54 protein-coding genes and 5 tRNA genes (2 of these 59 running past the window's edge) are annotated in these 56,592 nt (G+C 62.5%); 33 read left to right on the forward strand and 26 right to left on the reverse strand.

Annotated features, from left to right (window positions below):
- Positions 1–416 carry the 3' portion of an acyl-CoA dehydrogenase family protein gene (locus GC125_RS10630; protein ID WP_151985644.1) on the forward strand. It extends 1,231 nt beyond the left edge of the window, so only the last 416 of its 1,647 coding nucleotides appear in the window; the start codon falls outside the window, past its left edge; it ends in the stop codon at positions 414–416.
- Here GC125_RS10630 and GC125_RS10635 read toward each other — a convergent pair.
- Entirely contained in the window at positions 401–1,186 is a 786-nt protein-coding gene (locus tag GC125_RS10635; protein ID WP_286165462.1) for an AEC family transporter, read from the reverse strand. The genes GC125_RS10630 and GC125_RS10635 overlap by 16 nt on opposite strands.
- A gap of 386 nt (positions 1,187–1,572) precedes the next feature.
- Here GC125_RS10635 and GC125_RS10640 point away from each other — a divergent pair, with 386 nt between their 5' ends.
- Positions 1,573–2,070 carry a hypothetical protein gene (locus tag GC125_RS10640; RefSeq protein WP_151985646.1) on the forward strand — a complete coding sequence of 166 codons (498 nt, stop codon included), beginning with the start codon at positions 1,573–1,575 and terminating at the stop codon, positions 2,068–2,070.
- Positions 2,067–2,390, forward strand: coding sequence for a DUF6105 family protein (locus tag GC125_RS10645; protein WP_151985647.1), 324 nt, complete (start codon positions 2,067–2,069; stop codon positions 2,388–2,390). The genes GC125_RS10640 and GC125_RS10645 overlap by 4 nt, the downstream gene beginning before the upstream one ends.
- Here the strand turns inward: GC125_RS10645 and ruvX are convergent.
- Positions 2,357–2,785 carry a Holliday junction resolvase RuvX gene (ruvX, locus tag GC125_RS10650; protein ID WP_502706095.1) on the reverse strand — a complete coding sequence of 143 codons (429 nt, stop codon included), beginning with the start codon at positions 2,783–2,785 and terminating at the stop codon, positions 2,357–2,359. The genes GC125_RS10645 and ruvX overlap by 34 nt on opposite strands.
- A 131-nt stretch (positions 2,786–2,916) precedes the next feature.
- On the opposite strand from ruvX, the gene GC125_RS10655 reads away from it, so the two are divergent.
- Complete coding sequence (locus GC125_RS10655; protein ID WP_151985649.1) at positions 2,917–3,624, forward strand: metal-dependent hydrolase; 708 nt, start codon at positions 2,917–2,919, stop codon at positions 3,622–3,624.
- Between the two features lie 18 nt (positions 3,625–3,642).
- Here the strand turns inward: GC125_RS10655 and GC125_RS10660 are convergent, their stop codons facing one another.
- Positions 3,643–5,607: a putative bifunctional diguanylate cyclase/phosphodiesterase gene (locus tag GC125_RS10660; RefSeq protein ID WP_286165463.1), complete on the reverse strand. Its 1,965-nt coding sequence runs from the start codon at positions 5,605–5,607 to the stop codon at positions 3,643–3,645.
- A 160-nt stretch (positions 5,608–5,767) separates the two neighbouring features.
- On the opposite strand from GC125_RS10660, the gene gatC reads away from it, so the two are divergent.
- From gatC to recJ, 9 genes are all read left to right on the forward strand, one after another.
- Complete coding sequence (gene gatC, locus GC125_RS10665) at positions 5,768–6,055, forward strand: Asp-tRNA(Asn)/Glu-tRNA(Gln) amidotransferase subunit GatC (protein ID WP_151985650.1); 288 nt, start codon at positions 5,768–5,770, stop codon at positions 6,053–6,055.
- A gap of 54 nt (positions 6,056–6,109) precedes the next feature.
- Positions 6,110–6,526, forward strand: coding sequence for a GNAT family N-acetyltransferase (locus GC125_RS10670; protein WP_502706096.1), 417 nt, complete (start codon positions 6,110–6,112; stop codon positions 6,524–6,526).
- Positions 6,526–8,007, forward strand: a complete 1,482-nt coding sequence (gatA, locus tag GC125_RS10675) for an Asp-tRNA(Asn)/Glu-tRNA(Gln) amidotransferase subunit GatA (protein ID WP_151985652.1) — start codon at positions 6,526–6,528, stop codon at positions 8,005–8,007. The genes GC125_RS10670 and gatA overlap by 1 nt, the downstream gene beginning before the upstream one ends.
- Positions 8,008–8,075: 68 nt before the next feature.
- Positions 8,076–8,540 carry a GNAT family N-acetyltransferase gene (locus GC125_RS10680; RefSeq protein ID WP_286165465.1) on the forward strand — a complete coding sequence of 155 codons (465 nt, stop codon included), beginning with the start codon at positions 8,076–8,078 and terminating at the stop codon, positions 8,538–8,540.
- A 121-nt stretch (positions 8,541–8,661) separates the two neighbouring features.
- Positions 8,662–10,164, forward strand: coding sequence for an Asp-tRNA(Asn)/Glu-tRNA(Gln) amidotransferase subunit GatB (gatB, locus tag GC125_RS10685; protein ID WP_151985654.1), 1,503 nt, complete (start codon positions 8,662–8,664; stop codon positions 10,162–10,164).
- 4 nt (positions 10,165–10,168) lie between these two features.
- Entirely contained in the window at positions 10,169–10,660 is a 492-nt protein-coding gene (locus GC125_RS10690; RefSeq protein ID WP_151985655.1) for a GNAT family N-acetyltransferase, read from the forward strand.
- Between the two features lie 120 nt (positions 10,661–10,780).
- Positions 10,781–12,001, forward strand: a complete 1,221-nt coding sequence (locus GC125_RS10695; RefSeq protein ID WP_151985656.1) for an LL-diaminopimelate aminotransferase — start codon at positions 10,781–10,783, stop codon at positions 11,999–12,001.
- Between the two features lie 58 nt (positions 12,002–12,059).
- Entirely contained in the window at positions 12,060–13,385 is a 1,326-nt protein-coding gene (locus GC125_RS10700; protein WP_151985657.1) for a homoserine dehydrogenase, read from the forward strand.
- Positions 13,386–13,464: 79 nt separating this feature from the next.
- A complete protein-coding gene (recJ, locus tag GC125_RS10705) occupies positions 13,465–15,267 on the forward strand; it encodes a single-stranded-DNA-specific exonuclease RecJ (RefSeq protein ID WP_151985658.1) in 1,803 nt (600 codons plus the stop codon).
- 95 nt (positions 15,268–15,362) lie between these two features.
- Here the strand turns inward: recJ and GC125_RS10710 are convergent.
- From GC125_RS10710 to GC125_RS10720, 3 genes are all read right to left on the reverse strand, one after another.
- A tRNA-Glu gene (locus GC125_RS10710) sits at positions 15,363–15,437 on the reverse strand.
- A 151-nt stretch (positions 15,438–15,588) separates the two neighbouring features.
- Complete coding sequence (locus GC125_RS10715) at positions 15,589–16,830, reverse strand: YcbK family protein (protein ID WP_286165466.1); 1,242 nt, start codon at positions 16,828–16,830, stop codon at positions 15,589–15,591.
- Positions 16,831–17,020: 190 nt separating this feature from the next.
- Positions 17,021–17,461, reverse strand: a complete 441-nt coding sequence (locus GC125_RS10720; RefSeq protein ID WP_151985660.1) for a VOC family protein — start codon at positions 17,459–17,461, stop codon at positions 17,021–17,023.
- 188 nt (positions 17,462–17,649) lie between these two features.
- Between GC125_RS10720 and GC125_RS10725 the strand changes: the two genes are divergently transcribed.
- The gene (locus tag GC125_RS10725) at positions 17,650–18,228 is read left to right on the forward strand and encodes a cold-shock protein (protein WP_151985661.1); all 579 of its coding nucleotides are present in this window, start codon (positions 17,650–17,652) and stop codon (positions 18,226–18,228) included.
- 15 nt (positions 18,229–18,243) lie between these two features.
- Positions 18,244–18,750 carry a DUF192 domain-containing protein gene (locus tag GC125_RS10730; protein ID WP_151985662.1) on the forward strand — a complete coding sequence of 169 codons (507 nt, stop codon included), beginning with the start codon at positions 18,244–18,246 and terminating at the stop codon, positions 18,748–18,750.
- Between the two features lie 58 nt (positions 18,751–18,808).
- On the opposite strand, the gene GC125_RS10735 is transcribed toward GC125_RS10730, so the two are convergent.
- Positions 18,809–19,576, reverse strand: a complete 768-nt coding sequence (locus GC125_RS10735; protein ID WP_151985663.1) for an EAL domain-containing protein — start codon at positions 19,574–19,576, stop codon at positions 18,809–18,811.
- Between the two features lie 185 nt (positions 19,577–19,761).
- On the opposite strand from GC125_RS10735, the gene GC125_RS10740 reads away from it, so the two are divergent.
- From GC125_RS10740 to GC125_RS10750, 3 genes are all read left to right on the forward strand, one after another.
- Positions 19,762–19,838, forward strand: a tRNA-Pro gene (locus GC125_RS10740).
- Between the two features lie 47 nt (positions 19,839–19,885).
- The gene (locus GC125_RS10745; protein WP_151985664.1) at positions 19,886–20,191 is read left to right on the forward strand and encodes an ETC complex I subunit; all 306 of its coding nucleotides are present in this window, start codon (positions 19,886–19,888) and stop codon (positions 20,189–20,191) included.
- A gap of 21 nt (positions 20,192–20,212) precedes the next feature.
- Positions 20,213–20,289: transfer RNA gene (locus GC125_RS10750), tRNA-Arg, on the forward strand.
- Positions 20,290–20,331: 42 nt separating this feature from the next.
- On the opposite strand, the gene GC125_RS10755 is transcribed toward GC125_RS10750, so the two are convergent.
- Complete coding sequence (locus GC125_RS10755) at positions 20,332–21,381, reverse strand: S66 family peptidase (RefSeq protein ID WP_199864543.1); 1,050 nt, start codon at positions 21,379–21,381, stop codon at positions 20,332–20,334.
- Positions 21,382–21,576: 195 nt separating this feature from the next.
- On the opposite strand from GC125_RS10755, the gene GC125_RS10760 reads away from it, so the two are divergent.
- The gene (locus GC125_RS10760; protein WP_151985665.1) at positions 21,577–22,338 is read left to right on the forward strand and encodes a cytochrome c biogenesis CcdA family protein; all 762 of its coding nucleotides are present in this window, start codon (positions 21,577–21,579) and stop codon (positions 22,336–22,338) included.
- Between the two features lie 98 nt (positions 22,339–22,436).
- Entirely contained in the window at positions 22,437–23,138 is a 702-nt protein-coding gene (locus GC125_RS10765; protein WP_151985666.1) for a DUF502 domain-containing protein, read from the forward strand.
- Here the strand turns inward: GC125_RS10765 and recG are convergent, their stop codons facing one another.
- Entirely contained in the window at positions 23,139–25,244 is a 2,106-nt protein-coding gene (gene recG, locus GC125_RS10770; protein WP_151987800.1) for an ATP-dependent DNA helicase RecG, read from the reverse strand. It abuts the gene before it with no gap.
- A gap of 96 nt (positions 25,245–25,340) precedes the next feature.
- Between recG and GC125_RS10775 the strand changes: the two genes are divergently transcribed.
- Both GC125_RS10775 and mfd read left to right on the forward strand, forming a co-directional pair.
- Positions 25,341–25,640: an FAD assembly factor SdhE gene (locus GC125_RS10775; RefSeq protein WP_151985667.1), complete on the forward strand. Its 300-nt coding sequence runs from the start codon at positions 25,341–25,343 to the stop codon at positions 25,638–25,640.
- A gap of 2 nt (positions 25,641–25,642) precedes the next feature.
- Positions 25,643–29,158, forward strand: coding sequence for a transcription-repair coupling factor (gene mfd, locus GC125_RS10780; RefSeq protein ID WP_151985668.1), 3,516 nt, complete (start codon positions 25,643–25,645; stop codon positions 29,156–29,158).
- A gap of 43 nt (positions 29,159–29,201) precedes the next feature.
- On the opposite strand, the gene GC125_RS10785 is transcribed toward mfd, so the two are convergent.
- Positions 29,202–31,187, reverse strand: coding sequence for a bifunctional 2',3'-cyclic-nucleotide 2'-phosphodiesterase/3'-nucleotidase (locus GC125_RS10785; RefSeq protein WP_286165468.1), 1,986 nt, complete (start codon positions 31,185–31,187; stop codon positions 29,202–29,204).
- A 187-nt stretch (positions 31,188–31,374) separates the two neighbouring features.
- Here GC125_RS10785 and GC125_RS10790 point away from each other — a divergent pair, with 187 nt between their 5' ends.
- Complete coding sequence (locus GC125_RS10790) at positions 31,375–31,683, forward strand: HlyU family transcriptional regulator (protein ID WP_199864544.1); 309 nt, start codon at positions 31,375–31,377, stop codon at positions 31,681–31,683.
- 25 nt (positions 31,684–31,708) lie between these two features.
- Here the strand turns inward: GC125_RS10790 and GC125_RS10795 are convergent, their stop codons facing one another.
- Together GC125_RS10795 and GC125_RS10800 are read right to left on the reverse strand one after the other, a co-directional pair.
- Entirely contained in the window at positions 31,709–33,358 is a 1,650-nt protein-coding gene (locus GC125_RS10795) for an MFS transporter (protein WP_151985671.1), read from the reverse strand.
- Between the two features lie 111 nt (positions 33,359–33,469).
- Complete coding sequence (locus GC125_RS10800) at positions 33,470–33,943, reverse strand: Lrp/AsnC family transcriptional regulator (protein WP_151985672.1); 474 nt, start codon at positions 33,941–33,943, stop codon at positions 33,470–33,472.
- 156 nt (positions 33,944–34,099) lie between these two features.
- Here GC125_RS10800 and ald point away from each other — a divergent pair, with 156 nt between their 5' ends.
- Positions 34,100–35,218, forward strand: coding sequence for an alanine dehydrogenase (gene ald / locus GC125_RS10805; protein ID WP_151985673.1), 1,119 nt, complete (start codon positions 34,100–34,102; stop codon positions 35,216–35,218).
- A gap of 45 nt (positions 35,219–35,263) precedes the next feature.
- Here the strand turns inward: ald and GC125_RS10810 are convergent, their stop codons facing one another.
- The 4 genes from GC125_RS10810 to GC125_RS10825 are packed head-to-tail and all read right to left on the reverse strand — an operon-like array spanning position 35,264 to position 38,524.
- The gene (locus tag GC125_RS10810) at positions 35,264–35,860 is read right to left on the reverse strand and encodes a GNAT family N-acetyltransferase (protein WP_151985674.1); all 597 of its coding nucleotides are present in this window, start codon (positions 35,858–35,860) and stop codon (positions 35,264–35,266) included.
- Positions 35,835–36,716, reverse strand: coding sequence for a 3-mercaptopyruvate sulfurtransferase (gene sseA / locus GC125_RS10815; protein WP_151985675.1), 882 nt, complete (start codon positions 36,714–36,716; stop codon positions 35,835–35,837). The genes GC125_RS10810 and sseA overlap by 26 nt, the downstream gene beginning before the upstream one ends.
- Positions 36,717–36,746: 30 nt before the next feature.
- The gene (locus GC125_RS10820; RefSeq protein ID WP_151985676.1) at positions 36,747–37,484 is read right to left on the reverse strand and encodes an alanyl-tRNA editing protein; all 738 of its coding nucleotides are present in this window, start codon (positions 37,482–37,484) and stop codon (positions 36,747–36,749) included.
- On the reverse strand, positions 37,481–38,524 hold the full coding sequence (locus tag GC125_RS10825; protein ID WP_151985677.1) for a cysteine synthase A: 1,044 nt from the start codon (positions 38,522–38,524) through the stop codon (positions 37,481–37,483). The genes GC125_RS10820 and GC125_RS10825 overlap by 4 nt, the downstream gene beginning before the upstream one ends.
- Before the next feature lie 266 nt (positions 38,525–38,790).
- Here GC125_RS10825 and GC125_RS10830 point away from each other — a divergent pair, with 266 nt between their 5' ends.
- Positions 38,791–39,462 (forward strand): ChrR family anti-sigma-E factor, encoded by a 672-nt coding sequence (locus GC125_RS10830; protein WP_151985678.1) that lies wholly within the window; start codon positions 38,791–38,793, stop codon positions 39,460–39,462.
- Positions 39,463–39,561: 99 nt separating this feature from the next.
- Positions 39,562–40,374, forward strand: coding sequence for an SDR family NAD(P)-dependent oxidoreductase (locus GC125_RS10835; protein WP_151985679.1), 813 nt, complete (start codon positions 39,562–39,564; stop codon positions 40,372–40,374).
- 8 nt (positions 40,375–40,382) lie between these two features.
- Here the strand turns inward: GC125_RS10835 and GC125_RS10840 are convergent, their stop codons facing one another.
- The 6 genes from GC125_RS10840 to GC125_RS10865 all read right to left on the reverse strand — a co-directional run bounded on the left by GC125_RS10840 (position 40,383) and on the right by GC125_RS10865 (position 47,178).
- Entirely contained in the window at positions 40,383–41,762 is a 1,380-nt protein-coding gene (locus GC125_RS10840; RefSeq protein WP_199864545.1) for an MFS transporter, read from the reverse strand.
- A gap of 53 nt (positions 41,763–41,815) precedes the next feature.
- A complete protein-coding gene (locus tag GC125_RS10845) occupies positions 41,816–43,069 on the reverse strand; it encodes an SAM-dependent methyltransferase (RefSeq protein WP_286165634.1) in 1,254 nt (417 codons plus the stop codon).
- 147 nt (positions 43,070–43,216) lie between these two features.
- Positions 43,217–44,062, reverse strand: coding sequence for a DUF1365 domain-containing protein (locus GC125_RS10850; RefSeq protein ID WP_151985681.1), 846 nt, complete (start codon positions 44,060–44,062; stop codon positions 43,217–43,219).
- 9 nt (positions 44,063–44,071) lie between these two features.
- Positions 44,072–45,442, reverse strand: coding sequence for an NAD(P)/FAD-dependent oxidoreductase (locus GC125_RS10855; RefSeq protein ID WP_151985682.1), 1,371 nt, complete (start codon positions 45,440–45,442; stop codon positions 44,072–44,074).
- A complete protein-coding gene (locus GC125_RS10860; protein ID WP_151985683.1) occupies positions 45,439–46,929 on the reverse strand; it encodes a cryptochrome/photolyase family protein in 1,491 nt (496 codons plus the stop codon). The genes GC125_RS10855 and GC125_RS10860 overlap by 4 nt, the downstream gene beginning before the upstream one ends.
- Positions 46,930–47,103: 174 nt before the next feature.
- A tRNA-Asn gene (locus GC125_RS10865) sits at positions 47,104–47,178 on the reverse strand.
- Between the two features lie 192 nt (positions 47,179–47,370).
- Here GC125_RS10865 and GC125_RS10870 point away from each other — a divergent pair.
- Both GC125_RS10870 and GC125_RS10875 read left to right on the forward strand, forming a co-directional pair.
- Positions 47,371–47,673 (forward strand): hypothetical protein, encoded by a 303-nt coding sequence (locus GC125_RS10870; protein ID WP_151985684.1) that lies wholly within the window; start codon positions 47,371–47,373, stop codon positions 47,671–47,673.
- 176 nt (positions 47,674–47,849) lie between these two features.
- Positions 47,850–48,725 (forward strand): alpha/beta hydrolase, encoded by an 876-nt coding sequence (locus tag GC125_RS10875; protein ID WP_199864546.1) that lies wholly within the window; start codon positions 47,850–47,852, stop codon positions 48,723–48,725.
- 57 nt (positions 48,726–48,782) lie between these two features.
- Here GC125_RS10875 and GC125_RS20015 read toward each other — a convergent pair whose 3' ends face one another.
- The 4 genes from GC125_RS20015 to minC all read right to left on the reverse strand — a co-directional run bounded on the left by GC125_RS20015 (position 48,783) and on the right by minC (position 50,894).
- Entirely contained in the window at positions 48,783–48,959 is a 177-nt protein-coding gene (locus tag GC125_RS20015; RefSeq protein WP_199864547.1) for a hypothetical protein, read from the reverse strand.
- Positions 48,960–49,042: 83 nt separating this feature from the next.
- Positions 49,043–49,309: a cell division topological specificity factor MinE gene (gene minE, locus GC125_RS10880; RefSeq protein ID WP_126010534.1), complete on the reverse strand. Its 267-nt coding sequence runs from the start codon at positions 49,307–49,309 to the stop codon at positions 49,043–49,045.
- Positions 49,306–50,121: a septum site-determining protein MinD gene (minD, locus tag GC125_RS10885; RefSeq protein ID WP_151985686.1), complete on the reverse strand. Its 816-nt coding sequence runs from the start codon at positions 50,119–50,121 to the stop codon at positions 49,306–49,308. Before minD ends, minE begins: the two co-directional genes overlap by 4 nt.
- Positions 50,122–50,150: 29 nt before the next feature.
- Positions 50,151–50,894, reverse strand: a complete 744-nt coding sequence (gene minC / locus GC125_RS10890; RefSeq protein WP_151985687.1) for a septum site-determining protein MinC — start codon at positions 50,892–50,894, stop codon at positions 50,151–50,153.
- A gap of 435 nt (positions 50,895–51,329) precedes the next feature.
- Here minC and GC125_RS10895 point away from each other — a divergent pair.
- The 5 genes from GC125_RS10895 to GC125_RS10915 form a co-directional block, all read left to right on the forward strand.
- A tRNA-Cys gene (locus tag GC125_RS10895) sits at positions 51,330–51,403 on the forward strand.
- Between the two features lie 164 nt (positions 51,404–51,567).
- Positions 51,568–52,242 carry a protein-L-isoaspartate O-methyltransferase family protein gene (locus GC125_RS10900; RefSeq protein WP_199864548.1) on the forward strand — a complete coding sequence of 225 codons (675 nt, stop codon included), beginning with the start codon at positions 51,568–51,570 and terminating at the stop codon, positions 52,240–52,242.
- A 158-nt stretch (positions 52,243–52,400) separates the two neighbouring features.
- A complete protein-coding gene (locus GC125_RS10905; protein ID WP_151985688.1) occupies positions 52,401–53,747 on the forward strand; it encodes a TolC family outer membrane protein in 1,347 nt (448 codons plus the stop codon).
- A 154-nt stretch (positions 53,748–53,901) separates the two neighbouring features.
- Positions 53,902–54,681, forward strand: a complete 780-nt coding sequence (locus GC125_RS10910) for a PopZ family protein (RefSeq protein WP_151985689.1) — start codon at positions 53,902–53,904, stop codon at positions 54,679–54,681.
- Between the two features lie 154 nt (positions 54,682–54,835).
- A protein-coding gene (locus GC125_RS10915) for a valine--tRNA ligase (protein WP_151985690.1) crosses the window boundary here: on the forward strand, positions 54,836–56,592 show its 5' portion. 1,150 nt of this gene lie beyond the right edge of the window; only the first 1,757 of its 2,907 coding nucleotides appear in the window; its start codon is at positions 54,836–54,838; its stop codon lies beyond the right edge, outside the window.

Below are 56,592 nucleotides of genomic sequence, written 5' to 3' on the forward strand. Positions count from 1 at the left end.
TCGAGGAGAAGGCTCTCGCCCGCCATTACCGCGAGGCTCCCGTCAATGCGATCTGGGAAGGCTCGGGCAACGTCATGGCGCTCGACGTGTTGCGGGTGCTGGCCCGCGGACGCGATCTCTTCGACGTCGTGCTCGAAATGATCGCCGGCGATCTCGGTGCAGCCGGCAGGCGCACGCGTGACGTCCTGGAGGCTGCCATGGCAGTCTGCGAAAGCGACCAGGGCGCTGCCCGTATGCTGACGGAACAGCTGGCGCTTTCCGCGGCGGCAGCTGAACTCAACCGCATCGGCGCCGGCCGCGTGGCCGACGCTTTCATCGAAACGCGGCTGGCCGGCGCCTGGCGCTCCACCTACGGGATGCTCGATTCCCGCTTCGACGCGCGTCAACTCGTCGATCTTCTTTATCCCGAAAGCTGACGCAGCAGGAAAAGCGCCAGCGGCATCGTACCGATCGAGGCCGCCGTCTGGATTGTCGTGATCGCCGCGTAGAGCGGAGCGTCGCCGTTCATCTGACGCGCCAGCAGATATCCATTCATGGCTGTCGGCACCGCCGCGCAGAGAACCAGAATTTCGAGCGTCGCGCCTTCGAGCCCGACCAGCACTGCGACCAAGGTCATGACCGCGGGAAATAGAACGAGCTTGATTGCGGACGTCAGCGCCGAAACGGGTCGTGGCTTCAACGCGTCCCCGATGCGCAAGCCAGCGCCCACCATCAGCAGTCCGAGGCCGAGTGAACTCGCCGCAATAAGATCGATGGCAGTGAGGATCGGGCCGGGGATCTCAAATGGCAGAAGGCGCGCTCCCAGACCGATGAGGCATGACAATATGAGCGGATTGCGCGCCATGCCCAGCGCCAGCACCGAGAGCTTGCGCGCTCCACCGCCGAACCAAACCATGACCGCGACGCAGACGAGATTGATCGGCAGGATGATGAGCGCCATCACGAGTGCGACCAGCGCGATGCCCTGGTCGCCATGAAGGCTGCTGGCGATGGCCAGCGCGACGAAGCCGTTCCAGCGGATGCCGGTCTGGAAAATGGTGGTGAAACTGGACGCGGTAACGCCGCGCCGCTGCATGATCGGCCACAGCGAAAGCACGAAGACCATCATGAAAGCGAGCGTGATGGCAACGGTCAGCGCGACGCGCCCCACGTCGAGCGCTGCGAAATCCGCTTGGTATAGCGTCATTGAGAGCAGGGCCGGGAATGCGACGAAATACCCGAACTGTTCAAGCCCAGGCCAAAAACTCTGATCGATGCTTTTCCACCGTTTCAACACGATCCCGAGAAGAACGAGCAGAAAAATCGGGATGATGCTTTGCAGGATCGGAATCATGAACGTCGAGCCAATTGAAGCCTGTTCCTTAGGCCCCATACGGCCCATGAGCAAATGCGTTCCAGAGCGAGACGGCCGTTAACCATAAATCGCGATTGCTGATTGGACCAATGGCCGGGAATCGTTGCCTCCCTTATGGTTGGCAAACTGTTAACGGGCATCGGCCGGTAAGAATTGGTGCAACCGCGCTCTAATTGCTTTGTTGATGTTGTGACAGATCAGGCAAGGGCTTCATGGGCATGCGGACGATCGTGATCGGCATATCGCTTTTCTGGATGGTGGAGTTTTCCATGTCCGGGCTGAGCCGTGCCGTTCCGTCCCCCTACGACCAGGAACCCGGTATGTTCGCGTGGCTGAGCATCCATCATCTCTTCGGCTTCGCCGAATTCGGGATCGCCTCACTGTTCTGTCTGGCTGCGCTTTTCGCGCTGTTCGGCACATACTCGACCAAGCGGGATTCGCGTGAGACCCTCGTTGCTGCCGTAACCGGCGCGCTGGTGCTGACGGCCGCGACACATGCCTTCGGCTGGCTGGAGGGTAGAGTGGACGCAAGCGTCTTCGTCGAGGCTGGCCTGCTCTTGATGACAGGGGCAGCTGCCCTTCTCTTCGACGGGAACACCGTCAAAACGGCCGCTGCCCAAGACGACGCGATCCTGCCGAATGATTATCTCAAGAACCGGATCGCCGCCGCGACGGCGTCGGTCCACACCTTCCCCGATGCGAGGCCCCGGTCATGAAATGGTTTCTGATACTCTGGGCCGCCCCCGTCGGGTCGCTGATTGCCTGGTACGGGCTGTCCTATCACGACATTAGTCTCGGCTTCTTCATGTTGACGCGCGAAACGCATGACCTCGTCTTCCAGATCTATGGCAACGTGCTTGGCATTGCGCCCGAGAGTATACCGCCGCTGGTCGCCCGCGCACTCGTGGTCGACACGTTCATCGTGCTGGGCATCGTCGCTTTTCGTAAGCGCCGCGAAATCCGGGCGTGGTGGGCCGCGCGACAGGATCGCGGCGCCCGACTTCAGAGCGACGAAAGCCTGTCCAGCGCGCCTTGAAGAATGAACGCCGCTGCGGCGGCGTCGATACGCTCCGCTCTGCGGGCGCGTGACACGTCCATGCCGATTAGCGCCCTCTCGGCGGCCACCGTCGAAAGCCGCTCGTCCCAGAATGCGAATGGAAGCTCCGTGAGAGGCTCCATGTTGCGTACGAAGGCGCGCGTCGCCTGCGCGCGGGGCCCTTGGCTCCCGTCCATGTTGATCGGCAGGCCGATCACGATGCCCGAGACCTGCTGTTCGGCAAGAAGCTTCAAGAGCGCATCTGCGTCCTTCATGAATTTTGCGCGACGGATCACCCCGCGCGGGCTCGCCAGCGTCAGTCCCAGATCGGAAATGGCGACGCCGATCGTTTTCGTGCCGAGGTCTAGACCGGCGAGCGTGGTGCCCTTGGGCATGAGACCGGGAAGGTCTTCGAGCGCGACGATTGACAAGATAACGGCCTTCCGGGTTTTGCAATTGGGCTTCTCTGCGCCATCTACCGGCCCGGAGCAATAACCCCCGCATGGGCATCAGCAAGGAGATATCGATGAAACTGACCTGGCTCGGACACGCTGCATTCCGGATCGAAACCGGCAAGGCGACGATCCTGATCGACCCGTTCCTGACCGGAAACCCCGGCTTTGCAGGTCTCGATCGCAAGGATGCCGTCCAAGGCGTCACGCATATCGTCCTGACCCACGGACACGCCGATCATGTCGGCGATACGGCAGCGATCGCCAAGGAAACCGGTGCGACCGTGGTGGCCAATGCGGATCTCTGCGGCTTCCTCGGCAAGCATCGCGGCCTGGAAAAGCTCGATCCGACGAACACCGGCGGCACCGTCCATCATGAAGGCTTCTCGGTGACCTATGTGAATGCTCTGCATTCCTCCGCCGACATCACCGAGGACGGCGTGTCCCATGCGCTCGGCAACGCCAATGGCTGCATCTTCCACATCGATGGCGGCCCGACGCTTCTGCATATGGGCGACACCGATATCTTCTCGGATATGGCGCTGATCCACGAACTGCATCGGCCGGAGATTGGCATCGTACCTATCGGTGATCGCTTCACCATGGGCGGTGCCGTCGCAGCACTCGCATGCCGCCGCTACTTCGACTTCAAGGCGATCATTCCGTGCCACTACGGCTCGTTCCCGATTATCGACCAGACCGCCGATGTGTTTGTGGATGCGCTGGAGAGCCAGGCGGAGCGGGCAAAGGTCGCCGCTGCCGGAACGCTGCACCAGTTCTAGGTGAGACGACGCCGAGCCCTATGCCCGCAGCGCGACCCGTTGGCGCCCAGCGCTGCGGGCAAGGCTCAAGGCGTCCTGGAAAGAGAGCGGGCGATCGAAATGATAGCCCTGGCCGTAAGTGCAGCCGAGGGCTTTCAGTTGCCCGGCAATTGCGCCGGTCTCTACGCCTTCGGCCACGCAGTCGATCCCTAGATTGGCGGACAGGTCCACGACCGATTTTACGATGTTGCGGCAGCGGGCATCGCTTTCCATCTGCTGCACGAAGCTGCGGTCGATCTTGAGTTTGTCGAAGGCGAGGCGGTGCACATGGCTGAGGCTCGAATAGCCCGTGCCGAAATCATCGAGTGCCACCTTGATACCGGCGGAGCGGAAGAGCGAGATCATCCGCTCCGCCGTTTCGAAGTTCGACAGGAGTGCCGTTTCGGTGATCTCGAATTCGAGGCGATTCGTGGCGATGCCCGAGCGCTCGACAAGGCTGAGGATCTTCAAAGCATCAATGTGGTTGCAGATGTCGCGGGCCGAAAGGTTGAACGATAGCCGGCAATCGAGCGGCAATTGGTCCAGCGCGTCGATCGCCTTGCGCAGAAGGATCAGCGACACGTCGTTGATGAGCCCGCAGCGCTCTGCGATGGGTACGAAGGCGGCAGGCGAAATCTCGCCGAGCGTCGCATTGTTCCACCGGCCAAGCGCTTCGAAACTGACGACTTCGCCTGTTTTCAGATCGATGATCGGTTGGAAGGCCAGATAGAATTCCTGCCTGAGATCGCCAATCCGAAGCTCCCGCTCGATCGATGTCCGTTCGTGCAGGAGGCGCGTATGCTGGTCGGAGAATATTTCGACGCCGCCGTTCTGCTTGTTTTTGGCCTGGTAGAGCGCGAAGTCGGCCTGTTCGATCAGGCTTGCGGCAGTCGCTTGGCGTTCGCTGGAAACGACGATCCCGCACGATCCCGACAGCCGTGCAATGCCGGCAGGCGTCTCGAAATGGTCCTTCAACGCAAGGCACAGGGCATTGCCGATGGAAAGCACTTCGCTTGCATCCGTGTCCGATGCGAGAATGAAGCCGAACTCGTCGCCTCCGATACGTGCGACGATCGTGCCGGGCAGAAGCAGTTTTCGGAACCGGCGCGCGGTTTCCACAAGCACCGCGTCGCCCGCAGCATGACCGAAGACATCGTTGACCGGCTTGAATCCGTCGAGGTCGATGAGGCCGATGATGGGCGGCCTGCCGCCGGCCGCCTTGGTGAGTTCCTGGTCGATCTTTTCGAAAAAGCTGCGTCGATTGTGCAGGCCCGTCAGTTGGTCTTCGAGCGCGTGCTTGGCGTTTAGAATGCCGAGCTGCTCGGTTTCCTTTTGCTTCTGCTCGAGGATGTCCGACATCCGCACGATGGAAATGAAATTGTCGAAATTGCTGTGCGTGACGTGGATGAAGGCGAGCGAGATGAGGCAGACGCTGATCGAAATTGCCATGAACACCGGCTGGCCGCTGAACATGAAGTGACCAACGAGAATGAAGAAAACGCTACCGGCGGTCACCAGGGCCGCAGGCGGAAGGTTCATCAGGCAGAAGACGCAGGAAATGGCAGCGATCGACAGGAAAAAGGCGATATGGCTCTGTTGGTAGGCGTCGCCATAGGGATATAGGCTCACACCCCAGAAACCGAAGCCGATCGAAAATATGCCGGCCAAAACCACCGTCCCGCGCATCTTCCGAATGGCTTGCGCTGCGGTCGGCTGATCATTGCGCCGGAAGTGCCACTTCGCCAGGCGGATGACGCAGATCAGCGACAGCACACCTGGGATATACACCGTCTGCAATGTCGGCGCCGCGCCGTAATGCGTCCACGCGAGAGCCACGGCATTGACGACCAGCAGGACGTACAGAATCGGGATCTGCCGCGTCAGCGCGGCATATTGCGCGATCGCGAAACGCTCATTTCCGACATCGACATGAAAGAGAAAGGACTTACGAAAAAACTGCAGCACAACCAGGCACCCCCAACGGCCGCAGTAAAGAAGAGAAGCATTGAAATATCGTATAGACTGTTGGACATACGGTGAGTGTGACGCACAGTTTGCCAGCCTTGCTCTTGGCTGATGTGAACGCTATAGGCACCCGCACGCCTGAAAATCCCGGAGTTCCCGCATGTCTGTCGATATCGCAACCGTGAAGCGCGTTGCCCGTCTGTCCCGTCTCGCGGTAAGCGACGAGGATGCACAGCGCATGGTCGGCGAGCTCAACGTCATTCTCGGCTTCGTCGAGCAGCTCGACGAGGTCGATGTGAGTGGCGTCGAGCCCATGACCTCGGTGATCGCCATGGACATGAAGAAGCGCGCCGATGTCGTCACCGATGGCGACAAGGCTGCCGATGTCGTGGCCAACGCGCCGGCGTCCGAAGAAGGGTTCTTCCTCGTCCCGAAAGTCGTGGAGTAGGCCGTGGAGCTGGCTATCGCAGCCGAGACGCCTCTCCAGGACGACGTGCGCGACATGGTCAGCGCGCTCAACGCGCACATGATCCCGTTGACGCCGCGCGAGTTCCAGTTCCAACTGACCGTCGAGCAGATGTCCGATCCTTCGGTGACGGTTTTCATCGCGCGCAATGAAGATGGAAACGCTGTCGGCATGGCGTCGCTGAAAGATCACGGTCAGGGTCTCGGGGAAGTGAAGCGCATGTTCACCAAGCCGCAAGTGCGCGGCAAGCGGGTGGGCTCTGCGCTTCTGCAGCAGGTCGAGCAACTTGCCCGTGATCGCGGCATCTTCCGTCTCGTTCTCGAAACGGGCGAGGCGCCCGGTTTCGAAGCCGCTTGGCGCATCTATGAGCGCAACGGCTTCACCCAATGCGGCGCCGTCCTCGACTATCCCGATTCCGGTTATTCCCGATTTTACGAAAAGAAGTTTGCCTGATGTCCGAACTGACCCGCCTGACCATCGCCGAAGCTCGCGAAAAGATGCGCGCACGCGACCTTTCCTCGGTCGAACTGACGGATGCCTATCTGACGGCGATCGAAGCCGCGAACCCTTCGATCAATGCCTATGTGACGGTGACGGCGGACAAGGCGCGCGCCATGGCAAAGCGTTCGGACGAGCGCATGGCGAACGGGGAGGCGGGTGCCCTCGAAGGCATTCCGCTTGGCATCAAGGACCTCTTTGCGACCGAAGGCGTCCACACGCAGGCCTGCAGCCATATCCTGAACAGCTTCGAGCCGCGCTACGAATCGACCGTCACCTCCAACCTCTGGAACGACGGCGCCGTCATGCTCGGCAAGCTGAACATGGACGAGTTCGCCATGGGCTCGTCGAACGAGACGTCCTATTACGGCCCGGTCGTGAACCCCTGGCGCGTCGAGGGCTCCAACAAGAGCCTCGTGCCCGGCGGCTCCTCCGGTGGCTCTGCGGCAGCCGTTGCCGCCGAACTCTGCGCCGGCGCGACCGCGACCGATACCGGTGGATCCATCCGCCAGCCGGCAGCGTTCACCGGGACCGTCGGCATCAAGCCAACCTATGGCCGCTGCTCGCGCTTCGGCATCGTCGCCTTTGCCTCCTCGCTCGACCAGGCGGGTCCGATCGCCCGCGACGTGCGTGATGCGGCGATCATGCTGCGCTCCATGGCCTCGACGGACGCCAAGGACACGACCTCGGTCGATCGTTCGGTTCCCGACTACGAGGCCGCCGTCGGGCGCTCGGTAAAGGGCCTGAAGATCGGCATCCCGAAGGAGTACCGCGTCGACGGCATGCCGGGCGAGATCGACGCGCTCTGGCAGCAGGGCATCGATTGGCTCAAGGAGGCCGGCGCCGAAATCGTCGAGATTTCCCTGCCGCACACCAAATACGCGCTGCCCGCCTATTACATCGTGGCACCGGCGGAAGCCTCGTCGAACCTCGCGCGTTATGACGGTGTGCGCTACGGCCTGCGCCAGCCGGGCCGCGACATTCTGGAAATGTACGAAAAGACCCGCGCGGAAGGTTTTGGCGAAGAAGTCCAGCGCCGTATCATGATCGGCACCTATGTTCTCTCCGCCGGCTATTACGATGCCTACTACCTGAAGGCGCAGAAAGTCCGCACGCTGATCAAGCGCGATTTCGAGACAGTGTTCGCCGCTGGCGTCGACGCGATCCTGACGCCGGCGACACCATCGGCCGCTTTCGAGATTGGCGATGCCGAGATGGCGGCCGATCCGGTGAAGATGTACCTGAACGACATCTTCACGGTCACTGTGAACATGGCGGGCCTGCCGGGTATCGCCGTTCCGGCCGGAACCTCGCCGGATGGATTGCCGCTGGGTCTCCAATTGATCGGCCGACCCTTCGACGAAGAGACGCTTTTTGCCGCAGCCAGCGTCGTGGAGAAGGCCGCCGGCCGCTTCACGCCAAAGCGTTGGTGGTAATTCGACCAGCCAAACGCAGTGATGCCGCGAAACTCGCGGAGATCGGATATCGTGCCTGGGAAGACCGCTTGTCCGTCTGGGCATCGGGCCAGACCAACGTGGCGAGCCTTCGCCGCAACGCGATGGACTCCTACCTCACCTTCACGAGCCGCAGCTGGTCGCTGATCCGTGTCGCGGAAGAGGATGGCACCCCTGTCGGCTGGGGCGCCCACGAGGATCCGCTCGATGTCGAGACCGCGCGACCCAATGCCATCTCCGATCTCTGGATCGATCCCGACTTCCAGCGCCGCGGCTATGGTGCCAGGCTGCTCACCTGCCTCGAAGACGAAATCGTCGAGGCGGGGCACGAGACCTCGGAACTGGAAACGCACGCCCGCAATCACGAGGCGATCGCGTTCTATCGGCGCTATGGCTATGCGATCATCTGGCTGTCGACGGTCTATTCCGCGTCTCTGGACCGCGACATCGAAAAGGTCGGTCTGTTGAAGCGCCTGGTGCACGAGCCCGAAATGGAAATCTACGGGCCGCTCTGATCCGCGCGGCGTTAAGACTAGCCAATCCGCTGGGTCGCAGCTGCGCCAAAGTCCTTGCGCCCGACTGCCCGATGTTCTAGCCAAATCCCCATCCCTCAAGGCCATTGAAGAGCGTCACCGAATGACCATCGTCGATACCCGCACACCCGATCCGAAGCGCTTCATCCCCGGTGCCACCGGCGATTGGGAAGTCGTCATCGGCATGGAGGTGCACGCGCAGGTGACGAGCAATTCGAAGCTCTTCTCCGGTGCATCGACAGAGTTCGGCAAGGCGCCGAACGCCAACGTTTCGCTCGTCGATGCCGCGATGCCCGGCATGCTGCCTGTGATCAACGAGGAATGCGTGAAGCAGGCCGTGCGTACCGGTCTCGGCCTGAAGGCCCAGATCAACAAGCGCTCGATCTTCGACCGTAAAAACTACTTCTACCCGGATTTGCCGCAGGGCTATCAAATTTCCCAGTTCAAGGATCCGATCGTCGGCGAGGGCAAGATCGTCATCTCGGTCGGTCCCGACCGGACGGGCAATTTCGAAGACATCGAAATCGGCATCGAGCGGCTGCACCTGGAACAGGATGCGGGCAAGTCGATGCACGACCAGCACCCGACCATGTCCTACGTAGACCTCAACCGTTCGGGCGTCGCGCTGATGGAGATCGTCTCCAAGCCGGACTTGCGCTCTTCCGACGAGGCAAAGGCCTATCTCACCAAGCTGCGCACGATCCTGCGCTATCTCGGCACCTGCGACGGCAACATGGACGAGGGCTCCATGCGCGCCGACGTCAACGTGTCCGTGCGCAAGCCCGGCGGCGACTTCGGCACGCGCTGCGAGATCAAGAACGTCAACTCCATCCGCTTCGTAGGTCAGTCCATCGAATACGAAGCGCGCCGTCAGATCGCCATCCTGGAAGAGGGCGGCTCGATCGACCAAGAGACGCGCCTGTTCGATCCGGGCAAGGGGGAGACCCGTTCCATGCGCTCCAAGGAAGACGCGCACGACTATCGCTATTTCCCCGATCCGGACCTGCTGCCGCTCGAGTTCGACGATGCTTTCGTCGAGGAACTCGCAGCCCATTTGCCCGAACTGCCGGATGACAAGAAGGCGCGGTTGATCGAGACGGTCGGGCTTTCGGTCTACGACGCTTCCATTCTCGTGTCAGACAAGGCAATCGCCGATTACTTCGAACGCGCCGCCAAGGGCCGCGACGGCAAGCTGGTCGCCAACTGGGTCATCAACGACCTCCTGGGCGCCCTGAACAAAGCCGGGCAATCCATTGAAGAGACTCCGGTTTCGCCCGACCAACTCGGCGCCATCGTTGATCTCATCAAGGCCGAAGTGATCTCCGGCAAGATCGCCAAGGATCTCTTCGAGATCGTCTGGAACGAGGGCGGCGATCCGGCGGCCATCGTCGAAGAACGCGGCATGAAGCAGGTCACCGACACCGGTGCGATCGAAAAGGCCGTGGACGAGATCATCGCCGCCAACCCCGACCAGGTCGAGAAGGCGAAGGCCAAGCCCTCGCTCGCCGGCTGGTTCGTCGGGCAGGTGATGAAGGCGACGGGTGGCAAGGCGAACCCGCAGGCGGTCAACGCCCTGGTCAAGGCCAAGCTCGGCCTCGAGGACTGAAACCATGTTCTTCGTGCGAACGGCGATGAAGGCCGATCTTCCCGCCGTTCAAACCCTGCTGACCGAAACGTGGCACGCGACCTACGACGTGCTCTACGGTGTGGAGAAGGTCGCGGAGATCACGCGCTCCTGGCACTCGGTGGAAGCGCTCCAAACGCGTCTGTCCCGGCCGCAATCGGAATTTCTGGTCGCCGATGACGGCAAGCGGATCGGCGGGATGGCCTATGCTGCCCGCTCCGACAAGGACGTGGTTCTTCTGCACCAACTCTACGTGCATCCGTCGCTTCAGGGCCAGGGCATCGGCCGCGATCTCTTCGCTGAAATCGAGACGTGCTTCGACGGGGCAAAGCGCATTCGCCTTGAGGTGGAGCCGGAAAACGAAACCGCATGCGCATTCTACCGCGCGCATGGGTTCGTCGAGGTCGGCCGCACCGAAAACTGCGGCGCGGATGGCTCAGGCATCCCGGCACTGGTGATGGAAAAAGCGCTCGCCTGAGCGATCGTTGCTCCGGCGCGCGCTTGCCCGCCACAATGTCCTGCTTGCTTTTGCACTTGATTGGACGCATGCACGGCGTTCCACTATTCTTGGCCAAACCAGTCTGATCCGGATAAATCGATGGAAGAGTTTCACAAGGTCCGCCGCCTTCCGCCCTACGTCTTCGAACAGGTCAACCGCCTGAAGGCGAGCGCGCGAGCGGCCGGCGCCGACATCATCGACCTCGGCATGGGTAACCCGGATCTGCCGACGCCGAAGGCCGTCGTCGACAAGCTGTGCGACGTGGTGCGCGATCCGCGCACCCACCGCTACTCGTCGTCACGCGGCATCCCCGGGCTGCGCAAGGCGCAGGCAGCCTATTACGGCCGGCGTTTCGGCGTGAAGCTGAACCCGGACACGCAGGTCATCGCGACGCTCGGCTCGAAGGAGGGCTTCGCCAACATGGCACAGGCGATCACCGCGCCCGGCGATGTCATCCTGTGCCCCGATCCGACCTATCCGATCCACGCCTTCGGTTTCCTGATGGCGGGCGGCGTGATCCGTTCCATGTCGGTGAAGCCGGACGATCAGTTCTTCGTCGCGATCGAGCGAGCCGTGCGCCATTCGATCCCGAAGCCGCTCGCGCTGATCCTCAACTATCCGTCCAACCCGACCGCCTATACGGCCGACCTCGATTTCTACAAGGAAGTGGTCGCCCAGGCGAAGAAGCACGACATCATCATTCTGTCGGATCTGGCCTATTCGGAGATCTATTTCGACGACAACGCGCCGCCGCCGTCCGTGCTGCAGGTGCCGGGCGCAATCGACGTCGCCGTCGAGTTCACATCCATGTCGAAAACCTTCTCGATGCCCGGTTGGCGTATGGGCTTCGCCGTGGGCAACGAGCGGCTCATTGCGGCTCTGGCGCGGGTCAAGTCGTATCTCGACTACGGCGCTTTCACGCCGATCCAGGTTGCCGCTTCGGCCGCCCTCAATGGCGATGGCTCCGACATCGAAGAGGTGCGCAGCATCTACAAGCGCCGCCGCGACGTGCTGGTGGACAGTTTTGGCAAAGCGGGCTTCGAAGTGCCGCCTCCGGCCGCGACCATGTTCGCCTGGGCACCGATCCCGGAAAAGTTCAAGCCGCTCGGCTCGCTCGAATTTTCGAAGCTTCTGGTCGAGAAGGCGGACGTCGCCGTGGCGCCCGGCATCGGTTTCGGCGAGCAGGGCGACGACTATGTGCGTATCGCACTGGTGGAGAACGAGCACCGCATCCGCCAGGCCGCGCGCAACATCAAGCGCTTCCTTGCAACGGCGGACGAGACGATGCACAACGTCATCGCGCTGAACGCACGGCGCTGATGCCTTTCGACCGCGGGCAGCAATCCGCGGTCCTTCCAAGCCGAACGATGGAAATTCCATGTCTGAACCGCTGAAAATCGGGATCGCAGGTCTCGGTACCGTTGGAGCCGCGCTCGTCCACGTCCTCGTGTCGCGATATGCGCTTCTAGCCGAAGCCTGCGGCCGGCCGATCGAGATCGTCGCCGTGTCGGCTCGCGATCGCGAACGCAATCGCGGCATCGATCTGCGCGCCATGCACTGGTTCGACGACCCGATCGAACTGGCCAAGTCCGGCGACATCGACGTCTTCGTCGAACTGATCGGCGGCGCGGCCGACCCGGCCTTGAGCGCGGTCGAGGCGGCCCTGTCGCGCGGTATTCACGTCGTTACCGCCAACAAGGCTTTGCTTGCCAAACATGGTGTTCGGCTGGCGGCTCTCGCCGAGGAAAAAGGCGTTCTCCTCAATTTCGAAGCGGCCGTCGCAGGCGGCATCCCCGTCATCAAAGCTATGCGCGAGTCGCTGACGGGCAACCGCGTCAGCCGCCTCTACGGCATCATGAACGGCACGGCGAACTACATCCTGACGACGATGGAGCGTGAGGGTCTGAGCTTCGAGGCCTGCCTCAAGGAAGCGCAGCGCCTCGGCTATGCGGAAGCGGATCCGACCTTCGACATCGAAGGCAACGACACCGCGCACAAGCTTGCCATCCTGACGAGCCTTGCCTTCGGCACCGAGATCGCAGCCGACGATATCTATCTCGAAGGCATCTCCAACATCTCGATCGACGATATTCGTGCCGCCGACGATCTCGGTTACCGTATCAAGCTGCTCGGCGTTGCGCAGCGCACAGACTCCGGCATCGAGCAGCGCGTTCATCCAACCATGGTGCCGAAGGACAGCGTCATCGGCCGCGTCGACGGCGTGACCAATGCGGTCGCGATCGAATCCGACGTGCTCGGCGAACTCATCATGTCGGGACCAGGCGCCGGCGGTGACGCAACCGCTTCGGCCGTGATGGGTGACATCGCTGATATCGCGAAAAGCCGTCCAGGCATCCAGCACGGACCAGCGCTCGGCAGGCCGGCAGCCAAGCTCATTCCCTATAAGCGCGCCAAGATGCGCAGCCATGAAGGCGGATATTTCATTCGCGTCACCGTGCAGGACAAGGCCGGCGTCTTCGCGTCGATTGCAACGCACATGGCGGAGAATACGATCTCTCTCGAATCCATCGTCCAGCGCGCCAAGCACACGTCGCCGGCCGGCAGCGGCCGCCAGACGGTCGTGCTCGTCACCCATGCGACCACCGAATCATCTGTTCGGGCGGCTGTTCAGGCCATGGTCGCGGATGGTTACACGATCGGTGCGCCGCAGGTGATCCGGATCGAGCGTCCGAAAGCGGCTTGAGCCAGCGGATCGCTTGGCGAAGACCCGTTTCTAGGAGGCCCGTACTCGGGAAGCCCGTTCAAAGGAAGACGGAATAGAGATGGCGCCGATACCGGGAGAGGTCAGCCGCGCATTTCTGGATGTCGAGCGCTCGCTGACGGGCCAGCGCTGGGTTCAGCGCCTCGATCAGGCGGGCCTCAACCAGGCGCTTGCGATTTCCCAGTCTCTCGGCCTCTCGGAACTGGTGGCGCGCGTGATGGTCGGCCGCGGCGTGACCATGGGTGACGCCGCCGACTTTCTCGATCCGACGCTGAAACGCCTGATGCCCGACCCGTCGACGCTGACCGACATGGACCGGGCGGCCGAGCGCTTGGCGGCAGCCATCATCATCGGTGAACGTATCGCCATTTTCGGCGACTATGATGTCGACGGCGCATGTTCGTCGGCGCTCATGAAGCGGTTCTTGGACCATTTCGGTATCCAGAGCGAAATCTACATCCCGGACCGCATTTTCGAAGGCTACGGGCCGAACGTCGCGGCCATCGATGAGCTGATCGATCGCGGCAACCGGCTGATCGTGACTGTGGACTGCGGCTCGACGAGCCACGAGTCGCTGGCCGCCGCCGCTGCGCGCGGGATCGATGTGGTGGTCATTGACCACCACCAGGTCGGCAGCGAGCTTCCGCCCTGTGCGGCGCTGGTCAACCCCAACCGGGAAGACGATCTCTCCGGCCAAGGGCATCTCTGTGCGGCCGGTGTCGTGTTCCTGACGCTTGTCGCCACGCTGCGGCTCCTGCGCATGCGCCAGCAGCCGGGGCATCAGTCGATGAACCTCTTGTCGCTGCTCGATCTCGTGGCGCTCGGCACGGTTTGCGACGTGGTGCCTCTGAAGGGCCTGAACCGCGCTTTCGTGACCAAGGGGCTCGTCGCCGCCCGCCAGCTGGCCAATCCTGGTCTTGCCGCATTGGTGCGCGTCGCCGGCATTGGCGGACCCATCACGCCCTATCATTTCGGTTTCATGATCGGCCCGCGCATCAATGCCGGCGGGCGCATCGGCGATGCCGCGCTGGGCAGCCGGCTTTTGACGATCGAGGACCGGTCGCAGGCCGACCAGATCGCAATACAGCTCGACGGACTGAACCGCGAACGCCAGGCAATGGAAACCGTGATGCTCGAGGAGGCGGAAGCCGAGGCGCTGGCGGAATATGCCAACGGTTCGGGCCCCGCCGTTTTCGTCACGGCGCGCGAGGGGTGGCACCCGGGTATCGTCGGGCTGATCGCTTCGCGCCTCAAGGACCGGTTGCGGCGCCCCGCATTCGCCATCGCTTTCGACAGCCAGGGCAAGGGGTCGGGGTCCGGACGTTCGATTGCCGGCTTCGATCTCGGACGCGCGGTGCGTGCCGCAGTGGATCAGGGGTTGCTGGTCAAGGGCGGCGGTCATGCCATGGCTGCGGGCCTTACGGTCGATCGCTCGCGGCTCGGCGCCCTGCGCGCCTTTCTGGAAGAGCAGGCGGCGAAGAAGGTGGCGAGCCTCGTCGCCGACAGCACGCTGCAGATCGATGGCGCGCTTTCGGCGACCGGCGCGACGCTGGCACTGGTCGATCTTCTCGAATCGGCCGGACCTTACGGCGCAGGCCATCCGCAACCCGTCTTCGCCCTGCCGCGCCACCGCTTGGTGGATGTCCGAACCGTCGGCAACGGCCATGTGAAAATCAGCGCCGCCGCTGCCGATGGCCGACGTGTCGACGGCATCGCGTTCCGCGCGGCCGGCAGCGAGCTGGGGCAGGGATTGCTCGCCGGGCAGGGACTGTCGTTCCATTTCGCGGGCACGCTCACCGCGGACCACTGGCAGGGCACGCAGCGTGTTCAGCTTAGATTACTCGATGCCGCTCGGGCAGACTGACCCAGTCAGGGCGGATTGAGGGAGAGCTCGAGAAAACCGCGTCTACGGCCGAACGATGTCGTCAGCGGCTCTAAAGGCTGTAGCTCAGGGGGAAGTGGCACGCCCTAGGGGAGTCGAACCCCTCTTTCCAGAATGAAAATCTGGCGTCCTAACCGATAGACGAAGGGCGCATGCCGTGGTCGCCGCGAGGCGATGGGCGTCTTATAGTCAGGTGATCTGGTTCCCGCAAGCGGCAAACCACCCGATCCCGAAAAAAAATGACAGAGAAAAGCGGAATTTTGAGTGTGCGTTTTGTCAAGCCCAAACAAGGGCTTGCATCTGTTAGCTGCGACGACGGCAGCGCCAGTTCCAGTCGCGCTTCGAGCCGATATCCACATGCACGGAGTCGGTGTGGCAGTAGGTGCCGACACCGCCGCGACCCGGCAGGCTGCGGGCATATTCCGCGATCTGCCATTTGCTGACGCCGGGCACCTGGATGTCTGCTGCTTCGCAGTACATGTGGCGCGATTCCCGCGCCCCGCCGACCTTGCGGTTGTAACCACGGTCCCGGAAGCCGGATGTCACGAGAACCGGCCGGCCGAAATGTGCTTCGATCCGTTTCAGTGTCTGAACGAGCTGTGGCTTCAGGCAGGCGACGTCCACCCGCTCATGCTGCGTGCGCAAGCGACCACCGGCAAGCCCGGCGATGCCGGCAGCCGATGCGAGCTGAACGGTACCGTTATCGTCGGAATAGGAGTTGTAATCAAAGCCGTCGCGGTGCTGAAGCTGGTAGAGCGATCCCACCTCGCGGACACCCGGAAGGACCGGGCCATCTGTGTTGGTAACGCTCAGCCGTGCGCGCGGAGCGCTCGATTCGATGGACGCCGTGGTGATCTGAGAGGGTGGTGCTTCTTCGGCGACCTCATCCTCAGGCTCTACGGACTCGTCATCGACGTCGCCAAGATCAATGATCGGTTGCGGTGCGCGGTCGTTCGCCTGCTGCACGACGGGACGTGTCTCGCCGTCGCTGCTGCGCGAAAAGAGACGGGCAAAAGGAGAAGGGCCCCGGTCTGTCTCTTCCGACAATGCATTCACGGGCGCGGTCGTCGCTGTGGCTGCCTGCTCGGCCGAGGCGATCTGCTGCGGCTCGGTAGTGGCGGCGGGCTGGGTGGCCACATCCGCTGCGGCTTCTGGCGCCACAACAGCGACGGCTTGCTCCGGTTCGACCGTTGCTTGTGGAACTGCTGCTTCGGCGGTCTGAGCGTCGATCGTTGGTGCTGGAACGGTGTCGGCTGCAGCAGTCTCGACGGCTGCTTCGGTCTCGGCATCAGTTGCAACTGTTCCGGCTGGAGCGGCATCACCCGGGACCGCGGCAGCCACACTGCTCACGGGCGCATTTCCGTCGAAAGCACCGGCGCTGCTCGACGGAGCGCTGATGGCCGAAGTGGTGATGGATGGATCGCCGTTGAAACCGAGCTGACCATCGTCGGAGACGGCACATGCCGAAAGCAATCCGAGCAGGGCAGTCGCCCCCGCCAGTCGCTTCAGAATATGGGCTGTCTGGCTGCGTCTTTCGACCTGCAATACCCCGTCCCCGCTCGTCCCGCTCTTCAATATCCGCCGAGTGTTCTAAGCAACTCGGCGGATATTGTCCATGCCCCCCGAGATTTCAGGGCTTACGGCGCATCACATGACCTTTCAGTCGATGAAAACGCGTGCGTTGGACATGCGGGGAGGAGACTGCAGTTCCGATATTGTGTCGGAGCGGATGAGATTACCAGCTGCCGGTATTTTCCATCGATGCCCATGGCTCCTGGCGGGGCAGGGCATCGCCTTTTTGCAGCAGCTCGATGGAAATGCCGTCGGGCGAGCGCACGAACGCCATGTTGCCGTCGCGCGGCGGGCGGTTGATGGTGATACCAGCATTCTGCAGGTTGGTGCACAGCGCATAGATGTCGTCGACGACATAGGCGAGATGGCCGAAATTGCGCCCGCCGGTATACTCTTCCGGATCCCAGTTATAGGTCAGCTCGACCATCGGCGCCCGCTCGCTCTCGGCCCGCGCCTTGTCCTCGGGAGCAGCCAGGAATACGAGGGTGAAACGACCCTGTTCGTTCTCGATGCGGCGGATTTCCACAAGGCCGAGCTTGTTGCAGTAGAAGTCGAGCGAGGCATCCAGATCGCGCACGCGCACCATCGTGTGGAGATAACGCATTGGGGTTTCCTTTCATTTTTGGTTCCGGTTGCCCGTAGTTAGGCGCGAGCGGCCCGTGCACAATGCCGGCATGCAGGATTGGCGCTGTATTCATGGAAAAGTAACACTTGCACACAGCGCCCTTTGCGATGCTATTCTCTCAATCGAGAATCAAGATTACTTGGCTCGCATGACAAAGGCGGTAGGGGATGGGGGACAGCTCCTCGCAAAAGGAATTTCGGCTCGACGACGCGGTCCTTGGTGACCCAGTCGACCTGATCGAGATTTCCGGAACCATCAAATGGTTCGATGTTGCAAAGGGTTTCGGCTTTATCGTTCCCGATAACGGGATGGAGGATGTTCTTCTCCACGTGACGTGTCTGCGCCGTGACGGCTACCAGACGGTCATGGAAGGAACGCGTGTCGTTTGCGAGATCCAGAGGCGCGATCGGGGCTACCAGGCCTTCCGCATTCTCTCGATGGATCAGTCCAACCTGCCGCATCCGTCGCAGCTGCCGCCTGCGCGCACGAAGATCCAGGTCACGCCGACGAGCGGGCTCGAACGCGCCATCGTGAAATGGTTCAATCGCACGAAAGGCTTCGGTTTCGTCTCGCGCGGCGAGGGCACCGAGGATATCTTCGTGCACATGGAAACGTTGCGCCGCTTCGGCTTGGCGGAACTGCGACCGGGCCAGGTCGTGCTGGTTCGTTTCGGACCTGGGTCCAAAGGCCTTATGGCTGCCGAAATTCACCCCGACAACGACAGTCCGTTCCCGCAATCGCACTGATCGATCGGAGTGCAGATGATCTTTTCCCGCCGCCATTTGGTCGCGAGCGCCGCTTCGGCGCTTTTTCTTTTTCTCGCCGCACCGCTTCAAGCCCAGGATCAGCCGGGCGAGCCCTCGATCCTGCCTGTCCATGAGGAGCGGCTGGTCATCGAAACCGACGAAGGCAGCTTCGATTATTCGGTGGAGCTGGCGCTCAACGGGCGTGATCGCGCATCGGGTCTGATGTTCCGCGAACAGATGGACGATGATCACGGCATGCTCTTCCGCTTCGAGGAGCCGCGCCAGATCACGATGTGGATGCGCAATACGCTGATCCCGCTCGACATGGTGTTCATCCGTGCCGACGGCACTGTCGCCGGTCACCACGCAGACGCCGTTCCGCTGTCCGAAGCCGTCATCGCTTCGCCAGAGCCTGTTCTGTTCGTGCTCGAGCTCAATGCCGGCAAGGCTGAGGAGATGGGGCTTTCGGAAGGCGATCGCGTTTCGCACCCGATCGTTGCGGAAGCAATGAGCGCAGAGTAGCAGCGCGATCGCGGCCTGACTGTAGTTTCATGCCCTCCCGCCAGCCGGCGGGCTGGCCTCACGCGGCGTTGGCTAATAATCCTTCCAGCTCAACGGTTTCGGCAAGGCTTTCGAACGTCGGCCGCGCAAGCACGTAACCTTGCACAAGGTGAACGCCGAGATCTCGTAAGACCTTCAATTCGCCAACCGTCTCCACGCCTTCGCAAAGCGGCACGACGCCGAGATCGTTCAGCATCGCCAGTGTATGCCTGACGATCGTGCGTTTGACCGGATTGGTGTCGATGTCGCGGATCAACTCCATGTCCAGCTTCACGATGTCGGGCTGGAACTGGGACAGGAGTGCCAGGCCCGCATGGCCGGCGCCAAAGTCGTCGATGGCGGTTTTGAAGCCCATGTCGCGATAGGTGCGCAGGATGTGCAGCACATGATTGGTATCGAGGCGCTCGTCCTCGGTGAATTCGAAGATGATCCGGTCCAGCGGAAAGCCTGTCTTCATCGCGGTTGCGAGCGTTACGCGAATGCAGGCGCGGGGCTCGTAGACGGCGTTCGGCATGAAATTGATGGAAAGCTTCGTAGGAGCCTGCCGATCGAACAGCGTGGCAGCCAGCTCGATCGCCTTGACGCGGCACTGCTGGTCGAAGGCGTAGCGGTTGTGGTCCTTGATCTGGCCGAGGACATGGCCTGCACCTTCGCCGGAAAGGCCCCGGACCAGAGCTTCATGGGCAAACACGTCGCCCGTCGAAATGTCGACGATGGGCTGGAACGCCATGGAAAACGCGACGTCGAGGTCGCTCCCGTCGCGACAGCCCGCGCAATTGATTGCCATGACCCCACATCTCCAAGCCAATAGACGGGCATTGATATCCAGAAGACCTTTAAGCTTCCGTTGCAATTGCATGGAATGGTTGCGCCACGCCTCGCGATTTTACCGCGTGCAAGGCGCGATTTCCGAGGGTTCACCGATTTTCTCCTTGCGCGCCATCCGCGGCAACGGTAGGGGTCTCGCGTCGGCGGAGCGTAGCGCAGCCTGGTAGCGCATCTGGTTTGGGACCAGAGGGTCGCAGGTTCGAATCCTGCCGCTCCGACCAATCAAACTTTCCCGCGACGAGCAGGCAAGGGGAGACGCTGAGGCATCATGACGGCCAGGATCTACCGCCCCGCAAAGACGGCAATGCAATCCGGCAAGGCCAAGACCCAGGATTGGGTGCTTCGCTATGAGCCTGAAATTCCCCGCTCGATCGACCCAATGATGGGCTACACCTCCTCGCGCGACATGAAGCAGCAGATCAATCTGAGCTTCGACACCCGCGAGGCTGCCATCGACTACGCCGAACGCAACGGCATTCCCTATCGCGTCATCGAGCCGAAAGAGCCGAAGCGGAGCCGGGTCGCCTATTCCGACAACTTCCGTTATGACCGAAAGATGCCCTGGACGCACTGACGCCATCGTCAGCGCCCGCACGGCCCCTTAGCTCAGCTGGATAGAGCACCGGCCTTCTAAGCCGATGGTCGCAGGTTCGAATCCTGCAGGGGTCGCCACTGGGCTGTCGCCGCTGGTCATCTGGCTAAGTGATCTGACCTCTACGATACGCCCGCTTCGAGGATGGTGAGGCGTTGACTGACGCAATCGATCTCAGCATGTGCACCGTACGGCAGCGTCAGCATCGGCTGTGTATGGCCAAAATCCAAGCCGGACAGGACCGGTAGATCATTCCGGCCAGCTTCGCCAAGAGATTGGATCAGCGCATTCTCGAGGTCAGCCTGATAGTCGGTCTTTCCAGCAGGATCGGCTCGGCCCAGCAGTATACCGTTGAGACCCTTTAGAATGCCTTGGGCCGCTAGATTGCGGAGCCAGTATCGAATGTATTGAGGCGGCGGTGCATCCTCTGACGTTTCGTGAAACAGAATGGCCCCCTTCCATACTTCAAGCGGGGGCCACCACGGCGTGCCTTTTACCATTTCCAACACTTCGGCGCAGCCTCCCATCAGGTGACCTAGGGCTTTGCCGCGCCCCTGAAGAATCCTTGGCGGTTGCGCTGTGTTCAATGGTCTGGGCGTCTTCTGCAACGTTGGTTCGCCCCAGTCCGTGCTGCCTCCCACCCAACCAACTTCGTTGTTCGGAACGGTGCCCATCGGGGCAGTGTCAGACAACGCCCGTATTGCAGCATCGATACTGAATTTATGCATGCCGCCGTTTTCGGCAAACCCTGCCATCAAGCTCGGTCCGTAGAAGGAGCGAAGCCCAGCGGTAAAGCATGCGAAGTGCAACGCGGTGGTGTCGGAAAATCCCATGAAGACTTTCGGATTCTGTCGAAGCACATCCAAGTCGAGGTGTGGGAGGAGGCGTACACTGTCCTCGCCGCCAATCGTGGAGACGATTCCTGCAATGTCGGCGTCTGCGAATGCTTGCATCAGATCGGATGCCCGCGCCTCCGGGTGTCGAGCAAGATAGTCGGCAGTAGCGCGCGTGTGTGGCATTTCGACAATCTCGACGCCGAATATCTCTTCGAATTGCCGTTTCCCGGCTTTGTACCGATCGGGATACAGGGACGGCCCACCCCAAGAGGGCGATACGGCGGCGACTTTGTCTCCTCGCCTCAGTCCTCTCGGAATTTTCAGAGAATGCATCATCCACAAGGGTTTATCATCAAGGTGCGATTATCCTGACGGCGCGGCTTCGCCTTGGCAATGCATGACCGACAATGATGTCGTACTGGCTCGAGCCCAACGACCGATCGTCGCAGCGCGCGAAAAGGTGACTGGCCTTTCGGGGGCTCGATCCTTTAAGGCAGGGCAGTCAACAGCCTGGTGGAAGCGCGCAGCACCGTGACCATAGCCGATATCTCCATTTTCACGGCCATTCTTGCGGGCGCGATCTCGTTTCTTTCGCCCTGCGTGCTGCCGCTCGTGCCACCCTATCTCTGCTATATGGCCGGCGTGAGCGTCGAGGATTTTCGCGCGGAGCCGGCGGCAGCCGGCGGCGCTGTGGTGGCGACGCGCACACGCCGGGCGGTGCTTCCGGCCGCGGTCATCTTCACGCTGGGCTTTGCGACCGTCTTCGTGGCGCTCGGCGCCGGCGCGTCGCAGATCGGCGCGCTCCTGCGATCCAACATCGTGCTGCTGTCGCAGGTCGGCGGAATCATCATCATCGCGATGGGCCTGCATTTCCTCGGCGCATTTCGGATCGGCATCCTCAACCGCGAAATGCGCTTCCAGGGCGCGGGCAAGCCGGCGACGCTGACCGGTGCCTATGTGATGGGTCTTGCTTTTGCGTTCGGCTGGACGCCCTGCATCGGGCCGGTTCTCGGTGCCATCCTCGGCGTGGCGGCATCCCGCCAGACGGTGGGGGACGGCGCGCTCCTGCTTTCCGCCTATTCGCTCGGGCTCGCCATCCCGTTCTGGATCGCGGCGGCGTTCTCCGGCAATTTCATGCGGTTCCTCACGCGCTTTCGCCGCCACCTCGGCGCGGTCGAGAAGATCATGGGCGGGCTGCTGGTCTTCACCGGCATCATGTTCCTGACCGGCGGCATGGCGCGCTTTGCGTTCTGGCTCCTGGAGACATTCCCGGTCCTCGGCACGATCGGCTGAGAAGCGGGACTGTAGGCAATGAGTGCGCTGCGTCATACGCTTGCCGCATGGCACGCGCATAAGTCATAGTCCGCTCCGTTAGACGGACAGCTTCGACCATGGCCGAGAAATCAAAACGCCTGCCGCCAACCACGCGCATCAGGAACTACTTCCTGACGGGCCTGATCATCTGCGCGCCGCTGGCCATCACCGCCTATCTCACATGGTCGTTCATCATGTGGGTCGATGGCTGGGTGAAGCCCTATGTGCCCCGCGTCTACAACCCCGATACGTACCTGCCGTTTTCAGTGCCGGGCTTCGGTCTCGTCGCAGCGCTGATCTTCATCACGCTGGTCGGTTTCCTGACAGCCAACATCATCGGGCGCACGCTGATCGATGTCGGCGAGAGCCTGCTCGACCGCATGCCGATCGTGCGCAGCATCTACAAGGGCCTGAAGCAGATCTTCCAGACGGTCCTGGCGGAGCAGTCGAATTCCTTCAAGCAGGCGGGCCTGATCGAATATCCGCGCACGGGTCTCTGGTCGATCGTGTTCCTGGCGACCGACACCAAGGGCGAAATCGGCCACAAGCTGGAAGAGCGCGGCGAGGACACCGTGTCTGTGTTCCTGCCGACGACGCCGAACCCGACCTCCGGCTATCTGCTCTTCGTCGAGCGCAAGGACGTCATCATCCTGGATATGACGGTGGAGGAGGCGGCCAAGATGATCATCTCGGCAGGCCTCGTAGCACCCGATTATCAACCCAGGCTGCAGGCTCTTGCCGACGCGAAGCGACAGGATGGCCCCCGTCCAGCAGCCTGATCACCCGGCGCGCAGGAGGCGGATCGCCTCGTCACGGCGGAAGAGATAGAGCAGAGCACGCAGCGCCTGTCCGCGCTGGCCTGCTAGGTCCGGGTCGGTCTCCAAAATGTAGCGCGCATCGTTGCGTGCCGTCTCCAGCAGGTCGCCATGAGCTTCGAGGCTTGCAAGGCGAAACCCCGGCGTTCCGGATTGCCGCGTCCCGAGAAGCTCGCCTTCGCCGCGCAGCTTAAGATCTTCCTCGGCGATGACGAACCCGTCTTCCGTGTCGCGCATCACGCCAAGTCGAGCACGGCCTGTCTCCGACAGCGGAGACTTATAGAGCAGTATGCAGGACGATGCCTCGTCGCCGCGGCCCACGCGTCCGCGCAGCTGATGCAACTGGGCAAGCCCGAAGCGCTCGGCATGTTCGATGACGATGATCGTCGCGTCCGGCACGTCGACGCCGACTTCGATGACCGTGGTCGCCACGAGGAGCCGCGTCTCGCCGTTCTTGAACGCCATCATCGCCGCGTCCTTTTCCGGCCCGCTCATGCGGCCATGCACGAGCCCGACCTTGGGCCCGAGGATCGACGCCAACAGCTTGTGCCGCTCATCGGCCGACATGAGGTCGGAAACCTCCGACTCTTCCACCAGCGGGCAGATCCAGTAGGCCTTTTTGCCTTCCGCCACCGCCGCACGAAGGCGGTCGACCATCTCGCCGATCCGCTCGTCCGGCACGGTCACGGTCTGGATCGGCTTGCGGCCGGCGGGTTTTTCGGTGAGGCGCGAGACGTCCATATCGCCAAAGGCGGCCAGCACGAGCGTGCGCGGGATCGGTGTCGCGGTCATGACGAGCATGTGCGGCGCGGTGCCCTTGGCCGTCAGCCGCAGCCGCTGGTGGACGCCGAAGCGATGCTGCTCGTCCACGACCGCCAGCATCAGGTCCTTGAAGGTCACCGTGTCCTGGAAAAGCGCATGGGTGCCGACGACGATCTGCGCATCGCCGCTTTCGATCCGGCCGAGCACGGCGGATCGCTCACGGCTGCCGGCGCGCCCCGTGAGAATGTCGACGCCGATGCCCAGCCCGGCCGTCAGCTTCTCGATGGTCGCCAGATGCTGCCGGGCAAGGATTTCCGTCGGTGCCATGAGCACAGCCTGGCCACCGGCTTCGACCGCAGCAAGCATCGCCATCAGCGCGACGACCGTCTTGCCGGAACCGACATCGCCCTGCAGCAGGCGCAGCATGCGCTCGTCGGCCCGCATGTCGGTGAGGATATCGTGGACGGCTTTCAGCTGGCCGCCAGTCAGCTTGAACGGTAAGGCGGCGCTGACCTTTTCGCTGAGCCGGCCTGTTCCGATGACGGGACGGCCCGAAAGCTTGCGGATGCGCTGGCGCACCATGGCAAGCGACAATTGTCCCGCAAGCAATTCGTCATATGCGAGGCGGCTGCGGAAGGTGTTGCGCGGCTCGAGATCGGCCGCTGATTGCGGCGTGTGCAGGTCCCGCAACGCTTCATGGAAGGCCGGAAAGCCGTGCCGCGTGACGATGCCGGGATCGATCCATTCGTTCATCACCGGAAGCGTTTCGAGTGCCCCGTCGATTGCCCGGCGCAGCACTTTCGGCGAAAGCCCGGCCGTCAGCGGATAGACCGGCTCGACGAACGGCATCGAGGCCGCATCTGCCTCGCGCACCATGTGGTCGGGATGGACCATGGAGGGCCGTCCGTTGAACCAGTCGACCTTCCCGGAGACGAGCACGGTCTCGCCGAGCGGGAGCGCATGTTTCAGCCAGTCGGTCTTGGCGCGAAAGAAGGTGAGGGCGATCTCGCCGGTCTCGTCGCTGGCAAAGACGCGATAGGGCACGTTAGGCTTGCCGCGAGGGCTGGGCTGGTGGCGGTCGACGGTGACTTTGAGCGTCACGATCGTGCCTTCGGGCGCTAACGCGATACCCGGCTGCTGGCTACGATCGATGATCGAGTGCGGCGCGAGGAACATGAGATCGACGACGCGCGTATCCTCTGCCCCGTCGCGGCCGGTCAGGCGCGCAATCAGGTCGGCGAGCTTCGGCCCAATGCCGGGTCGGCTCGCAACGGGAACAAAGAAGGGGTCGAGTTCGCTGGGACGCATGGCCGCATAGTGATGCCCCTCCGCAGGCGTGCGAGCAAGGCTGACAAGCGATGCAGGCTTGGCTATAGAGGCGCGATCAACAGGAAGCTTTCTCATATGACCGGTACGACAGTGACGAGCGCCGACCTTGATCCGCGCCGCAGGCGAATTCTCTTTCGCGCCTGGCACCGCGGCATCCGCGAGATGGACCTGATGCTCGGATCGTTCTGCGATCGCGAAATCGCGACCATGAACGAGGCCGAAATCGTCGAGTTCGAAGGCATTTTGGCGCTCGATGACCGTGAACTCGTCAAATGGGTGACGGGCGAAACCGAAATCCCGGCGAATTACGACACGCCGCTTTTCACCCGCATCCGCGCATTTGACCCCGAGATATTCGGCACGAACAGGACCTGACGATGATCGAAGGCCTGTCGCTCGATCTCTTGACCAAGAACCGCACGCCGGTCACGCTTGCCCATGTGCCGGCGGGCGCAGAACCGCTCGTCATCGCCGAAATGGCGCGGGCTGGGCAGGCGGTCGCCTATGTGGTTTCGGACGGTCAGCGCATGGGCGATATCGCGCAGGCGTTGGCCTTCGTCGCGCCGGAGATTCCGGTGTTGCAATTGCCGGCATGGGACTGCCTGCCTTACGACCGCGTTTCGCCGAGCACCGAAGCCGCCGCGCGCCGCATTTCCGCGCTGACGTCGCTCATCGGCTATCAAGCAAAACCGCATCCGGCCATTGCGCTCGTGTCGGTCAATGCGATGCTCTTGAAGGCACCGCCGGTATCGGTGATCGACGGGCTCGGCTTCACTGCAAAGGCCGGCAGCCAGGTCGGCATGGACGCCATCATCACGCGGCTTGCCGCAAACGGCTTCGAGCGGGTCTCGACCGTGCGCGAAGTTGGCGAATTCGCCGTGCGTGGCGGCATCCTCGATGTCTACGTGCCAGGCGCACAGGAACCGCTTCGCCTCGATTTCTTCGGCAACACGCTGGAAAGCGTGCGCAGCTTCGATCCCGCGACGCAGCGCACCACCGGCCAGGCGAAGATGCTCGACCTTCATCCGATGAGCGAGGTCACGCTGACGCCGGAAACGATCAGCCGCTTCCGCACGAACTACCTGGCCCTCTTCGGCGCAGCGACGCGCGACGACGCGCTCTACCAGGCGATCAGCGAAGGCCGCCGCTATGCCGGCATGGAGCATTGGCTCCCTCTCTTCTACGACAAGCTGGATACGGCCTTCGACTATCTGAAGGGATTTTCGTTCGTCACCGATCATCTGGTGGCTGAAGCCGCGGCCGAGCGTTCGGTCCAGATCAAGGACCACTACGAGGCACGCCGCCACGCCGGCGAGCAGTCCGGCAAAGGGCAGGGCACGCCCTACAAGCCCGTCGCGCCTGACAGCCTCTATCTCGACGCATCGGAAGTCATGACGCGCATCGATGCGCTGCACGGCATCCGGATGACGCCTTTCGACGAGCCGGAAACCTCCGATCGGCGTGTCGTGACGCTTCAGGCCAAGCCCGGCCCGCGCTGGGCGCGCAGGGTTGAGGAAGCCCGCCAGGCCGGCAGCGCCGACGACGAGCGCGAGAACCTCTTCGAGACCGCCTCGCGCCACATCGCCAACAAGCGCGCCGACGGCAAGCGCGTGCTCGTGACCGGCTGGTCGGAAGGCTCGCTCGATCGCTTGCTGCAGGTGCTGAGCGAGCATGGGCTTGCGCGCATCAAGCGGATCGAGAAGCTTGACGACATCCTCAAGCTGGCCAAGGGCGAGGCGGCTGCCGCGATCCTGCCGCTGGAGCAGGGCTTCGAGACGGGCGATCTCGTCGTCATCGGTGAGCAAGACATTCTGGGCGACCGGCTCGTTCGCCGCGCGCGGCGCAAGAAGCGCGGCTCGGACTACATTTCCGAAGTGGCAGGGCTGGAGGAAGGGGCGATCGTCGTCCATGCCGAGCATGGCATCGGCCGCTTCGTCGGCCTGAAGATCATCGAGGCGATGGGCGCGCCCCACGACTGCCTCGAGCTGCACTATGCCGGCGACGCCAAGCTCTATCTGCCGGTCGAGAACATCGAGCTTCTGTCGCGCTACAGTTCCGAGGGGACCGAGGTCACGCTCGACAAGCTCGGTGGCGTTGCCTGGCAAGCGCGCAAGGCCAAGCTGAAGAAGCGCCTGCTCGACATGGCGGGTGGGCTGATCCGCATCGCGGCGGAGCGCCGAATGCGCTCGGCACCGGTCCTCACGACGCCGGAAGGCCTCTACGACGAGTTCGCGGCCCGTTTCCCGTACGACGAGACGGAAGACCAGATGAACGCCATCGAGGCCGTGCGTGGCGACCTTGGCGAAGGCCAGCCGATGGATCGTCTGATTTGCGGCGACGTGGGCTTCGGCAAGACGGAGGTCGCGCTGCGCGCAGCCTTCGTCGCGGCGATGAATGGCATCCAGGTGGCGCTGGTCGTGCCGACGACGCTGCTCGCGCGCCAGCACTACAAGACCTTCGCCGAGCGCTTCCGTGGCCTGCCGATCCGGGTTGCCCAGGCATCCCGCCTCGTTGGTGCGAAGGAACTCGCGCTGACCAAGGGCGAGATCGCCAGCGGCAAGTGCGACATCGTCATAGGCACGCACGCTCTACTCGGCTCGTCGATCAAATTCGCCAATCTCGGCCTGCTGATCATCGACGAGGAACAGCATTTCGGCGTCAAGCATAAGGAACGGCTGAAAGAGCTGAAGTCGGACGTGCACGTGCTGACGCTATCGGCAACTCCGATCCCACGCACGCTGCAGCTGGCCATGACGGGTGTACGCGAGCTGTCGCTGATCACCACGCCCCCGGTCGACCGGCTCGCGGTGCGCACCTTCATCTCGCCCTTCGATGCGTTGACGATCCGCGAGACCTTGCTGCGTGAGCATTATCGCGGCGGCCAGAGCTTCTATGTCTGCCCGCGCATCGCCGATCTGGAAGACGTGTCGGCCTTCCTCCAGTCGGAAGTGCCGGAGCTGAAGGTCGCGACCGCACACGGCCAGATGCCGGCCGGTCAGCTCGACGACATCATGAACGCCTTCTATGACGGCCAGTACGATGTGCTGCTGTCGACGACGATCGTCGAATCCGGTCTCGATGTGCCGCGCGCCAACACCCTGATCGTCCACCGTGCGGACATGTTTGGCCTTGCCCAGCTTTACCAGCTGCGCGGCCGCGTCGGCCGGTCGAAGGTGCGTGCCTTCGCGCTCTTCACGCTGCCGGCGAACCGCCTCATCGCGCCCATGGCCGAGCGGCGCCTCAAGGTGCTGCAGTCCCTGGACGAACTCGGCGCCGGCTTCCAGCTCGCCAGCCACGACCTCGATCTGCGCGGCGCGGGCAATCTGCTCGGCGAAGAGCAGTCCGGTCACATCAAGGAGGTCGGCTTCGAGCTCTACCAGCAGATGCTGGAGGAGGCCGTGGCCGAATTGAAGGGCGAGGACGAGGTCCGCGATACCGGCTGGTCGCCGCAGATCACCGTCGGCACCCCGGTCATGATTCCGGAAGACTACGTGCCGGACCTGCATCTGCGTCTCGGCCTTTACCGGCGTCTCGGCGAGGTCACCGATCTCGGCGAGATCGACGATTTCGGTGCGGAACTCATCGACCGCTTCGGGCCTATGCCGAAGGAAGTGCAGCACCTCCTCAAGATCGTCTACATCAAGGCGCTCTGCCGCACGGCCAATGTCGAGAAGCTGGATGCGGGACCGAAGGGCGTCGTCGTGCAGTTCCGCGACAAGCAGTTCCCGAACCCGGCCGGCCTCGTCCAGCATATCGCGAAGCTCGGCAACCAGGCGAAGATTCGCCCCGACCAGAGCGTCGTCTTCATCCGCGAACTGCCGACCCCGGAAAAGCGCCTGGGCGGCGCCGCGGTGATCATGAACACGCTCGCGGATATCGTGAAGGCGGCTTGATCGGGTTTGCTCTCCCCCGCGGAGGGGAGAGCAAATCTCTCGGCTACAATGTGATCCGATACCGGGCGAACCCGTTCTCGCCGGCCCCGGCCTCCTCGATCATCACGCCTTCGACATCGGCGATCACGTCGGCGGCTGCGGGGCCCGTGTCGAAGACAACGGTGGTGTCAGGCATTGGGCTGAAGCGCCAATTGCCGTCCGCCGCCGGATCGATCTCGCCCTGCTCGATGATGTAGCGCACGATGATATCGCGGTTGGTGTCCGGACCGACGAAGATGATCTTGTCGGAGGTGATGCCCGGAAAGCTGCCACCGCCGCCGGCGCGGTAGTTGTTGGTGGCGACCGCGAAGCGTTGGGCCGGATCGACCGGCGCGCCTTCGAAGGCGAGGTTCTTGATCCGGTTGGCGCTCTCGTTGACGAGCACGCCCTCTGAATCGTAGCGGGATGGTTGCGACAGGTCGATCTCGTAGGTGACGCCGTCGATCACGTCGAAATTGTAGGATGGGAAGTCCGGATTGATGAGTGCGGCATCCGAGGCGCCGGGCTCGACCTGGTTGAAGATCCCTGCCGAGCGCTCCAGCCATTCCTTGAGATCGGCACCGGTGATGGCGACCGCATGGATGGTATTCGGGTAGAGATAGAGATCGGCGACGTTGCGGATGGCGATCTCGCCGACCGGCACGTCGGTATAGTAGTCCGGCCCGCCACGCCCACCGGCCTTGAACGGTGCGGCTGCGGAGAGAACCGGAAGATCGGCGTAATCGGGATCGCGCGAGAGGATGTCGGCGATGTACCAGGTTTGCGCCTGGCTTACGATCTGCACCGATGGATCATCGGCAACGAGCGCGAAATAGGAATGAAGCCGGGCTGCCGTGCGACCGACGGGCGTGCGGACATAAGCGATGGTCGCCTCGTGCTCCGCTTCGACGGAGGCGAGCACCTCGGCGTCGCTCTCGACCAGCGGCGTGACGGTCGCCTCGACACGCTCGAAGATCGGCCGTGCCTCCGAGGTGTGCGTGACGACCCGCCAGCTGTCGCCGTCGCGCTCAAGCATCAGGTCGATGAGGCCGAGGTGGGAACCCCAGAAGCCCGGCATAACGCCCGGCTTGCCGGCAATCGTACCGTTGGCGTTGTCGACGCCGGCCACGCCTTCGAATTCCTCGCCCGGAAAGACGCGGTGCAGATGGCCGGTGACGATCGCATCGATGCCTTCGACGGCGGCAAGCGGGATCGCAGCATTTTCCATGCCTGCGCTATGGGCTTCCTCGCCGATGCCCGAATGGGCGAGAGCGATGACGATATCGCAGCCTTCTTCGTGCATTTGCGGCACGAAGGCACGCGCGGCTTCCACCATGTCGCGCGCCGCGGCATTGCCGGTGAGGTGGGCGGCGTCCCAGGTCATGATCTGTGGCGGCACGAAACCGATGATGCCGATGCGGATGGGATGGGTTTCCCCGGCGCCGTCGGTCAGCTCTCGGTCCAAAATGACATAGGGTTGGATATAAAGCTCGTCCTGCAATGGATTGCCGGCAAGCGTGCCGCGCGTGACATTTGAGCAGACGAAGGGAAATTCCGCGCCATCGAGCGCCTTGAACAGAAAGTCGAGGCCGTAGTTGAATTCGTGATTGCCGAGCGTCGACGCATCGAAGCCGAGCACGTTCATCGCCTTTATGACCGGATGGACGTCGCCTTCGTTCATGCCGCGCTCGTAGGCGATGTAGTCGCCCATCGGATTGCCCTGCAGGAAATCGCCATTGTCAAGCAGGATCGCGTTCGTTGCTTCCGCCCGGATCGAATTGACGATCGCGGCCGTACGGGCGAGGCCCATCGTGTCGTTTTCGCGGTCGGCGTAATAGTCGTAGGGGTAGACATGCACGTGCAGGTCGCTCGTGCCCATGATCCGCAGATGCGCCTGGTTTGCCTGCGCCCGTGCGGAGAAAGGATGCAGCATGACGACGGCAGAGAGCGCCGCCGATCCGGCCAGCAGAGTGCGACGGGTGAGGGTGAAGGGCTTCGGTCGGATGATCACGGGTGCGGTTCCTCTCGGTCTTCGGTTCGGATTTGGCCTGATCCCCAGCATGCCGGCAATCGAGCATCAGCCTGTGACGCATTGATGACGACGAGGCGGATCGGCATGAAAGCTGGCCTGAAATGGCTGGCCAAGCGGCATGCGCGTGCTAGAAAGCCTTTCAGAACCTGACCATGGGAGACCGGCGATGTCACTTCTTTCCAAGCTGTTCGGCCTTGGCGGCGAGAAGGCCGCACCAAAGCCTGCGGCAGCCGCTCCCATCGAGCATCAGGGCTGTGAGATCGTCGCGCAGCCGATGAGCGAAGGCGGTCAGTGGCGCGTTGCCGGCATCATCGCGAAGATCGTGGACGGCCAGCGCATCGAGCGCCATTTCATCCGCGCCGATCTCTGCATGACGGAAGAGGAGGCCGTTGAGGTCTCGCAGCGCAAGGGTCGCCAGATCATCGAGCAGAACCCGCGGCTCTTCGCCGATCCGAGCGAGACCGGTCCGGTCTGATCGCCCTTCGCTCGTAGAAACCGTCTCAATGAATATCGAGCATGTCCTTGGGCGTGACGTGCTGATTGGCGCTCCAGTCGGTTGAGCGCTCGATCATGCGATGGATCACCGGCTTGCCCGGGCCCTTGTGCATGGCGCGGATGGCTTCCGCGATAACGGCATCGGCCTCCGTCGTGCGCTGATGGTAGCGCTGATATTCCGTCCATGTCGGCAGGTGATAGGTCTCCTGCCAGAGTTCGGGATCCTCGAGATCGCGCATCAAGGTCCAGTGGCGCGCGCCGTTGCGGAACCGCAGGCGCCGGCGTTCCGCCATGGACTTCAGGAATTCCGGCATGTCGTCATTGCCGATCCGATACTCGACCATGATGACGATCGGGCCGCTCTGCGGCTTGATGTCGAGGGCGAGATGCGGCTCCTTCCACCGGTTCAGCGGATCGAGTTTCAGCCGCGGCGGGGCCGGCAGCGGCAGGACGAGGCCGATCGCAGCACCCGCCACCATGAGAACCGATGCTGCAAGAAGCGCGTTCGAAGCGCCATAGCTTTCCGTGACCAGGCCCCAGATCCAGGACCCGAGCGCCATGCCCGTGAAGGTCGCCATCTGGTAGAGCGACAGCAGCCGCCCGACGACCCAGCGCGGCGTCGACAGCTGCACGGTCGTGTTGAAGAGCGAAAGCGTCAGCACCCAGCAGGCGCCGCCAAGCGTCATCGCGACCATGGTCAGCGGTGCGGAGCGGCTGAACGAAGCGATGAAGGCGCACGCGGCGAAGCCGAGGAAGCCCGTGCGGATCAGCGTTTCACCGGCAAAGCGCGCCCGCAGCGCCGAATTGGAAAGCGCAACAGCCACCGCCCCGAGCCCGAACGCGCCGAGCAGCAGGCCGAAGAGCTGCGGGCCGCCAGCCAGGATGTCGCGTGCAATCAGCGGCATCAGCGCCATCACGGCGCTTGCCGAAATGCCGAACATGGCGCTGCGCAGCATGACGATCTCGATCTTCGGCGACATGACCAGATAGCGAAGGCCCGTCATGACGGCACTGCCGAGGCTCTCGCGCGGCAGCGTGCTCGCCGGAAGCGACGGTTTCCAACGCACCAGCACGAAGATCAGCACGAGATAGCTCGCGGCATTGATGGCGAAGGCGGCAGCAGCCCCCGCCGCAGCGACGATCGCGCCGCCGATCGCTGGGCCGACGCTGCGCGACAGATTGAAGCCCATCGAGTTCAGCGTCACCGCCTGGGGGAGATCGTCCCGGCCCACCATGTCGCCGACGGATGCCTGCCAGGAGGGATTGTTCAGCGCCATGCCGGAGCCGATCAGGAAAGTCAGGCCGAGCAGCGTCCATGGGGTCAGCGCTTCGTACCATGCGGCAATCGCAAGCACGGTCGCGACGACCAGCATGAAGCATTGCGCAAAAAGCATCACCTTGCGCCGGTCGTAGCTGTCGGCAATTGCGCCCGAGATCAGCGCGAGAAAAGCGATCGGCAGCGCATTCGAGGCTTGGACCAGCGCCACCATGTCGGCGGAAGCCGCAAGCTGCGTCATTAGCCACGCGGCGCCCACCGTCTGGATAAGCATGCCGAAATTCGATGCCATGGCGCCGAGCCAGATCGCGCGGAATGTCGGATGCCTGAGCGGTGCGAGCGCGGCAAACGTCGCAGGCTTGGAAACGTCTTCCTTCATGATCGGCTTTCGGTGAGGCGGCTTGCAGGCGCGTGAGGAACAATGCGGGGGAGGAAGAGACTAGACCCGAGTCTGCGCTTCCGGAACCCCAGTTTGCTCAAAGACCGGCAGTCAGAAATGTTCCGCATCGATGCCGATATTCGGCCTGTCGATGACGTCGCGAAGCGCGAAGGATGAGTTGATGCGCACGACATGGGGCAGGGCCGACAGCCAGTCGCGATGCAGCCTCTCGTAATCCTCGAGGCTCTTGACCACGACCCGCAGCACATAATCGTACTCGCCCGACATCAGGTAGCAGGACAGCACGTTCGAGCAGAGCTTCACGGCCTTCTCGAACTCGGCGAGCGTGCGCGCGAATTGGCCGGACAGCGAGATATGGACGATCGCCGTCATGCCGTAGCCCAGCGCCTTGTCCGACAGTCGGGCGTGGTAACCGCGGATGACGCCTGATTTTTCGAGCAGGTCAAGTCGGCGGGAAGAGGCTGATGGCGACAGCCCCACGGCCTCGGCGAGATTGGCATTCGAGATGCGGCCTTCTTCCTGCAACCGCTTAAGCATCGCACGATCGATAGCATCGAATTCCATTAGACGTGGATTCCCCGAACGAAAGACCGATGCGTGCAAGAATATTCGAATTTTGCCGTTTGGCAAACGAACTTCGCAAGGACATTGCGGGCATCCGATGTTGAAATTCGTCATCATCGCCCGCCATCCCGCCGCGGGCCGCCATGGAGGATCGCAATGCGTGTCGGTTGCCCGAAAGAAATCAAGAATCACGAATACCGCGTCGGCCTGACGCCGGGCGCCGTGCGCGAATACATCGCCCATGGCCATGAAGTGATCGTCGAAACGGGTGCGGGCGCCGGCATCGGTGCCGACGACGGGGCTTACCAGGCAGCCGGCGCCAAGATCGTGGCGACCGCTGCGGAAATCTTCCAGCGCGCTGACATGGTGGTGAAGGTCAAGGAGCCGCAGCCGTCCGAGTGGGCGCAACTGCGCGAAGGCCAGTTGCTTTACACCTATCTGCACCTCGCTCCGGATCCTGAGCAGACCAAGGGTCTCGTCGAATCCGGCGTAACGGCCGTCGCCTATGAAACCGTGACCGACGACCATGGCGGCCTGCCGCTTCTCGCCCCGATGTCGGAAGTCGCCGGGCGCCTTGCCATCCAGGCCGGAGCGACGGCGCTGCAGAAGGCCAATGGCGGCCGCGGCATCCTGCTTGGCGGCGTTCCAGGCGTTCTTCCCGCACGTGTCTCCGTCATCGGTGGCGGTGTCGTCGGTCTGAACGCGGCCAAGATGGCTGTCGGCCTCGGCGCCGAGGTGACGATTCTCGATCGTTCTCTGCCGCGCCTGCGCCAGCTCGACGACATCTTCAACGGTCGCGTGCGCACGCGCTTCTCCACGATCGAGGCGCTGGAAGAAGAAGTCTTCACGGCCGATCTGGTCATCGGTGCCGTTCTGATTCCCGGTGCAGCGGCGCCGAAGCTCGTCACCCGCGAAATGCTGTCGGGCATGAAGCGTGGCGCGGTCATCGTCGATGTCGCGATTGACCAGGGCGGCTGCTTCGAGACCAGCCATGCGACGACGCATTCCGACCCGACCTACGAGGTCGACGGCATCGTGCATTACTGCGTGGCCAACATGCCGGGCGCCGTCCCGATCACATCGGCTCACGCGCTGAACAACGCGACCATGCAGCACGGCCTGAAACTTGCCGATCGAGGCTTGAAGGCGATTGCCGAAGACCGGCATCTGCGCGCAGGCCTCAATGTCCATGCAGGCCGCATCACCAACCGCGCCGTTGCCGATGCGCTCGGCTACGAAGCCGTGGAGCCGCAGGCCATCCTCAAGGTCGCTTGAACCGGAAGGACGCACGCGCTCGGCCGTTGGCCGGGCGCTGCCATCTCAGTCGAGTGCCGCGAGCCGCAGGTGATCGGCGTCGGTCATCGGGTGGATGAAGGTTTCCGTCTGGCCGATGGGGCTAAAGCCCATTTTCTGGTAGAGCGATAGCGCCGCCTTGTGGTCCAGCGTACAGGTGTTCACCGTCACTCTGTCCGGCCCGAGTGCCCACGCGGCATCGATCGCCTGGCGCAGGAACCAGCGACCGAGGCCTCGGCCCTGCGCGTGCTTCATCAGGCCGAAATAGGCGAGGTCGACGACCTCTTCGCTCTCCCGCTTCAGTTCGAAGAAACCGGCCGGCGCCCCGTCCAGATAGAGCACGTCGATGCTGGTCGCCGGGTCGTGCACGATGGCCGCAAGCGTTTCGTCGTCAAGGCGTAGCCGATAAACCCAATGGAAGTCGCGACCGATCCGGTACTGCAAATAGCGGTAGAAGTGCAGCGGGATATCCCGCGTGCGCATCAAGGCAGCCTGCACATTGATTGGCAGCGGATGGTGGCCGGATGGCGGTTTCGCCATCTCCAGATAGGTGACCGTAGTTGTCAGCGGTGTGGGTGTTTTGCCTTTGGCCAAGGCGTCACTCCTTGGGCGAGGATGAGGCATCGTCGATGATGCCGGCGCCCTTCTTGATCGGCGTATCGTCGCGCGCTCCCCATTCCGACCAGGAGCCGTCATAGAGCTTGTTGTCCGTAAAGCCGAGCGAGTGGAGGGCGAGCGTGATCGTCGCTGCCGTGACGCCGGAACCACAGGTCGTGACGACGGGCTTTGAAGGGTCGACACCCGCATGCTTCAGCGTTTCGGCCAGTGCCTCGAGATCCTTGAGGCTGCCGCCTTCGCCAAGCGAGGCCGCCGGCACGTTGAAGGCACCCGGCATGTGACCGGAGTGCATACCGGCGCGCGGCTCGGGTTCCTCGCCGGTGAAGCGGCCATGCGGCCGCGCATCGGCAATCTGTGCGGAGCCGTCGTCGATGACGGCGCGCACATCGTCGATCGTGGCGACTTTGCTCGCGTCGAATGCGGTAGTGAACACGGCTTTCTCCGGCGTGTTCGTCTCGCTCGTTACGGGCCGGCCCTCCGCTTTCCAGCGGTCGAGCCCGCCGTCGAGCAGAAGCACCGAGCTTGCGCCCATCGTGCGGAACATCCACCAGACGCGCGGAGCGGAAAAGAGGCCGGGGCCGTCATAGACGACGATCGTGTCAGCTTCCGAAATGCCGAGCGCGCCGACTTTCTCGGCAAAAAGCTCCGGCGAGGGAAGCGCATGCGGCAGCGCCGAACTGGCATCGACGATGGCGTCTTGATCGAAGAATACGGCGCCCGAGATGTGGCCGGCAGCGTATTCGGCACGCTGATCTCGGTTTTGGGCAGGCAGGTACCAGGAGGCATCGACGATCCGAAGGCGCGCGTCGCCAAGCCGCGCCTGAAGCGTTTCGCCGTCGATGATGAATGCGCTCTTGGTCATGATCTCGTCCTCCCTGGAATGCCTTGGAGTTTAGTCCGGCGCGCGTCCGAAGCGAATGCGGAAACGCCGGTTTTCCTTGCCCTTTTTCTCGATTTTGGCGATGTGGATCGCGCCCACTTCCTGCGTTTCGGACACATGGGTGCCGCCGCAGGGCTGGCTGTCGATGCTCGAGCCTTCGCCGATGCAGACGAGGCGGATGCGCCCCGTGCCGCGCGGTGGGCGCACGTTCTTGGATTTGACGATGCCCGGATTGGCGTCGAGCTCAGCTTCGTCGATCCATTGGGTGAAGATCGGGTGATTGGCTGCCACGAGCTCCATCAGCCGTGCCGTCACCTCGCTACGATCGATCGTCGCGCTCATGTCGAAATCGACACGGCTGTCGTCCTCTGCAACCGAAGCACCGGTGATCGGGTAGGGGCAGATGACGGAGAGAAGGTGGCAGGCCGTGTGCATCCGCATCAGCCGGTAGCGCCGCGCCCAGTCCACATGCAGTACCAGCCGCTCGCCGGGTTCCGGTTGCGTGGCCCCATCCTGCGGCAGGTGGATGATCTGGCCGGGGACCTCGCCCTTGATGGTCGCGGCGATCGGAATGAGCGAGCCGTCGGCGCGCTCGAACTGTCCCACATCGCCGGGCTGGCCGCCCGATGTGGCGTAGAAACAGGTCTGGTCGAGCACGATGCCGCCGGCTGCATTGACGGACAGCACGGTCGCCTCGGCGGTCGAGAGATAGGCGTCTTCGATGAAGAGCGGACGCGTTGCCTCGCTCACGCCTGGACGTCCTCGAACGGCACGTCGAACTTGGCTGGATTTTCGATCCAGTTTGGAACCGGGAGATCCTTGGAACGCAGGAATTCCGGATTGAAGAGCTTGGACTGGTAGCGGTTGCCGTAGTCGCAGAGGATCGTCACGATCGTCTTGCCGGGACCCATGTCGCGCGCCATGCGGATGGCGCCGGCGATGTTGATGCCGCTCGAGCCGCCAAGGCAGAGACCTTCTTCCTGCACGAGATCGAAGACCAGAGGCAACGCTTCAGCATCCGAGATCCGATAGGCGAAATCCGGCGTGAAGCCTTCGAGATTGGCAGTGATGCGGCCTTGGCCGATGCCCTCGGTGATCGAGGTGCCGGGCGAGGCGAACTCGCCGCTGGTGTAGTAGGAAAACAGCGCGGCACCCTCCGGATCGGCGAGACCGATCTTGATGTCCGGGTTCTTGTCCTTCAGCCCCATGGAGACGCCGGCAAGCGTTCCGCCCGATCCGACCGCACAGATGAAGCCGTCGACCTTGCCTTCGGTCTGGGTCCAGATCTCGGGAGCAGTGGTCGCCACATGCGCATCGCGGTTCGCGGTGTTGTCGAACTGGTTGGCCCAGATCGCGCCGTTCGGCTCCGTCTTCGCCAACTGCTCGGCAAGGCGCCCCGACACCTTCACGTAGTTGTTCGGGTTCTTGTAGGGCACGGCCGGAACCTCGACGAGTTCGGCGCCGAGCAACCGGATCGCGTCCTTCTTTTCCTGGCTCTGCGTTTCCGGGATGACGATGACGGCGCGGTAGCCGAGTGCACGCGCGACGAGCGCAAGCCCGATGCCCGTATTGCCCGCCGTTCCCTCGACGATGACGCCACCCTTGCGCAGAAGACCCTTGCGCTCCGCCTCACGGATGATGAAGAGCGCTGCACGATCTTTGACCGACTGGCCTGGATTGAGAAACTCCGCCTTGCCGAGGATGGTGCAGCCCGTCTCCTCCGAGGCTCGTTTCAGCTTGATCAGCGGCGTGTTGCCGATGGCGTCGAGAACGGATGGGAGAAAGGACATGAAAATCCGCCTTTTGGGATTGTTTTTTGTAGAGTAGGAACGTGGTTGTGCGTTCTCAAGGCTTCTTTGGCAAGAAATCCCGTTCGCCTTTTCGGCCAATGAGCGGAATACAGCATGCGTCCAGAGCGCGTGTCCCGAGGCTTGAATGCCCAATCATTTAGACCACTGATCCGAGTTGCCGAGTTGCCCGTATTCTCGCTAGTGGTGATCTGAGGGATTCTGGAAGCGGCGCTTGGGTGGAGCCCCGCGTCACGATAGGGCGACGAATGGTTCGTGAGCATATTGATACGATCGACTCGCTGATGGCGCGTTATGTTGCGGGCACGCTGCCGTTGCCGGCGCGTGTCCTGGTGCAGTCGCATCTCGAACTTCGCGAAGGTGCACGCACCTTCGTCTCGGATCTCGAAGCAATGGCGGGCGAAACGCTTGAAAGCCTGGCGCCGGCCCCGATTTCCGCACGCGACGAGGTGCTGGATCGGATTTTTCAGTCGAGTGCGGACAATGCCAAGCTGACATCGATGGACATTGACATGGATGCGGCGCGGACTGCGCCCGATGATGGCAGCATGCCTTCGGCGCTGCGCGACTTCGTTGGCTTCGATATTGCGGATGTGCCGTGGCGCACCAAAATGCCGGGCTTCAAGGAATACGACATGGGCGAAATCGACGGCTGCCACGTCAGCATGTTCTGGCTGCGCCCCGGCCGCACCGTTCCTGCGCACACGCACCACGGTTGCGAGATTTCGCTCGTGTTGCAGGGAGCGTTCTCCGATGGACTGGGCCGTTACGGCCCAGGCGACATTTCCGTCGCTGACGACGATATCGATCACCGTCCTGTTGCCGAAAGCCATGGCCCCTGCATCGGCTTTGCCGTCACGGATGCGCCTTTGCGCCTGACCGGTTCCTTCCGTCAATTGATTGGCGACCTGATCGGCTGACGTGAGTTCTGCGTAACAGTTTCGAGCGGAACGAAAACCGCGCCGGCCAATTCCTGGCTGGCGCGTTTTCATTTCCGGAACACAAGTAGGAGCCCTGTGATGCGCCACTATTTCGCCGAACCATCCCATGGAGCCGTCTGGGTCACGGGCGCGAGCTCCGGCATCGGCGCGGCGCTGGCAATAAAGCTCGCGCAGGCCGGCTACACCGTCGTCGCTACGGCCCGCGGTGAGGACAAGCTCAACGAACTGGCCGCGAAGGCGTCGACCGCGAAGGGACGCATCTATCCGATGCCCGGCGATGTGACCGATGAAGCCGACATGGCGCGGATTGTCGATTCTATTGTCAGTCACCACGGCAAGCTCGCGCTCGCGATCTTCAATGCCGGGGTCTACATCCCGGTCCATGGCAACGATTTGAAGGTCGAAGACTTCCACAAGACTTTCGCCGTCAATCTGAACGGGGTCGTGAACGGGTTGGTGCCCACCGTAGATGCCATGCAGCGCGCGGGCAGGGGCCACATCGCGATCGTGTCTTCCGTCACCGGCTATGGTGGTTTGCCGACGAGTGCGGCCTATGGCGCCACGAAGGCTGCGCTGACCAATATGGCGGAAAGCCTGAAGTTCGACCTCGACAAGATGAACATCCGCATCCAGGTGGTCCACCCCGGATTTGTCGACACGCCGGCGACGGAGAAGAACGAATTCGCCATGCCGGCTTTGATGCAGGTGGACGATGCCGTGGACCGGATCATCGAAGGGCTGAAACGTCCTGGTTTCGAGATCACTTTCCCCAAGCGCTTCACCTATGCCCTCAAGTTCCTCGGGCTCTTTCCCTACCCGCTTTATTTCGCGGCCATCAATCGCATGACGGGATGGTCGAAGCGCCCTCTGGAAAGCCGCGGCGCCGACTGAGGCTTTGCTTACGCGCGGGAAGGACCATCGATCGAGGCCCGAAGCTTCGCGTGCTCGGCCTCGTCGAGTGGGAAGTTCCACATCAAGAGCACCGCGATCAACTTCAGCGCGATCGGCACCCAGGCGTAGATGACGGCAAGCGCGAGCAGCGAGGTCTCCGTGTTGCTGCCGCTCGCCTGCGGATCGAAGCCGAAGAACGCCAACGCCGGAAATATCGTCCCGCCGGCGAGCGCCAGCGACAGCTTGGTGGCGAGGCTCCAGGCGGCGAAATAGATGCCGGACCGCTGCTCGCCCGAACTCGCCGTGTCGACGTCGATGACATCGGCCTGGATCGATGCGGGGATCGTCAGGTCGAAACCGAGAAATATCCCGGTCGCGACGCACATGGCTCCGAAGCCGTAGAGAGCGCCTTCCGGCAGCATCGGCGCAGCGGCGAAGATCACGCAATTGACCAGCATCGCCCAGCACCACGCCCGGTGCTTGCCGATCCTGTCGGCGATCTTGAGCGCGATCGGCACCCCGATGACGCCGGAGAGGAAGTAGAGAAACAGCAACGGCCCGCGGGCCTCGGGCAGTCCCAGGCGCTCGGAGACGAAATAGAGGAAGAGCGTCGCCGGAATGCCGTTTGCCAGCCCGTTGATCAGGTATGCGAAGATCAGGCGAAGGAACGGCCGGTTGTTGCGAAGGTGGCCAAGACCCTTGCGAAAATCGACCCGCTGCTTGGTATGTTCTTTCGGCTCCGGAACGACGAACACGGCAACCATTCCACAGACTGGCAGTGCAACCGCGATGCCGATCGCAAGAAGCGCGAGCCCGTGGACACCTTCGGCAGTGTCGAAGCCGATCGTGAACGGCACCGCGATCGCAATCAGCGTGCCGATCAGAATGAAACCCTCACGCCAGGCGGCCAGGCGCGACCGGCCGCGGTAGCCGCTGGACAATTCGGCTCCCCATGCCGTTAGGGGAATGACGGATGCAGTGTAGCCGAGCGACAGCATCATGCCCCAGCCGAGCAGGTACCCCGTGGTGGCGTCGACGGGTGGCCAGAAGAGCATGAAGCCCGAGAGAGCCGTCAGTGGCAAGCTGGCTGCAAACAGCGTGCGTCTCCGGCCGAAGCGTGGACGAAACCGATCCGCCATCCAGCCGACCAGCGGATCGTTGACCGCATCGAAGAGCCGCATGACAAGGAGCGCAAACCCGACGCCGGCAAGCGAAAGCCCCAGCGTCTCGGTGTAGAATGTCGGCAGCAGGATATAGAGCGGCAACGTCATGGCCGCGAGCGGCAGCGCAGGCAACGCGTAGGCTGCCAGAATGCGCGCAGGTACGTTGTCGCCATAGGAAGCGGTTCGCACACTGCCTGATGTTTCGGGCATTTCGCGCGGTGTCATGTGCGCGTCGGAGAGGCAGGAGACGGAAGGCTCATGCCGCTTCTACGCAATCTCTACCGTGCATAGACCACTTGGCGGACGTTGATATTTTCCGCCCGGAAGCCGGCTTCGCAGTAAAACAGATAGAATTCCCAAAGGCGCTTGAACCGCTCGTCGAAACCGAGGGGCCGGATTGCCTCCCAGCGCGCCCAGAAGCGCTCGCGCCATTCGGCCAGCGTGCGGGCATAATCCGCTGCAAAAGCGCGGTTGCCGACGATCGAGAGACCGGCATCGCTTCCGAAAGCACGCAGATGGTCGTTGGTCGGCAGCATGCCACCGGGAAACACGTAGCGCTGGATGAAATCAGGCTGGCTGCGATACATCGGGAAGACGGCGCTGGCGATGGTGATCGCCTGGATCCCAGCACGTCCGCCTTCACGCAGGCAGTCGCGCACTTTGCCGAAATAGGTCGCCCAGAATTTCTCGCCGACGGCCTCCAGCATCTCGATCGAGATGATCCGGTCGTAGACGCCCGTCTCGTCGCGGTAATCCTGGAACTTGAACGAGGCGCGGTCGGAAAGCCCTGCCTTGTGGATCCGCTCCTCGGCATAGGCGAGCTGTTCGCGGCTGATCGTCAGGCCGGTGACCTTGCATCCGATCTCGCTGGCGGCAAACTCCGCAAACCCGCCCCAGCCGCAACCGATTTCCAGAACGTGGTCGTTCGGCCCGATGCCCGTCGCCTCGGCGAGAGCCCGGTACTTCGCGGTCTGCGCCGATTGAAGATCGTTCGCGCCGGTCTGGTAAAGCGCCGACGAGTAGGTCATCGTCGGGTCGAGCCATTCCTTGTAGAAGGCGTTTCCAAGATCGTAATGGGCGGCGATGTTGCGCTTGGACTGGCTGCGCGTGTTGATGTTCAGCCAGTGGCGCAGCCTGTCGAAGAGCTGCAGGATGCCGCGTCCGCCCGTTGCGTATTTCTCGCCGAGATCCATGTTGACGATGAACAATTCCAGGAATGCCGTCACGTCCGGGCTGTCCCAGTCGTGGTCCATGTAGGACTCGGCGACGCCGATCGTGCCGCGCATGAAGGCGCGCTGCGGCAGGTTCCAGTTATGGAGCACGACGGTCGCTTCCGGTCCGGGCTTTGCACCCTCGACGCGAAAAATCCGGGCATCCGGCATGCGCACGTTGATTGCGCCGTAGTTCATGTTGACCAGAGCCTTCAGCGTCAACTGCGCGCGCGCCGGCAGCCCCCGCATGAAGGACGTGACGTTGTCGGCCGTCAGCCGTTCAGCTGCAGCGAAATGATCGTTGGAGAATGTCGCATCCATACTCATGCACGTCCGTTCCAGTTTTTGCCGGCTCCTTGAGCATGGCCGACTTTCAATTTGCCCCGACGGGTTCCAGTCTCGATCGTAACGGCGCTCGCAACAGGTCTCGCGATCATCGGCAGATGAAAAGCCAAAGTGTCTTTGCTTTCAAGCGGCTTCATCATCGAAGCTCACAGCGACGGGTGCCGGCCCGCGCGACCGGTAGCGAGCGCCTTTCCACCAGAGGCGGAGCGCCTCGAAATGGATGCCCGCCACGATCTTCCATGTCTGGAACGGAACCCGCAGCAGGCAAGCGCCAAGCGTTCTCGTGGTGAAGTCGGTGCGCTTTCCGTCGAAGGTGGCGGACAGGTACGGTCCATTCCCATCCGTTTCGAGGATGCGCCACCGCATCGCGTCTCCGGGCGGGAGCATCCGGAAATGGTAGCGCATCTCCATGTCGATGAAGGGCGAGACGAAGAACCGCTTGTTCCGCTCCTGACGAACGCCGGCCGGGCTGACGTCCCCCGGCTTGCAGACGCAAACATAACTGTGCCGTTCGCCGAACGTGTTGCGGACTTCGTAGACCAGCGCCTTCAGAACATCGCGCTTGTCGTAGGCGTAGTAGACAGCCAGCGGATTGAACACGCGCCCAAGTACGCGCGGATAGCAGGCAAGCAGAATGCGGTCGGCCTTCTCGATCAATCCAGCCTGGCTCAAAAGACGATCGACATAGCTGCGCACGCTCTCGTGAGGGCCGTCGATGTGGTCGCTCTCATGGAACGACACCACTGCTCTCCGATTCACACCGAACAGCCCGCTTTGGCGATCCGCCTCGTCGAGCCGGTCGAGATCGATCAGGATGTTGAAGACGCGGTAGGTGAAGCGGTGCGGCTTCGGGCGCATGCGCTGATGCATGACGTCGCCCACATAGAGACTGATAGCCGCAGCCGGCGCCGGAAAGGCGATGTTCGCTGAGGCCTGGCTGGTCTCGAAGATGGGGGCGTGCACGGTCATGGCGAAAGCCTATTCCGCCGCCTCGACGAAGTCGACCGAGGGGTCGGCGCCCCATGTCCGCCAGGGAATCACTGCGCCAAGGGCCTCGGCCGCAGCGAGGCCCGAGGACAAGCCGTCCTCGTGAAACCCGTAGCCGGTCCACGCACCGGCAAACCACGTGTTCGAGCGGCCTTGAAGACCGGCCAGCTGCTTCTGGATCCTGACGGCATCCGCGCCGAATTGCGGGTGATCGTAGGAGAATTCGGCAAAAACCTTGGCCGGATCCGGTTCGCGATCGGGGTTGAGCGTCACGAAGAGCGGGCAGGCGGGATCGATGCCCTGCAGGCGGTTCATCCAGTAGGTAACCGCCACGTCGCCTTCTCCGCCATCGACCGACGAACGCAGATAGTTCCAGGAAGCCCAGACCTTGCGTCGCTTGGGCATCAGGTCGGGATCGCGGTGCAGAACGACGCGGTTCGGCCGATAGGGTATGCCGGCAAGCACGCTGCGCTCGGCTTCGCTTGCATCTTCGAGCATCGCCAGCGCTTGATCGGAATGCGCCGCGATGACGATGGCGTCGTAGACCTCTTCATGCCCTGCCGTATCTCGGACATACACCTTGCCGCCGGCGCGTCGAACACTGACAGCGCCGCAACCGACGCGCGTCTTGTCCTTCAAAGGAGCCAGCAGGCGCTCCAGATAGGTTCGCGATCCACCCGTGACGGTGCGCCACGGAAGCTGCTGGCTGTGCACGAGGCGGTGGTTGTCGAAGAAATTGACGAAATGCTCGGCCGGAAATTCCATCATCTGCTTGGCAGGCGTCGACCAGATCGCAGCCGCCATCGGCACGAGGTAGTTGTTGGTGAAGCCCGGTGAGAAGCGGCGCCAGTTGAGATAGTCGCCGATCGAAATGTTGCGCAGATGGCCGTCGGCACGGTCGCGCAGGCACATCTTGTTGAAGCGCAGAATCTCCCGCAGCATCATCAGGAAGGTCGGGCGGAAGAAATTGCGCTTCTGGGCGAAGAGGGTACGGAAACCATCACCGCTCCACTCCAGCTTGCCATGGTCGAGCGAAAGCGAGAAGCTCATATTGCTCTTGTGCGTCTCGACACCGAGATGCTCGAACAGGGCTTTCAGATTCGGATAGTTCACCTCGTTATAGACGATGAAGCCGGTGTCCACGGCGATCGACTTGCCGTCGTAATCGACGTCGACGGTCGCCGTATGTCCGCCGAGACGATGTTCCTTCTCGTAAAGCGTGACGTCGTTCGTGGCATTCAATGCCCAGGCCGCGGAGGATCCGGAGATGCCGGAGCCGATCACGGCGATCCGGCGATGCGGGCCGTTCGCACGGTCGATCGGCACGGCGCCGCGTTCCGGATGGGGCAGGTGAACGGTCATGCTGCTTCCTTGAGTTTCTTGTATGCGTCGAGAGCGCGTTGGCGTGCTTTCTGATGGTCGACGATGGGGCGCGGGTAATCTTTGCCGAGATCGATTCCCGCACGCGTCAGAATTTCGCTCGGCGCTTCCCAGGGCGTCTGGATGTATTTGTCGGGCAGCTCGGCCAGTTCGGGCACGAACCGGCGGACATAATCGCCCTTTTTATCGAATTTCGAGCCCTGAAGCATCGGATTGAAGATGCGGAAATAGGGAGCGGCATCGGCACCCGAACCGGCGACCCACTGCCATTGCGCAGCGTTGGAGGCCGGGTCGGCATCGACCAGCGTATCCCAGAACCAGTCCTCGCCGATGCGCCAGTCGATCAGGAGATGCTTGGTCAGGAAGGATGCGACGATCATGCGCACTCGGTTGTGCATCCAGCCGGTTTGCCACAGCTCGCGCATGCCGGCATCGACGATCGGGTAACCCGTCATTCCGCGCTGCCAGGCACGCAGGCCGTCTTTGTCCTGTCTCCAAGGCATTGCATCGAAGGCGGCATTGTAGTTGGCTTCGGCAAGATCCGGCTTGTGATAGAGCAGGTGATAGGAAAACTCCCGCCAGACGATTTCCTTGCGATAGGTGGTGCGATCTTCGCTCGAGACTTCCTTCGGGCGGCGGCTCGTCTCCGCCCAGATCTGGTAGGGCGTGATTTCGCCGAAGGCCAGATGCGGCGACATGCGTGATGTTCCGACACGGTCGGGCAGGTCGCGGCCTTCCGCATAGGCGTTGAACGGCCCCGAGATGAAATCTTCCAGCCGTTCCCACGCGCCGGCTTCTCCGGGCGTCCAACTCTCCGCGATCCCACCGGACCAGTCCGGCTTCGTCGGCAGGAGCTTCCAATCGTCGAGCGTGTCGGTCGAAAGGTCGGCCGCAGGCTTTGCGGCCTTGTCCGGAGCACCTATCGGATCGCGTGGCGGCGTTCCGGCATCCAGTGCGCGCCAGAACGGCGTATAGACCTTGTAGTGGCCACCGCTGTCCGTCGCCGTTCGGTTCGGTTCGTGCAGAAGCTGCCCGTCGAAACTCTCGACGTGGATGCCGCCATCCTTGAGCGAAGCCTTGAGTCGCGTGTCGATGGCGATGCCCGCGGGCTCGTACCGCCGGTTCCAGAAGAGGCTGCCCGCCCCTGATTCGTCGACGACGGCGCGAACGAGTTTCTCGGATTCACCTCGTCTCAGAACCAAAGGGATGTTGAGCGCCTCGAGAGACGCCTTCAGAGAGACGAGAGAGTGATGAAGCCACCAGCGGCGAGCGCCGCCGAGCTTGCGAGGCGCCTTGGCTGTTTCGTCGAGTATGAAGAGCGCGATGACTGGTGCGCCGCTGGCCACGGCTTTCGAAAGAGCAAGATTGTCTCTGACGCGCAGATCGTTGCGGAACCATACAACGACAGGTCCGCCGGCATGCGCTCCATCCGTCGCGCCACCATCCTTCTCCCGCGCCTTAAGTGCCATGAAAACGCTTTTCTGTCTGAAACGTCAGAAGGGGAAATATGACCATCCCCATGTTGATCTCGTTACGTCGATACGAACGGAATGGATCAAAGGTTTCAGAGGCAAAGCGGGGATGGTTGGCTACGAAAAAGGCCGCTGCCCCGGAAACGGATGGCAAGCGGCCTTTGACGTGATTGGCTCCCCGGGCCGGATTCGAACCAGCGACCGATCGATTAACAGTCGAGTGCTCTACCACTGAGCTACCGGGGAAAAACTCGTCTTTTCGTCGAGTTGGCGAGCCTATAACAAATGCCTTTCCCACTTGCAAAGCCGTTTCCCGAAAAAAGTGCTCCGTCTTGCACAATCATCGCCGAGTGCCCACTTCTCAACACCGAGGCGCCTGGGGGCGATTGTTGCGAGGTGGCATTGCCAGCCGTGTCCGATACCAATCCTGAAAGCAAAATGGCATCCGAAAGCCGTTTCCGGTTCGATCCCGTGACCCGCACGATTCACATCCTGGGGCGCCGGATTCGCTTGCCGCAATCGCGCGCGGCACGCATCGCACTCGGCATTGCGCTCATTTTCGGCGGCATCTTCAGCTTTCTGCCGATCCTCGGCATCTGGATGCTACCGCTTGGCCTGCTCGTCTTGTCCCAGGATTTTGCATTCGTGCGCCGCTGGCGCCGATCGGGCTCGGTTTATTACGGTCGACGCTGGGGCCGGAAGCCCAAGGTGCCGCCCGGTCACGATCACGCCGAGCATTGAGCCTGCCCACTTGCACGAATGCGTGCCCGGCAATGAACGCGATCGCCACTTTACAGCCAAATCACGCTGCTTGATGTGAGGCGGACGAATCGTCCGATCGACGCCTCCAGCAAGGGTATGCGCTCTCCTCCATGACTTTTTCGACCGACCGCTTTGACGCGGGGATAGTGCGCAAGATGGCAATTGGCCTGGTTTTAGCTTCTACCCTTTTGGCCGCGACGTTTGGCGTTGCCACCACCATTCCCGAGCACATCCTCTTTCGCCAGCGGACGCTCTTCAATCTGCTGGAGCTCGATAGTCTTTCGGCCGTGCAGCCGCTCGACTACGAGACCCATGACGGTCTGACCATTCGCGCCTGGTATCTGCCGGCTGTGCCGGGAAAGCCCACGATCGTCTATTTCGCCGGCCGGGAAGGCGATCTCGTTCGAAAGCCGCGGCACCTCTATGAGTTGGCAGAGAATGGCTACGGCCTGCTTCTGGCCGGCTATCGTGGCTATGGCGGCAATCCCGGCAGGCCGCGCGAGGGCAACATGTATCGGGATGCGGCGGCAATGCTCGATCAGGCGGAGCAGGCGGGTCTCGCCCGTGATGGCTTCGTGCTCTACGGCTACTCGATGGGGTCGGGCATCGCCACCAATGCGGCTGCGCAAATTCAGCCCCGCGCACTCATTCTGGAAGCGCCGATGACGAGTTTTCCGGAAGCCGGTCGGCAGCAAGTCGCACGGGTGCCGAACTGGGTGGTGCGCACCAAGTTCGACAATGTCGCCCGTCTCGCGGAACTCAAGGTTCCGGTTCTGATCGTCGCGGGGGAGCAGGATCCGGTCACGCCGGCGCGGTTCGCCACGATGCTGGCGTCGGTGAACGATCAGTTCGCGACGGCCGTCATCGTGCCGGCCGCCAATCACGTGAACATCATTCGGCTGGGGGGACGGCAGGCGGTCGCGTCGTTCATGGAGCAGTTCGACGAGAGCGGCATTCTGGCTTCATTGTCGGCGCTCGGGGAGCAGGCCAACGATATCGCCGATTCGCTCCTCCCGGCCGCAGACGACTGACCAGCGTTCTTCGGCGTGATCGCTGGCTTAAAGCGGAGAGATCGGCGATCGCTATGGTCAGCCCGCCTGGCTGACCACGCGCTCATGGACGCCTGCCACTTCTTCGCAGACGCGTACGTGTTCGATAAGTGCATCCAAGGTCAGGCAGGCGCTGATCGTGCGGATGTCACGGTTTTGGAACTTCGGCAGCCGCTGAAGCTCTTTCAATCGTTCGAGAAGGGCCACTCGTGTCATGCTGGGTCTCCTTATCGTCTGGAGCCGGCGGCCGAGATCAGCCACCGGAGGGTTTGATACCGGCATCCTTGCCGGTCCGGTCGTCAGGCAGCGCGAACGCCAGCCGACAGCGGGATTTCGATGTCCACCTCGAGCGTCGAGACCGAGTCGCCCCGGTCCATCTTCACGAGGACCTTGTCACGATCGACCTGCACGTGCTTCGCGATCACCGCCAGGATTTCCTCGCGCAGCACGGCGACCAGATCGGAATGACCGACGGTGGTGCGCTCATGGGCCAGGAGAACCTGCAGACGCTCGCGCGCTTTCGGCGCCGATGTCGTTTGTCGATTGAAGAAGCTGAAGAGGCTCATGCCGCCCTCCTTCCGAAGATCTTCTCGAAAAGTCCGCGCTTTTCGCCTGGAATGGTCATCGCCACCTGTTCGCCGGCAAGGCGACGTGCAGCATCATGATACGCGATAGCGGCAGCACCGCGGCCTTCTGCGAGCGTGACCGGCGATCCGATGTTGGAAGCGCGCAGCACATCCATGCTTTCCGGAATGATGCCGAGAAGCGGGATGGAGAGGATCTCCAGAACGTCGTCGACCTTGAGCATGTCGCCGCGCTCGGCACGGGCCGGGTCGTAGCGGGTCAGAAGAAGGTGCTTTTCAACCCGCTCGCCGCGTTCGGCTTTTGCCGTCTTGGCGTCGAGAAGGCCGATGATGCGATCCGAGTCGCGCACCGACGACACTTCCGGATTGGTGACGACGACCGCGATGTCGGCATGACGCATGGCGAGCGTCGCGCCGCGTTCGATACCTGCGGGGCTGTCGCAGATGATCCAGTCGAACTGCTGGCGCAGCTCGGCCATGACCTTCTCAACGCCCTCGGACGTGAGATTGTCCTTGTCGCGCGTCTGCGAGGCGGGCAGCAGGTGAAGGGTCTCCAGGCGCTTGTCGCGGATGAGTGCCTGCGACAGCTTGGCGTCGCCCTGGATCACGTTGATCAGGTCGTAGACGACCCGTCGCTCGGCGCCCATGACCAGGTCGAGGTTGCGCAGGCCGACGTCGAAATCGACGACGACGGTCTTTTCGTTTCTTTGCGCCAATGCAGCGCCGAGCGCGGCGGTCGAAGTCGTCTTGCCGACCCCGCCTTTGCCCGATGTCACCACGATAACTTTAGCCATATCTCTCTCCTGTCCTGGCCGCCCCCGGCTCAAATGAGTTTTTCTGCCATGATCGCGTCGCCTTCCAGCCAGAGCTGGACGGCCTCGCCACGCAATCCGGGCTGCATGTCTTCCGCTGTCTTGTACAAACCGTCGATCGCCAGAAGCTCGGCTTCGAGCTTGCGGCAGAAAATGCGCGCCGATGCATTGCCGATTGATCCGGCAAGCGCACGGCCGCGCAGTGTTCCGTAGACGTGGATCGAGCCACCCGCGACGACTTCCGCGCCGGAGGCAACCGAACCGACGATGGTCACGTCGCCTTCCGGAAAGATCACTGATTGGCCAGAGCGCACCGGCTCGTGAATGATGATCGACGGCATCGCGCGCATGACTTGCGGCGCGGTCACCGGCTGCGGTTTGCTGCTCGATGCGGATTTCGCTGGCGTCTCCGTATCCGTTTCCGGCTCGTCGAAATCGGGAGCAGGGCGTCCACCGCGCATTGCCGGCGGCATGCCGGTCGTCAGTTGCGACGGGCGTGCGCCCTCGATTCCCATGACCCGCACATTGCGTTCGGCCAGCGCGTCGATCAGCGATTTCAGTTCGTGCTTGTCGACTTCGAGATCTTCGACATCCAGCACCACCGGACGGCCGAGAAAGAACCCCGCCGAGCGATGCGCAAGGTCGTCCAGGCGGGCAAGCCAGCCGTCCAGCGGCAGTTCCGGCGACAGAACGAGCGCCAGGAAGGAACGGCCTTTGAGCCTGATGGGACGGGTGTCGGTTAGCACTTTGGTCATCTACGTTAAAAATCCATTGCCAATCGATAGGCGTGCGTTGGTTAACCAACCGTTAACCGGACTTGCCTGTGCGAAGCTGGAGCGAGGCTGGTGGCCTGTTCCAAATCGGCACGACGCCCGGACCTGGGTCATCCGGCGGAGTGATGTCGGGTTCGCACCTCATGAGAATTCATCTCAATGTAGCGAATCGCGACTCGATGAGGCCCATTCGACCTGTAAAGCTGGGCAAAGGCGTGTCCGTCGAGCGTCCTCCACAGCGAGATTTTCGTTTTCTCCAAGCCTTGCCGATCGGCTCAGATGACGAGGCGCCGGCCCGGCGCACCATCCGCATTGAAAGGGAGTCGCCAAAAAAAGCGGCATTGCCGTCAGGCGTGCTTGAACTACAGGGGGATTCATTCTAATGCCCTCAGCCGTCGGCAACGCTTGTCGACGCGAGGCCTCGTGGCGGAGTGGTTACGCAGAGGACTGCAAATCCTTGTATCCCGGTTCGATTCCGGGCGAGGCCTCCAATCTTACGATCCCAACAAGAGCAGTTCGCCCGGATGCAGAGGCTTGTGCCTCCGCCGGCGAGGGCGGTTCTTTGCCTTTGCCATTCGTGCGATGACGGTTTATCGAAGCGACGGGCAGCGCTGCATGCGGTGCCGACGGGGATATGCAGGAGTTTTTCAGTCCGATGACGATCGATTACGCTCAGGCGCGTGCCAAGATGGTCGACTGCCAGATCCGCACCATGGATGTGACGCAACACTCGGTGCTTGCGGCCTTCTCCGAGGTGCCGCGCGAAGCTTTCGTTCCGGCCAGTTTGATGCCGCTCGCTTATATCGACGACGATCTTCTGGTGAAGGAAGGCAAGGACGGCGCGCCCGATCGGTTCATGATGGAGGCGGGCCAGTTCGCTCGTCTCGTCCAGCTTGCCGAAATTACACCGAACGACGTCGTCCTGGAGATCGGATGTGCGACCGGTTATGGCGCAGCGATCCTGTCGCGTCTCGCCGGTTCGGTCGTCGCACTGGAATCGGATCCTGACCTTGCCGACGAAGCAAGTGCCAAGCTCGCCGATCTCGGTTTCGACAATGTCGCAGTCGTGCAGGGTGACTTGGCCGCCGGCTATCAAGACGAGGCGCCTTACGACGCAATCATCTTTTCCGGCGCCGTCGGAATTTTTCCGCAGCCGATTCTGTCGCAGTTGCGCGATGGCGGTCGCCTCGTCGTCGTCGAGGGAACCGGCAATGCGGCGCGTGCCAAGCTCTATATACGCGAAGGCGAATTTACCGCGCAGCGAACGGTCTTCAATTCGGCCGTTAAACCGCTGCCTGGCTTCTCCCAGGCGCTGGAATTCGTGTTTTGATCGGTTGAATGCTGCTGTTGCGATCCGGCAACGCGCCGCCGCATACTTGGCGCAAGCTAACCTGCGTACTTGTCTCTAATAGACGGCGGCGCGATAAGCATCCGACGGACACGATTCATGATCGTGCTCGCGCTGTATTTCGACTAAGGAGTTCGTCAATGACGCGATACCGCAAATGGCTCTCGACATTCGCGCTTGCGTCTATCATGGCCTTCTCACCCACTGTCTCCATGGCCGAAACGATCCTCGGCGCCATGTCCAAGGCCTACGAAAACAATCCAGATTTGAATGCGGCTCGCGCTGGACTGCGGGCGACGGACGAAGGTGTTGCGATTGCCCGTTCGGGGTATCGCCCGCGCATCGCGGCGCAGCTCGATGTCTCGGCCACCGAGACGTCTTCCAGCTTCGGCGACGGCACCGACGCCGCTCTTGGACTGTCCGTATCGCAGACGGTTTTCGATGGCTTCCAAACGCGCAATGCCGTTCTCGGCGCGCAGTCGGATGTGTTCGCCGGCCAGGAAGGGCTTCGCAGCACGGAGCAGGACATCCTGCTGTCGGCTGCCCAGGCCTTCATGAACGTCGTGCGCGACCGCCAGATCGTGCAGATTCGTCGCCAGAACCTCGAATTCCTCAACGAGCAGCTGAACGCCGCCCAGGCGCGTTTCGATGTGGGTGAAGGCACCCGCACCGATGTCAGCCAGGCACAGGCTTCGCTCGCTGCAGCGGAAGCCGGCCTCGTTGCTGCACGGGCGCAGGTGAGCTCGTCGGAAGCCGTCTACGTCCAGATCGTCGGCGCTGCGCCGCCTGCCTCCATGTCGCCCGCTCCGGCGTCGGGTGGCCTGCTGCCGCCGTCGCTCGATACGGCGGTGACCTCCGGTCTCGCCGAGCACCCGCTCGTCAAGTCGGCGCAGTTCCAGATGAATGCGGCCGACTTTTCGGTCAAGCAGGCAGAAGGCGCGCTTCTTCCGGGTGTCAATCTGAGCGGCTCGGTCGGACAGGATCTCCAAAGCGGCGATGCTCAGGCCACGATCGGCGCGACCCTCTCGGTACCAATCTATCAGGGTGGTCTGACATCGGCTCAGGTGCGCCAGAGCAAGGAACTGCTCGGCCAGGCACGCATCAATGTCGATGTCGCCCGCAACCAGCTTCGCCAGGCGATCGTGACATCCTGGACGCAGCTTGAGGCCTCGCGCGCCGCAATTGCCGCGAACCGCGCTCAGCTCAATGCATCCGATCTCGCTCTCTCGGGCGTTATCGAAGAGCGCGACGTCGGTCAGCGCACCACGCTCGACGTTCTGAACGCGCAGCAGGACGTTCTCACCGCGCGCGAAACGCTGGCGCAGGCCGAGCGTGATGCGATCGTTGCCAGCTACTCGGTGCTGTCCACCACCGGCCGGCTGCTTGTCGGTCGCCTTGGTCTCCAGGTCGCCGAATACCGTCCGGAAGTCCATTACGAGGCCGTCCAGGACAAGTGGTACGGCCTGCGGACCATCGACGGACGCTAACCGCTCGGCGGTCTTCAAGCTTCTTCTCAGACAAAGTTGTGCATCCTCGGCGACCCACGGTCACCGGGGATTCTTTTCGTCGCATCAATCGCTTATGATCAAACCGAACGAATCGGGTCCAACTGGTCCGACAGGTGGCGGTAAGAGGGCGACAATGGCACAGACGGGCGCGGCGCGAGAGCCTTCCATGGAGGAAATTCTGGCCTCCATCCGCCGGATCATCGAGACCAATGATGCAGCGTCGCCGGACCGCGGCGATACCCGGCCGCAGCTCGCTGCAGTGCGCGAGGTGCCCCCCGCACCACAAGCCCAAAACATCCAGGCCGACAATCGCCCTGAACCTCAGGCAGCACCGTCACCCTCCGCTGCTGCACGGACCATATCGCTCGCCGATGTTGCTGCGCGCCTTCGGTCCACGCCGGATGCCCAGCCGACACTCGTCGTTGCAGCGCCGGCCGTTGAAGACGACGTCGCAATGGCGGTGACGTCGGACCATCACCAGCGCTTCGAGCGCGAAGAGCTGGAAACCGCCGCTGACGATGCCGTGGACGACCATTGGAACCGCTTGGCCGACGAGGATGAGTTCGAGGAGCCAGCCGACGGGAATGATTGGCCCGACCTCGATGCGATGGATCAATCGGCCTCCGTCCTTCATCTGCACGAGCATGCCGCCGAAACGGCACATGACACCCGGACATCGAATGAGCAGAAGGGCGGCGAACTCATATCGAGTGCTGCCGGCGCCAAGGTCGCTGCGGCGTTCGAGGATTTGAACGAAGCGGTCGTGCGCGGCCAGATGCGTTCCTTCGACGACATAGCCGAGGACATGCTGCGTCCGATGCTGAAGGATTGGCTCGACGATAATCTGCCGACGCTCGTGGAGCGCCTCGTGCGCGAAGAGATCGAGCGCGTGGCGCGCGGCGGCCGGCGTTAGAAGCTCGGCGTCGCTTCGAATACTGCCGACATTGTAGATCGCTGGCGCAAGCGAGCAGGGGCCTGTCGCCCTAGCTCGGTTGCGCATCCGGTTGACTCGGCGTCGGCCATCCGGTTTACACCGCACCACCAGTTCTCCCCCGAAAGCCGCGTTGATGCTTGAAAAATCCTATGATGCACAGGCGATCGAGCCTGAAATTTCCAAGCGTTGGGAAGAGGCGGACGCCTTCCGCGCCGGCGCCGGTGCAAAGGAGGGAGCGGACCCCTACACCATCGTCATCCCGCCGCCGAACGTCACCGGCTCGCTGCACATGGGCCACGCGCTCAACAACACGCTGCAGGATGCGCTGATCCGTTTCGAGCGCATGCGCGGCAAGAACGTGCTTTGGCAGCCGGGCATGGACCATGCGGGCATCGCCACGCAGATGGTCGTCGAGCGGCAGCTTGCAGAGCGCCAGGAACCCAACCGCCGCGCCATGGGTCGTGATGCCTTCATCGACCGCGTCTGGCAGTGGAAGGATGAATCCGGCGGGATGATCATGAACCAGCTGAAGCGCCTCGGCGCATCGGCCGACTTCTCGCGCGAGCGCTTCACCATGGACGAGGGCCTGTCGGAGGCCGTCCTCGAAGTCTTCGTCACGCTCTACAAGGAAGGCCTGATCTATCGCGGCAAGCGGTTGGTCAACTGGGATCCGAAATTCGAGACCGCAATTTCAGACCTCGAAGTCGAGAACCGCGAAGTCGAAGGCCACATGTGGCACTTCAAGTACCCGTTGGCCGGCGGCGAAACCTACGAATATGTCGAGCGCGATGCCGACGGAAACGTCGTGCTCAGCGAGACCCGCGACTACATCGCGATCGCCACGACCCGTCCGGAAACGATGCTCGGCGATGGCGCCGTTGCCGTTCATCCATCGGATGAGCGTTATGCACCTATCGTCGGAAAGCTCTGCGAGATTCCCGTCGGTCCGAAAGAGCACCGCCGTCTGATTCCGATCATCACCGACGAATATCCTGACAAGGATTTCGGCTCGGGTGCGGTCAAGATTACCGGTGCGCACGACTTCAACGACTACGCGGTCGCCAAGCGCAACGATATCCCGCTCTACCGCCTGATGGACCTGACGGCCGCGCTGCGCGCTGACGGCGAAGACTACGCGACCTGCGCCGCGCAGGCTGCCGAGATCGTCCGTTCAGGCGAGCTTCCTGACGAGGCGACAGTCGACGAGATCAATCTCGTTCCCGACGAATACCGCGGTCTGGACCGGTATGCGGCGCGTGCGAAGATTGTTGAGGCGATCAACGCCGAAGGTCTCGCCGTCATGACGACCGACGTTGAGGGCAACACCATGCCGCTCGTCGAGACGAAGATGATCATGCAGCCCTTCGGCGATCGCTCCGGCGTCGTCATCGAACCGATGCTGACGGACCAGTGGTTCGCGGACGCCGCGACATTGGCGAAGCCGGCCATCGCCTCGGTCCGCGAAGGACGCACGAAGTTCGTCCCGAAGAACTGGGAAAAGACCTATTTCGAATGGATGGAGAACATCCAGCCCTGGTGCATCTCGCGCCAGTTGTGGTGGGGTCACCAGATCCCCGCCTGGTATGGCCCGGACGGCACCGTTTTCGTCGAGAAGACGGAAGAGGAGGCGCTTCACGCCGCCATTCAGCACTACATTTCCCACGAAGGTCCGTGGAAGGCTTGGATCGAGGAGAAGCTCGAGACCTACAAGCCCGGCGAGATTTTGACCCGTGACGAGGACGTTCTCGACACGTGGTTCTCCTCCGCGCTGTGGCCGTTCTCGACGCTTGGCTGGCCAGACAAAACGAAGGAACTGGACACCTATTACCAGACCGACGTTCTTGTCACCGGCTTCGACATCATCTTCTTCTGGGTCGCCCGCATGATGAT

Origin of the sequence: Rhizobium sp. EC-SD404, from assembly GCF_902498825.1 — a bacterium.
Taxonomy (GTDB): Bacteria; Pseudomonadota; Alphaproteobacteria; order Rhizobiales; family Rhizobiaceae; genus Georhizobium.

Coding starts and splice junctions, on each gene's coding strand:
- GC125_RS10635 (WP_286165462.1), bottom strand. CDS start 1,186: ATGACGCTATACCAAGCGGATTTCGCAGCGCTCGACGTGGGGCGCGTC.
- GC125_RS10640 (WP_151985646.1), top strand. CDS start 1,573: ATGCGGACGATCGTGATCGGCATATCGCTTTTCTGGATGGTGGAGTTT.
- GC125_RS10645 (WP_151985647.1), top strand. CDS start 2,067: ATGAAATGGTTTCTGATACTCTGGGCCGCCCCCGTCGGGTCGCTGATT.
- ruvX (WP_502706095.1), bottom strand. CDS start 2,785: ATGCCCAAGGGCACCACGCTCGCCGGTCTAGACCTCGGCACGAAAACG.
- GC125_RS10655 (WP_151985649.1), top strand. CDS start 2,917: ATGAAACTGACCTGGCTCGGACACGCTGCATTCCGGATCGAAACCGGC.
- gatC (WP_151985650.1), top strand. CDS start 5,768: ATGTCTGTCGATATCGCAACCGTGAAGCGCGTTGCCCGTCTGTCCCGT.
- GC125_RS10670 (WP_502706096.1), top strand. CDS start 6,110: ATGGTCAGCGCGCTCAACGCGCACATGATCCCGTTGACGCCGCGCGAG.
- gatA (WP_151985652.1), top strand. CDS start 6,526: ATGTCCGAACTGACCCGCCTGACCATCGCCGAAGCTCGCGAAAAGATG.
- gatB (WP_151985654.1), top strand. CDS start 8,662: ATGACCATCGTCGATACCCGCACACCCGATCCGAAGCGCTTCATCCCC.
- GC125_RS10690 (WP_151985655.1), top strand. CDS start 10,169: ATGTTCTTCGTGCGAACGGCGATGAAGGCCGATCTTCCCGCCGTTCAA.
- GC125_RS10695 (WP_151985656.1), top strand. CDS start 10,781: ATGGAAGAGTTTCACAAGGTCCGCCGCCTTCCGCCCTACGTCTTCGAA.
- GC125_RS10700 (WP_151985657.1), top strand. CDS start 12,060: ATGTCTGAACCGCTGAAAATCGGGATCGCAGGTCTCGGTACCGTTGGA.
- recJ (WP_151985658.1), top strand. CDS start 13,465: ATGGCGCCGATACCGGGAGAGGTCAGCCGCGCATTTCTGGATGTCGAG.
- GC125_RS10720 (WP_151985660.1), bottom strand. CDS start 17,461: ATGCGTTATCTCCACACGATGGTGCGCGTGCGCGATCTGGATGCCTCG.
- GC125_RS10725 (WP_151985661.1), top strand. CDS start 17,650: ATGGGGGACAGCTCCTCGCAAAAGGAATTTCGGCTCGACGACGCGGTC.
- GC125_RS10730 (WP_151985662.1), top strand. CDS start 18,244: ATGATCTTTTCCCGCCGCCATTTGGTCGCGAGCGCCGCTTCGGCGCTT.
- GC125_RS10735 (WP_151985663.1), bottom strand. CDS start 19,576: ATGGCAATCAATTGCGCGGGCTGTCGCGACGGGAGCGACCTCGACGTC.
- GC125_RS10745 (WP_151985664.1), top strand. CDS start 19,886: ATGACGGCCAGGATCTACCGCCCCGCAAAGACGGCAATGCAATCCGGC.
- GC125_RS10755 (WP_199864543.1), bottom strand. CDS start 21,381: ATGATGCATTCTCTGAAAATTCCGAGAGGACTGAGGCGAGGAGACAAA.
- GC125_RS10765 (WP_151985666.1), top strand. CDS start 22,437: ATGGCCGAGAAATCAAAACGCCTGCCGCCAACCACGCGCATCAGGAAC.
- recG (WP_151987800.1), bottom strand. CDS start 25,244: ATGCGTCCCAGCGAACTCGACCCCTTCTTTGTTCCCGTTGCGAGCCGA.
- GC125_RS10775 (WP_151985667.1), top strand. CDS start 25,341: ATGACCGGTACGACAGTGACGAGCGCCGACCTTGATCCGCGCCGCAGG.
- mfd (WP_151985668.1), top strand. CDS start 25,643: ATGATCGAAGGCCTGTCGCTCGATCTCTTGACCAAGAACCGCACGCCG.
- GC125_RS10790 (WP_199864544.1), top strand. CDS start 31,375: ATGTCACTTCTTTCCAAGCTGTTCGGCCTTGGCGGCGAGAAGGCCGCA.
- GC125_RS10795 (WP_151985671.1), bottom strand. CDS start 33,358: ATGAAGGAAGACGTTTCCAAGCCTGCGACGTTTGCCGCGCTCGCACCG.
- GC125_RS10800 (WP_151985672.1), bottom strand. CDS start 33,943: ATGGAATTCGATGCTATCGATCGTGCGATGCTTAAGCGGTTGCAGGAA.
- ald (WP_151985673.1), top strand. CDS start 34,100: ATGCGTGTCGGTTGCCCGAAAGAAATCAAGAATCACGAATACCGCGTC.
- GC125_RS10810 (WP_151985674.1), bottom strand. CDS start 35,860: ATGCCTCATCCTCGCCCAAGGAGTGACGCCTTGGCCAAAGGCAAAACA.
- sseA (WP_151985675.1), bottom strand. CDS start 36,716: ATGACCAAGAGCGCATTCATCATCGACGGCGAAACGCTTCAGGCGCGG.
- GC125_RS10825 (WP_151985677.1), bottom strand. CDS start 38,524: ATGTCCTTTCTCCCATCCGTTCTCGACGCCATCGGCAACACGCCGCTG.
- GC125_RS10830 (WP_151985678.1), top strand. CDS start 38,791: ATGGTTCGTGAGCATATTGATACGATCGACTCGCTGATGGCGCGTTAT.
- GC125_RS10835 (WP_151985679.1), top strand. CDS start 39,562: ATGCGCCACTATTTCGCCGAACCATCCCATGGAGCCGTCTGGGTCACG.
- GC125_RS10840 (WP_199864545.1), bottom strand. CDS start 41,762: ATGACACCGCGCGAAATGCCCGAAACATCAGGCAGTGTGCGAACCGCT.
- GC125_RS10845 (WP_286165634.1), bottom strand. CDS start 43,069: ATGGATGCGACATTCTCCAACGATCATTTCGCTGCAGCTGAACGGCTG.
- GC125_RS10850 (WP_151985681.1), bottom strand. CDS start 44,062: ATGACCGTGCACGCCCCCATCTTCGAGACCAGCCAGGCCTCAGCGAAC.
- GC125_RS10855 (WP_151985682.1), bottom strand. CDS start 45,442: ATGACCGTTCACCTGCCCCATCCGGAACGCGGCGCCGTGCCGATCGAC.
- GC125_RS10860 (WP_151985683.1), bottom strand. CDS start 46,929: ATGGCACTTAAGGCGCGGGAGAAGGATGGTGGCGCGACGGATGGAGCG.
- GC125_RS10870 (WP_151985684.1), top strand. CDS start 47,371: ATGGCATCCGAAAGCCGTTTCCGGTTCGATCCCGTGACCCGCACGATT.
- GC125_RS10875 (WP_199864546.1), top strand. CDS start 47,850: ATGGCAATTGGCCTGGTTTTAGCTTCTACCCTTTTGGCCGCGACGTTT.
- GC125_RS20015 (WP_199864547.1), bottom strand. CDS start 48,959: ATGACACGAGTGGCCCTTCTCGAACGATTGAAAGAGCTTCAGCGGCTG.
- minE (WP_126010534.1), bottom strand. CDS start 49,309: ATGAGCCTCTTCAGCTTCTTCAATCGACAAACGACATCGGCGCCGAAA.
- minD (WP_151985686.1), bottom strand. CDS start 50,121: ATGGCTAAAGTTATCGTGGTGACATCGGGCAAAGGCGGGGTCGGCAAG.
- minC (WP_151985687.1), bottom strand. CDS start 50,894: ATGACCAAAGTGCTAACCGACACCCGTCCCATCAGGCTCAAAGGCCGT.
- GC125_RS10900 (WP_199864548.1), top strand. CDS start 51,568: ATGACGATCGATTACGCTCAGGCGCGTGCCAAGATGGTCGACTGCCAG.
- GC125_RS10905 (WP_151985688.1), top strand. CDS start 52,401: ATGACGCGATACCGCAAATGGCTCTCGACATTCGCGCTTGCGTCTATC.
- GC125_RS10910 (WP_151985689.1), top strand. CDS start 53,902: ATGGCACAGACGGGCGCGGCGCGAGAGCCTTCCATGGAGGAAATTCTG.